Raw genomic sequence first — 57,671 nt, 5'->3', positions numbered from 1 at the left:
TCTAGCGCTTCCACCTGCCGGCCAGCGCCTTCGCGCCGGGATGAAAAGCGGTCGGAAAGGTGCTTAGCTAGCTGACATGCCTACAGGATCCGCCGGTGAATCGGTTCTATACGAAGAGAAATTGTGGCCGGCACCGTGGATCTGGATGGTGGTGGCAGGCGCGGCTGTCGCCTCAGTGTTCACGTTCATACCGATCAGCATCGAGGCGGGCATCATCGCCGCCGTCGTTGTTGCTGCCGTCCTGACCACCCTGCTGGTACTCTCCACGCCGCGTATTCGGGTAACCCCTGCGGAACTCCAGGTCGGCAAGGCACAGATCGAGCGCAGGTATCTCGGAGACGTCACGGCCTTCACCGGCGCCGACGCCACCGCCCAGCGCGGAACCGAGCTTCACGGGAGGGCATACCTGTGCATCCGCGGGTGGATCTCGCCCGTTGTCAGGATCACAATCGACGACGCCGAAGACCCCACACCATACTGGTTAACGTCGACGAGGCGGCCGGAGCAGCTGAAAGCCGCCCTGACCGCCCCGACGGAGTATGAAGCGGGCGCTTGACGCGTCCGCTTCGATTCCGCGAACTGGTGGAGTCAGCCTTCACAGTCCCTGCAGTAGGCCAGCCCACCCTTTTCCTTCGCAATCTGGGAGCGGTGACGCACCAGGAAGCAGGAGGCACACGTGAATTCATCGGCCTGGGCGGGAAGCACGCGCACGAGCAGTTCTTCGCCGGAGAGATCAGCGCCCGGAAGTTCGAAACCTTCCGCAGCATCGGTCTCATCCTCGTCGACCACCGCAGACTGCTTGTCCGTGCGGCGGGACTTCAGCTCTTCAATCGAGTCTTCGCTGAGTTCGTCGTCGGTCTTCCGCGGCGCATCGTAGTCAGTCGCCATAGTTGGTAGTTCACGCTCCGGAGGATGTAGTGGTCAACAAGTGCCACGGTCGAATCTGCAGTACTGGAACGGTGCCGTGAAGGGCAAGGCTCCTGTCCGTTTCACAACGCTGAGAGGGGCAATTTTGTGCCCGTACCGCAGAGATTGTTGCTGATAGGCCCTTCAAAAGCCAATTGGGGCATAAGTTCCGCGCCACACCAAGGATGAAGTAGGAGCGAACCCCTTTGAATGGCAAAGTTTCAGTGAAAGTAATGTACGTCGGCTGGAGGGTTTTTCATGCAGGAGCTACGGCTGGTAGGCGTGGATGAGGGCGGAGGTCATCTGCTGCTGAGCGGTGAGGGCGGGGCTTCGTTCCGCCTGCCCGTGAACGAGGCGCTGCGGATGGCGAGTTCAAGGCCGTCCACACGTCCGGCGGCACGGCAGGAACCGTCCGCTGGTTCAGAGAATCCGGGCGGCGCAGTCAAGCGCCCGTCCCTTGCTCCCCGTGATATCCAGGCGAGGATCCGTGCCGGCGCGACCGCACAGGACATCGTTGACGAGACCGGTGTAGAGCTGCAGCATGTGTTGCGCTACGAAGGCCCGGTCCGCGCCGAACGTGACTACATGGCCCACCTGGCGCAACGAGTGGAAGTGGCCTCACCACTGCCGTCCAATGACGGTTACCGTTCCGCTTTCGGCGAGAATCCGGCCCAGCTCGAAGATATGGTGCGCTTCCGTCTCCGGGCCTTCGGAGTCGACCCTGACACGGCTCAATGGGACGCCTGGCGGAAGCCGGATGGTTTGTGGGCGGTCGTGGTCACGTTCGAGTTGCCCACGGGATCCTCCGCCTCCGTCGGTGAGGAGCCGCCGGCACAGTGGACATTCAACCCGTCCCGGCGGACGGTCCTCAACGCGAACCGCTGGGCCCAGGTCCTGAGCGAGCTTGAGCCGCTCGATGGCCCGCTGCCCTCCCGGAAGCTGAGCGCGGTCGCGGACAGGGTCTTCGATTTCGAAACCGATGCCGCGGTTGACACGCCCGACGACGACCAGTCGGACGATTCGGATGAGTTGCTCGAGGTGCTGCGGACACGCCGCGGCCAGCGGTTGGGTGTGGATGAGGACGGAGATGACGCGCTGGCACTCATGCTTGCCAAGGGACACATTCCCGCCGCTCACCCCCGTCAGGGACAGGAGGACGCCGAGGATTCCCTGACCACCGACCCGCGGCCCTTCCCGGGCCTGAGTCTGGCCCCCTCCATTTTTGAGGGCGAGGATTCTGAAGAAACGTACGACGACGGTACTCCCCGTCTGTTCGAAGGCGTCAGTACGGAAACCCGTGAGATCAGCGTGATCGCGAGGCCGCAGCGCAACACCCGTGACACCCGCGACACTGAGGAAGCTTCCGTTCCACGATCAGAGAGCAGGCGTTCGGACAGCCCGCGCGCGGCAGGGTCACCGGACCGGGCGCCGGAAGCAGGACCGGATGATGCAGCGGCCAGAGCCGCGGATCATTCCGCTGACCGGAAGATGAAGCCGCGGCGCTCCAGCGTGCCGAGCTGGGACGAGATCGTGTTCGGCACCAAGGGCGACTGACGGTCCCCGTTTCAGAGCCGCGCGGCCGCCGGATCGAACGGCAGCGGCACGTCGCTGCCGGCATGCGTACGCGCCGTATGCGCGGTCACCCGGCGCATATGGTGCCGCCGGCAGAGTGTCTCGTACCCGATCACCGGACCGGCCGGCAGGTCGAGTTCATCGAGACCTCCGCCTGTCAGCCGGGGCTGTCCGGGATCGCTCTCGGCGGTAGACGGCTCAACATCTCCGACCACCATCTGTTCACCCTCAACGACCATGACGCCGTCCACCGTGCGCGCGTTGTGCGTGGCCCGGCGCCCGCACCAGCACAACGCCTCCACCTGAAGCACCTGGGTTCTGTCGGCCAGTTCAATCAGCCGCCGGGATCCTGGAAACAGCTGGGTGCGGAAGTCGGAAGTGATTCCAAAGGCGAAAACGTCGATGGCCATGTCGTCGACAATGCGCGCAAGCTGCTCGATCTGCGCGGGCGTATAGAACTGTGCTTCGTCGCAGATGAGGTAATTGACGCGCGTTCCGTGGGTGCGCCGCCGGACCAGCTCCTCCCAGAAATCGGTGTCCGGACGAACTTCGATCGCCTGGGTCATGAGTCCCAACCGACTCGAGATGACGGACTCCCCCGCACGGTCGTGAGAACTGAAGAGCAGTCCGGCGCGTCCGCGGGCGCTGTGGTTGTGATCCATCTGCAGGGCAAGGGTGGACTTGCCGCAATCCATGGTCCCGGAGAAGAAAATGAGTTCAGCCATGGGTCAGCGACCGACTATCCGCGCCGGTCCCGGCCCCGGTTTCACCAGGGTAAGCAACGGCACCTCACGCTCGGCACGCGTAAGCGAGCCGTGCTGGCCAATGACCTCAAGAGCTGAGGCCGGCACCCTTCGGGTGTCATAGAACGCTACCGGTTCCCGGGCTGCGACCAGGACGTCCCCGATCCGCGGCTCGACCTCCGGCGAGACTGTCCCGAACAATCCTGCGGTGATCGCCTCTTCCCTCGGAAGGATCCACGCGTGCGCACCGTGTACCTTCCGCCAGGAGTCCACCAGGCGCTGCCTGCCGGCGTCGGGCAGGTCCGGCTCGGTATAGAGGTGAACCATGCGGGGCTCCCCTCCCGTGTGTGCGACGCCGTCGACGAGAGAGGGATCAGCCGCGAAGTCGACGTGCTGGGCGGGGGCGACATCCACCATGCCGTGGTCGGCAGTCAGCAGAAGCAGGGTGTGGGGCGGGACCTTGGCGGCGAGGGACCGCATGGTCCGGTCCAGGTCTTCCAGCCGGTCGCCCCAGTCCGGCGAGGCACACCCTGAGCGGTGTCCGGTCTTATCGAGCTCGTTCAGATAGAGATAGACGAGCGCTTGATCATTCGCACCCAGCGCCTTACACACCGCCTGTACGCGTGCCTCCGGGGTGCCTCCAGCCACGTAGGTGCCGCCGCGCAGTGCTGCCCGGGTCAGTCCCGATCCGTCGAAACGTGCGAGCCCTACGCTCGTCACGGGTACATCGCCAGCTACACGCTCGAACACCGTGGGATGGGGCTGCCAGCGTCCGGGTTGCACTGCGGCATCCCAGCCGCCGAGCATATTCACCACCTTGCCCTGTCCAGGGTCCAGCACGTCGTAGCCCACCAGGCCGTGCTGCCCCGGAGCCAATCCGGTGCCGAGTGAGGCCAGCGCGGCCGCCGTCGTACTTGGGAAGACGGACCCGAGCTTGCGCGACGAGTCGAGGAACTGCCGCAGGAAAGGTGCATGGCCGGAGCGCTTACGCAGTAGCGCCGCGCCAAGTCCGTCCACCAGCACCACGCATACCCTGCGCGCAGCCGGCAGATCCAGGGGGTTGGAAAATCCGGGTAGTCCGAGAGCTGCAGCCGAACTGGTGAAAACCTCGGCAACGGTTGAACGGCCGTAGGCGGGCGCGGCTGGAAGAGGCTCCGTGTGGAGCGGTGGGGTCGTCACCAGCGGGATTACCGCCCGTGGTGGGCGCGGCTGAAACGGGTGGCCAGCCCGGGTTGCCTCCGGTTGGCGCCCGGCTGGTTCACGACGACGCCGGAGACGGTTGGATTTGCAGTGCTCACCGTGCGCAGTTCGCGGGCGAAGGACTTGGCACTCTGCACAGCCTGCAGGCCGTCCGCTTCCGCGCTGACCCGCAACACAATGTCCTCCTGGGCGATGGTCCCGGTGTACCCGTGGTCAGCATCGCATTGCGGATCACCACAGCTGGCCGGTCCCATGTCGAGCCGCTGGCCGCCGGACCAGGCGATTCCGAGGGTGAGCTCCCGGGCCGGGTCGGAGGGCTTGTAGTTCTGGGGCTGGGAATACAGGTAGCTGAGAACCACTGACCGGATCTGGCTGACCGGCACCGACTCGGTGGACACCTGCGCCGTCACCTGTTCACCGGCGTCGTCCAGCTGCTGGTCATCAACGTGGGTAATCACCAGCATGTCCTCGGTCAGGACCAGAACGGTGATGTGCCGGCGGATCTCGGTCCGCTCGAAGTGGGTCTCCAGATGAACCACATGCGAGAGCGGTTCCCTGCCGTCCAGGGCATCATGAACGACGTCGGCCACCAGCCGCGGGTAGAAGCCCGCTCGTTCGAGGGAGGCATCCAGGTCGCGGCGTTCAGCCGACAGCGATGGAGTCATGGTTCCAGTGTGACTTATGCCGACGGCGCACGCCTAACCGGCGCAGGGCCCGGCGGGGCCGCCCGGCGGAAGTCAGTCGCGCATCGCCCGACGCGCGCTGTCCGTGCGTTGCTGGGGGTTTCCCACGCTGATTTCCGCGCTGAGGACGGCGAGCCCGGTAGCCGAGACCAGGACGGGGTTGAACCGCAGGAGCGCGATCTCGGGGTGCCGGTCCTTGAGCAGTGCGACCCGCAGGAGCAAGTCCTCGATGGCGGGGACGTCTACCGGCGGCAGCCCCTGGTACCCGAACAGCCGGCGGCTGGCCCGCGGCGTCCGGAGCAGATCCGCCGCGTCCAGGGTGGTCAGCGGCGGTGTGCCGTGCGCCCAGTCATCGAGCAGGTTGACCGCATCTCCGGCCATCCCGAATGAGACCACGGGTCCAAGAAGGGGGTCCTCGATCGCCCTGATGACACAGGCCTGCCCGGCCGGGGCCATCGTCTGGATTTCCAGGCCGGGATTACCGAACGGACGAAGTTCGGCGCGCATGGCCTCAATCCCTGCGCGTAGACCCGGAGCGTCGGAGATGTTGAGCCGCACTCCGCCGAAGTCCAGTCGGTGCCGCAGATTCTCCTCGACCGTCTTCAGCGCAACCGGCCACCCCAGCGATTCTGCAGCCTCAACCGCCTCATCGGCTGAATCGAAGGGTATCGAGGGCAGCACCTTGATGCCGTAGCAGCCAAGGAGCCGTTGCAGCTGGCCGCTATCGAGGCGGCGCAGCCCCACATCCCGTACGCCGGACAGCACACTGCCGAGCAACGCAGCGGCGCCTTCCTCATCAACGTTGTCCAGCTCCGCGAACACACCATGCTCGCGTTCCCTCCACCGGCTATACCGGACGACGGCACCCAGCGCCGACACGGCGGCCCCCGGGCTGGCGAAGCAGGGCACTGACGCGCCGTCGTCCGCTGCCCCGTCCCCGCGGCCTGGATGAATACCGCCGGCGGCGCGCAACCCCTCAAGCTGCGCGGCCGGATCCAGCACCCCGGCGAAGCACGCGACGACCGGTTTTCCCGCCGCCCTGCCGCACTCCTGCAGGACCGGCAGGACCGCCTCGAAGGAAAGACCGACCACGGGAATGAGCGTGAGGATGAGGGAATGCACGCCCGGGTCCGCGAGCGCATCGGTGAACGCGGTTTTGAGCGCGGACAGCGCCACTGACTGCCCCGCGTCGAGATCGAGGTGTGCATTCAGCCGGACCACGTCGAGTTCCTGAGCGAGGGCTGCGTCCGCGAGCACCTTCCCCAGGGCGAGTGAGTTGCTGAAGACAGCAATTCCGGATCCACTGGGAACAGGCTGGCCGACCACGATCTGCGCCACGTCCATCAGCTGTTCGGTGGTCTCGACACGGATCACCCCGGACTGCCGCAGCATCGCGTCCAGCGCACCGCTCGGAGCCTGCGTTGTGCGCACCGCGTGGCCGGGCGGCAGCTGCAGGCCCATGACATCCGACTTCGCCACGAGGACCGGCTTCATCCGGGACAGACGGCGCGCTATCCGCGAGAACTTGCGCGGGTTGCCGATCGATTCCAGGTACAGTGCAACGGCCCGGGTGTCCGGGTCGTCCTCCCAGTACTGCATGGCGTCGTTACCGGAGACGTCCGCCCGGTTGCCGGCGGACAGCGCGGAAGACAGGCCCAGTGAACGCCGGCCGGCGGCGGCATGGAGCATGACGCCGATCGCTGCTGACTGGCTGAAGAGGCCAAGCCCGCCGCGCTGCGGCATTTCCGGCGCCATCGACGCATTCAGCCGGACCGTGGGATCGGTGTTGATGATGCCCAACGATGCCGGGCCCACCACCCGCATGCCGTAGGAGCGGGCGCTGTGCACCAGCGCGCGCTGGCGCGCAAGCCCTTCGCCGTCGTCGTCCGCGAATCCTGCCGTCGCAACAAGCAAGCCTTTGACACCCGCCCGTCCGCACTCCTCGACCACCGCGAGCACCTGATCGTAGGGCACTGCGATCACGGCGAGATCCACGGGCTCGGGTATCTCGGCGACGGAACCGTAGGCAATCATGCCGTTCAGTTCGAACGCCTCGGGATTGACTCCGGCAACCGGCCCGGTGAATCCCCCATTGACGATGTGTTCAAGTAGCGAGTAGCCCACGCTCCCCCAGCTGCGGCTGGCACCGATCACGGCAACCGACGACGGCGTCAGCAGGGTCTGCATACTGCGCGCCTCCGCGCGGTGCTCGCGTGCTTCCATCACCGCGCGCGACTTGTCCGTCGGGTCGATGTTGAACGTCAGTTCCACGACACCGTCATCGAACCGGCGGTCCACTTCGTAGCCGGCTTCGGCGAACACCGTGATCATTTTTCGGTTCTCGGGAAGTACTTCGGCGGTGAATCGCCGGATGCCGTTCTCCAGTGCTGCGACGGCGAGGTGCTCGAGCAGGATGGACCCCAGTCCCCGGCCCTGGTAGGCGTCCGATACATTGAAGGCGACCTCGGCCTCGTCGGGATCGTCGAGGCGGTCATAACGGCCGATGCCAATGATGTCCTGGCCGCGGGTCACCACGAACGCCACCCTGCCCACGTGGTCCACCTCGGTGAACCGCTTGAGTTCCTTGGCGCTCAGCGAGGACTTGTAGGTGAAGAACCTCAGGTAGATGGAGTTCTGGGACTGACTCATGTGGAATGCCTGGACCGCATCCGCATCCAACGGCGAGATGGGCCGGAGATGGCCGGTGGAGCCGTCCCGCAACACGACGTCCGCCTCCCAATATTCGGGGTATAGTCCGTCAGCCACCATAGACTCACAGTAGTGGGCGGCTGCGGCTCCCGTCAGCCGGGGCACAGTTACCGTCCGTCCACGCACCACACATCGACCACCGCATTCCACCTACGCGATCAGCTGCCGAAGGACCCGACACACCATGGCAAGGCGCCAAGCCACACCCCCGGACAGGGACTACACCGAGAAGATCATCGACATCGACGTCACCTCCGAAATGGAGGGCTCCTTCCTGGAGTACGCGTATTCGGTCATCTATTCGCGAGCCCTCCCTGATGCCCGCGACGGCCTGAAGCCCGTGCAGCGCCGGATCCTGTACATGATGACCGACATGGGCTTGCGGCCCGACCGCGGCCACGTGAAGTCGGCGCGGGTAGTCGGCGAAGTCATGGGCAAGCTTCATCCCCACGGCGATGCCGCGATCTACGACGCCATGGTGCGCATGGCCCAGGACTTCGCGCTCCGCCTTCCCCTGATTGACGGGCACGGAAACTTCGGGTCGCTCGACGACGGCCCGGCCGCCGCCCGTTACACCGAGGCGCGGCTCGCGGCCGCGGCGCTCACCATGACGGATCACCTCGGCGAGGACGTCGTCGACTTCATCCCGAACTACGACAACCAGCTCACCCAGCCCGAGGTCCTCCCTGCGGCCTTCCCCAACCTCCTGGTCAACGGGGCAACCGGCATCGCGGTCGGCATGGCCACGAATATGGCGCCGCACAACCTCGGCGAGGTCATTGCAGCGGCCCGGCACCTGATCGAGAACCCGGACGCAACGCTGGAAGACCTCATGCGCTTTGTGCCCGGCCCGGATCTCCCGAGCGGCGGCAAGATCGTCGGGCTGGACGGCATCCGTGACGCCTATGCGACGGGCCGCGGATCCTTCAAGACCCGGGCAACCGTCGAGGTCGAACAGCTTTCGGCCCGCCGCACCGGTCTGGTGGTCACGGAGCTGCCCTACATGGTGGGGCCTGAGAAGGTGATCGAGAAGATCAAGGATGCCGTGACGGCGAAGAAGCTGCAGGGCATCTCCGACATCGTTGACCTGACGGACCGTACCCACGGATTGCGGCTGGTCATCGAGCTCAAGAACGGCTTCAATCCCAACGCCGTGCTGGCCCAGCTCTACCGGTATTCGCCGATGGAGGACTCCTTCGGCATCAACAATGTCACCCTGGTGGACGGCCAGCCCCGCACTCTCGGGCTCGTGGAACTGCTGCAGGTGTACGTCAGCCACAGGATCTCGGTTGTCAGGCGCCGAACCTCGTACCGGCTCGGGAAGAAGAAGGACCGCCTCCACCTTGTCGAGGGTCTGCTGATTGCCATCGTGGACATCGACGAAGTCATCCAGATCATCCGGTCCTCGGATGAGGCCGCAGCTGCCCGCGAGCGGCTGATGGCAATCTATGATCTGACCGAGATCCAGGCCAACTACATTCTCGAGCTCCGGTTGCGCCAGCTGACCAAGTACTCCCGCATCGAACTGGAGAAAGAGCAGGATGAGCTGCGCAAAGAGATCGCTGAACTCGAAGAGATCCTCGGATCCGAGCAGCGGCTGCGCGGACTGGTTTCGGATGAGCTCGCCGCCGTCGCTGACCAGTTCGCCACGCCGCGGCGCACCGTGCTGCTGGAGTCGGAGGCCAGCGCGCCGCTGAAGGGAACGGTGATGCCCACACCTGCCGGCAACGGAGCCAAGGCCCCTCTCGCCCTGGAGATTGCCGATGATCCGTGCTGGGTTCTTCTCTCAACCTCAGGGCAGCTTGCGCGCACCACCGGCCGGGAGCCCATGTCCGACGGCGGCCAACGGGTCAAGCACGACGCCTTTACCTCCGTGGTCGCAGCCACCGCACGCGCAGAGATCGGTGCCCTCACCTCGGCCGGCCGCATGCTGCGGCTGCAGGTCATGGACATGCCCGCCCTACCGCCGACAAACACCACGCCGAACCTGGCCGGCGGTGTCTCCATCAAGGAGTTCATCACGCTGGAGCGCGGCGAGTCGCTGGTGGGGCTCGTGCCGCTGGACAAGGCCTTCGCGCTCGGAACCGCCCAGGGCATCGTCAAGCGTGTTGTTCCGGATTACCCGCTGAACCGGGATGACTGGGAGGCCATCACCCTCAAACCCCGGGACAGCGTGATCGGCCTTGCTGCCGCTGACGACTCCGACGACCTCGTTTTCATCACCCGGGAAGCGCAGCTGCTGCGCTTCCCCGCGGGCGCGGTGCGGCCGCAGGGGCGCACCGCAGGCGGCGTGGCCGGGATCAAACTGGGAGCTGACGACGTCGTCCTCTCCTTCGGTGCGGTGCGCGCCGGGGATCCTGCGGCCGTCGTCGTCACCATTGCAGCCGGAAGCGGCGCACTGCCGGGCACCACACCGGGATCGGTGAAGGTGACGGAGTTCGCGGAGTACCCGGCCAAGGGACGGGCTACGGGCGGGGTGCGCTGTCATCGCTTCCTGAAGGGCGAGGACCACCTGGTGCTTGCGTGGGCGGGACACGGGCCGGCGCGGGCAGTATCAGCCACCGGTGTGGCACGGGCGCTTCCTACGGAGCACGGCCGCCGCGACGGGTCAGGCGTGGCACTGCCGCAGCCCGTCGAGGCGATCGGGCCGAGTCCCGAGTAGACGCGGGTACTACTCCGGCTGCCCGAGCTGCTTCTCGAAGGCCATCGATCGGCGCGTGGGTGTGTATCCCATGCGCTCATACAGGCCGAGCGCGCCCGACGGATTCTCGGTATCCACGCCCAGCCCGGCGTTTTCCATGCCGTCTGCCTTGAAGCGGCGCATGGCTTCGGCCAGGAGGGCAGGTGCAAGCCGGCGTCCACGCCAGGCGCGCCGCACGCCCAGCAGTTCGGTATAGCCCTCGTCGTGGCCGACCAGCTCCTTCGACTCGGGATCGTAGCTCGCGATCTCGTAGGCGGCCACCTCACCCGACGAGTTGTCGATGACCGCGAGGCTCCACCCGGCCCGGAACTCGGGGTGGGTGACGGTGAACCGCCAGCTCTCCTCATCCCGCGGTTCGCTCCCCCAGTGATCCTGGAAGGCCTCGTTGTGGGCCAGGCGGATGGCTTCGGAGAGATCATCGCTGAACGCCACGATCTCAAACTCCGGGTCGAGGTCGACTTCCGGAATGTCCGCCGAAAGATCCCGGGTCATCTCCGTGAACCAGCGGGTGATGGTGCTGCCGGTCGACTCCATGAGCGCGCGGTGCCCGGAATTGACCTCCTCCACGTACGAGCGGATGAAGCCTCCCTCCACCCCTGCGTCCGACAGGCGCTTCCGCGCACGGTCGACGTACCAGCCGTGGATCGACCGGCCGATCCCCCGCCGCCGCCATTCCGGGTCGACTCCACCGAAAACGTGCACCAGCTGTGAACCCGCATTCGCACTGATCCGTCCGAAGGCGCGCGGCGTGCCGGCGTCATCGAAACCCATGACGGTATCCAGCGAGGGATCGTTCTTCGAGGCTTCGAGGACCTCCTTGAGGTCAGCGCGCTGTTCAATCCAGTCCGGCTTGTCAGCGACCGCCATCCGGCGAAGCAGCGCCTCCCAGCCATCAAGGTCTGCAGCCGTGATTGCCCGCCAGCTCAGCTGCTGGTCGGTTGGTGTGAGCTCAGGCGTAGGCATGCTCCCAGCTTAAGTGATTGCCCTTCCTGCCGGCAGCAAGTTCGACGCCGGTGTCACAGCTCAGCGCTTCCGCGCGGTCGTGGGTGACGAGCAGCACCGGCCTGTCCCCCAGTCCCCTGCGCAGGTCACGCAGGAGACGGGACGCGCCGTCGGCATCGAGGTGGGCGGTGGGCTCGTCGAGGATCAGCACCGGCGCGCGGGTCAGCAGGGCGCGGGCGACGGCGAGGCGTTGCCTCTCGCCGCCGGAGAGCGTGTTCCCGCCCGGGCCGATTCTGGTGTCGAGCCCGCCGGTGCGCGCCCGTACCGTGTCCGCCAGCCCTACGGCGTGGAGAATCCTCCATAGCTCGTCATCATCGGCCGGCTCCTGCGGAGCACAGGCAAGCAGGAGGTTCGCCCGGATAGAGGAATCAAACAGGTGGCCTTCCTGCGGGCACCAGGCAGCGGGAAGCACCCCGCCGTCCGCCGCAGCAGCTGCGAGGTACCTGCCGCTGTTGAGTGGGAGGAATCCGAGCAGTGCGCCGATGAGGGTCGACTTGCCGCTGCCCGATGCGCCGGTGAGTGCGGTCCAGGATCCGCTCCGCACGGCGAGGGTGACACCCTCCACCACGGCGACACCGGGCTCGTACCCCACGGCGGCGTCGACCAGGGCGAGCGCCGGTGGGTCCTCGCCGAGCGCAGGCTCCGGAAGATTTCTCCGGAGCATCGGGCCGGCGGTGGCGCCCTTGGGCTCCAGGTGATCGTCGAGCCTGCGCGTCACGGTTCCCAGCGGCGCCCACTGCTGCACGGCCGTAACGCCGGCCGCGAGCGGCTCAATGAGCGCAAGCTGCATGAGTACGACGACGGCCACCACCTCTGCGCTCTGCCCTGCCGAGCCGGCGAGGATGGCGACGGCGGCCAGTACGCAGGCAGAAATGACGAGCGCCTGCCCGATGCCGGCAGCCCAGGAGCTGCGGCGCAGTCCTCGGGCGGCACGGGATTCCAGCTGTGCGAGGCGGGCAAGGGCGCGGGCAGTGAGCCCGTTGACTGCGACGTCCTGCGACGCCCGCAGAAGGCTTGTGGTCTGGGCGAGGGAGGCCGCCCGCAGCGTCATGCCCGCTGCTCCCGCCGACCGTTCGGCCAGCAGCGCGGCGGCCGGGGCGGCCAGAAGGCCGATACCGACGGCGAAGATCTGCCAGGGAATCGCGTCCGGCAACAGCAGCGCGGTCGTCCCGATGGCGGCCAGTCCGGTCAGTAAGGCCGTAAGCGGCGGAAAGACCGCCCGCGCGGCAGTGTCCCGCAGCTCGTCGATGTCGCCCACGAGCCGTTCGATGCCGCCCGATCCGCGGGACAGCGAGCGCCAGGCTTCCGCCCTGCCAAGCAGAGCCTGCCAGAGACGCAGCCGGACGGCGTCAGCAGTCTGCAGGATGCTCCCGTGCAGCCACAACCGTTCGCAATAGCGCAGCAGGGAGCGTCCAATGCCGAAGAACCGAACCCCTACGATGGCCGCAAGGAGGTAGAGGATGGGCGGCTGTTCGGACGCGCGGACGATCAGCCAGCCCGACAGCGCTGTGAGCGCTACGGCGAAAGCAGACGAGCCCGTGCCGAAAGCGAGCGCCGCGAGGAACCGGGGTGACCAGGGGCGCACCAGTGCAAGCGCGTTCAGCGCAGTCCGGACCGTCCCGTAGTTCGTCATCGGCGCGGCCAACCCGGATGGAGCGGGCGCAGGTAGCGGGGTTTCGCGCAGGCCGGGGTCATTTCCGCCTTGATCAGGAGTGCGCGCAGGGGACCGTGGGTCAGGCAGGCTTCCCGTGGATCCGAGGTCGACAGTGTGGTGGGCGAGGCGGGCCGTCCGGTCATCGTGTGCAATCAGCACAACAGTCACCGTCGGCGGCAGGTTCCGCACTGTGCGGCGGATCACCGCCGAGGTGCTTTCATCCACATGGGCAGTGGGTTCGTCGAGCAGCAGCGTTCCCCCGTCGGGTCCGATGCGCAGCAGGGCCCTGGCGAATGCAACCCTGCGCAGCTCGCCGGGGCTCAATTCACCGGTCGACTTGTCCAGCAACCGGGTGCCGTCCACCGCAGCAAGCAGCCCGAGAAGTGCCTGGTCGGTCAGTGGCGATTCTGCATAGAAGGCGAGTTCCTCCCGAACGGTGTCCAGCAGGGTCTCGGGATGTTGCGGAACCCATCCGAGCTGACCGCTGAGCGGCCTGACCGCGCCATCAACCAGCAGGCCGGGCTGGGGAACTCCTGCCAGCAGGCCCATCAGCGTTGACTTCCCGGAACCGCTGGGTCCCCGCAGCGCGGTGATGGATCCCGGCAACAGGGTGAAGGTGAGGTCATCGACGATCGGTGCCACTGAGCGATCGAAGCGCAGGGTGAGCTGTTCGGCGCCGGCAGCGGCGTCGTCCGCGTCGTCGTCAGTGTCGTCGTCGTCGTCGTCTTTCGGGCGGCTGGCCGGCACAGCAGCGGGAGTACGTGGCGCATCGATGATGGCACGGACAGCCCGTCCGGCCTCCAGTCCGTCATCGCTTGCATGGTGCGCGGCGCCCAGGTCCCGCAACGGCAGATAGCACTCCGGCGCGAGGATCAGGGCGAGCAAACCCACTTCGAGTCCCACATCGCCATGGATCAGCCGCACGCCCACGAAGACGGCCACGACCGCCACCGAAATCGTGCTGATCAGTTCGAGCGCCAGGGAAGACAGGAAAGCGATGCGCAGGGTCTCCATGGTGCGGCGGGAGTAGCCGGCGCCGATGTCCTGGAGTGCACGCGTCTGGGCACTGGCCCTGCCAAGGCCAACGAGTGCCGGCAGCCCTTTCGCCAGTTCCAGCAGGTGGTCCGAGAGCCGGTCGAGCGACGCCCTCGCCTCAGCTGTCCTGTCCTGCGTGTGCCAGCCGATCAGCACCATGAAGACCGGGATCAGCGGGATGGTCACGACAATCACGACGGCGCTCACCCAGTCCGCAGCCAGGATGCGCGCGCCGACCATGAGGGGAACCACCGCGCAGGTGATCAGGGCCGGAAGGTACTGCGTGTGGTACTTGTCGAGGCCGTCCAACCCGCGGGTGAGCAGCACGCTGAGCGCGCCCGTGCCCTGCTTTCCGCTCGTGGTCCCGCCGTCGGCAAGCACCCGCTCGAGCGCCTCCCGCCGCAACTGCTCCTTCACACCGTGTGCCAGGCGCTGCGCGGTTCCCTGCTGGGCCCAGGCGGCGCCTGCGCGAAGCACTGCGCCCGCCACTCCGAGCTCCAACAGGTCCGCCGAGGGTAGAGCACCGCCGGCGAGTGCCGCGATGCCGCGGGCGATCGCTTCCGCAATCAGGACCAGGCCGGCTGCCTTGACCGCAGCAAGGACACCGAGGATGTACACGGGACGGACCGGGACGGACATGCCGCCGGGGCCGCGTGCCAGCAGCCGGTCGATCACAGAGGGCTCACCGAGTGCGCTTCGGGAATGCTCTGTTCGGTGACGCGCTTCCGGAAAACCCAGTAGGTCCAGCCCTGGTAGGCGAGCACAAGCGGCACCCCGATAGCGGCAACGATGCTCATCAATCCGAGGGTGTATGGCGAGCTCGAAGCGTTCTCCACCGTGAGGTTGAACGCCTCGCTCAGCGTCGACGGCAGCACGACCGGATAGGCGGAGCCGAAGATGCAGGCCAGCGAGGCCGCCAGCGCGGCACCCAGCCAGAAGAACCCCCAGCCATCCCGCGAGCACCGCTCGGCGAGCCACGATGCAGCCGCCGCAAGCGCAGCCACGAGAAGGACGAGGCCCGTCCACACTGTTCCCCCGGCCAGGTGGACCTTCGCTGCCCACAGCAGCAGCGGCACGACGGCGAGCGGCAGCAGCCGCATCAGGAGCTTCCGCGCCCGCTCCCGAATGGGCCCGTCAGTTTTCAGCACCAGGAACGCCAGCGCGTGGGCGAGGCAGAAGAGGACGACGGCGGCCGCACCCAGGAGGGCGTCGAACGTCATCCAGACGAACGGTCCACCCACCCGGTCACCGTTCTCGTTGAGCGGAAGGCCGGAGGTCGTCAGTGCGAGAGCTGCGCCGATCCCGGCCGCTGCGGTGAAGGAGCCGAGGAAGATCGCCAGATCCCAGCGTCGGCGCCATGAGTCGCCGTTCATCTTTCCGCGGTACTCGAAGGCGACCGCCCGGAAAATGAGTGCCAGGAGCACGAGGATAAAGGGCACGTAGAGCGTGGAAAGCAGCGAGGCGTACCAGAGCGGGAAGGCTGCGAGAGTGGCTCCGATTGCGGTGACGAGCCAGACCTCGTTGCCGTCCCAGACCGGACCGACCGTGTTGAGGAGGACCCTGCGTTCCCGGTCGGTTCGCGCGAACAGCTTCATCAGCATGCCGACGCCGAGGTCGAATCCCTCAAGGAAGAGGAAGCCGGTCCACAGCACGCCGATCAGGATGAACCAGATCGTGGGCAGGAGCTCGGTCATGCGCGGGGTTCCTTTCCGCAGGAAGCAGGGGGCTTCGGCTCAGTAGGCAAAGGCGAGCACATCGTCGTCGTCCTTTCCGCGTGAGGAGCTGTCGTCGTCGTGCTTCGCAGCCAGCTCAGGCATGGCGGAGGCAACGCCGCCGCGCACATACGTAAAGAGCAGCTTCACTTCGACGACCAGCAGGACGGCGTAGACCAGGGTGAGCGCGACGAGTGAGAAGACGAGCTCGGCGAGCGATACCCCCGGTGACACTGCGGCGGCCGTGAACATGAAGACGCCGTCGATACCGCTGGGGTCAGGGTTGGGAGCCACGACAAACGGCTGGCGGCCCATCTCCGTGAAGATCCAGCCCGCGGAGTTCGCCCCGAAAGGCGCGAGGATTCCGAACACCGCGAGCCGCATCAGCCAGCGCGATTCCGGGACCGTCCCCTTCCGCAGGATCCACAGGGCCACCAGGGCAGCGAAGGCAGCGAGTCCGCCGAAACCGATCATGATGCGGAAGCCCCAATAAGTGACTTCCATGACCGGGAGGTAGTCGATGGTCATTCCGGCGCGCTCGCCGTACATCGGATCATCCGGCAGGGTCTGTCCGTACTGCTCCTTGTACTCGGGCAGGAGCGTGTTCACACCCTTGACCTCGGTGGTGAAGTCGCCGTTGGCGAGGAAGGACAGCAGGCCCGGAACCTCAAAGACCGCAACGATGTCATCGCAGTCCTGCGATCCCAGGTTGCCGACCGAGAGGACCGAGAAGCCGGTCCCGTCGTGGCAGGCCGCTTCCGCTGCCGCCATCTTCATGGGTTGCTGCTCGAACATCAGCTTCGCCTGCAGGTCCCCCGACACGGCGGTTCCGGCGAAGGAAATGAGAGCGACGACGGCGCCGATCCGCGCTGAGCGCAGCCACACCTGGTGGTCGATCAGTCCGCGGGAGCGGGAGTCTTCGGTGCCGACGAGGACTTTCCCCTCGCCGTCGACCGTATCCAGTCCGTCATGGCGGCGCTTCCAGAGGTGGTACCAGGCGATACCGAGCAGGAAGCCGCCGGCGACGGCGAGGGCACCGAAGACGGTGTGGGTGAAGGCGACCAGCGCCGTGTTGTTCGTGAACACCGCCCAGGCGTCCACCATGCGGGCGCGGCCGTCCACGAGCTCTACGCCCACGGGATGCTGCATCCAGGAGTTCGCGACGATGATGAAGTAGGCGGAGAATACTGATGCCAGGACTGCGGCCCACAGGGCTCCAAGATGCAGCACCTTCGGCAGCCGCTGCCAACCGAAAATCCAGAGGCCCAGGAAGGTCGATTCGACGAAGAACGCGAGCAGCGCTTCCATGGCAAGCGGTGCACCGAAGACGTCGCCGACGAACCGGCTGTACTCGCTCCATGCCAGCCCGAACTGGAACTCCTGCACCAGGCCGGTGGCAACCCCCATGATGAAATTGATGAGGAAAAGCTTTCCCCAGAACTTCGTCATGCGCAGGTAGTGTTCCTTGCCGGTCCGGTACCAGAGGGTCTGCATGACCGCGACAACGAGGCCAAGCCCAATCGTCAGGGGCACCATCAGGAAGTGATAGACCGTGGTGATACCGAACTGCCAGCGTGCAATTTCAAGTGCTTCCACAGGTCCTCAATTCCTCAAGCACTGGCGATGGGAGAGCCGTTTCTACGTTTTGTAGAAAACTTCTTCTACACATCGTAGAACAACTTCTCCGCACAGTTCTACATGGCGTAGAACCTTGCGCGAAAAAGCTGTAGATTAAAGGGACCTGGAACTGGCATTGCACGCGCGATTTCCCCATCCAGCCGCAGATCAGAATCAACAAAGGAATAAGAATGGCCACGCTCGGTGAACTCGAACGCACAGTGATGGACCTGCTGTGGGGCACCCAGGAGGCCATGACCGCGAACACCCTTCGTGATGCATTGGCACTCGCCCCGGAAGGTACGGCGCAAGGCAAGGAACTCGCGGTCACCACAGTGTTGACCGTCCTGTCCCGGCTTGAGAAGAAGGGCCTGGTCGAGCGTGAACGGGACACCCGTCCGCACCGCTACCGCGCAGTAACCAGCCGTGAAGACCACACCGCTGAACTCATGCACGAAGTACTGGTAACCGCTCCCGATCGCGAGGCCGTCCTCGCACGCTTCATCGGCAGTGTCTCTGAGAGCGAGGCCCGCACGCTCCGGCGGCTTCTGGACAGCAACTAACCGGCCATGTTCTGGGCCTCACACTTCCTGGCTGCGCTTGCCGTGGTTCTGGCCTGGCCTGCGCCCATCGCACTTTCCCGCGCACAGTGGCCCTCGCGTTCGCCGTTTACGGCGATGATCCTGTGGCAGGCAATAGCCCTCGCCGGGGGTCTCTCGATGATCGGCGCCATGCTGGTGTGGGGGCTGGAACCGCTGGGAGGCAATCTGCCCGAAGCGCTGCGCGGCCTCTGGGATATTCTGGTCAACAACCGCCCGGCGGACACTCTCGGCCTGGTCCACGTCTTTGCGCTCAGCGCCGCGAGCCTCCTGACCGCCCACCTCGTGTTCACCCTGCTGATCACCTATGCGCGGATCAAGGGGCAACGACGACGGCACCGGAACCTGCTCAACCTGTTGAGTTCGCCCTCGCACACTAACCCATCCACGCTCGTGATCAAGCACCCGGCACCCGTGGCCTATTGTCTGCCCGGCGGTGCCCGCTCCGTGACGGTCCTCTCGGACGGCCTGATGGGGCTGCTCTCGGAGGAGGAACTGCGGGCGGTTTTGGTGCATGAGCGTGCTCACCTGAGCCAGCGGCATCACCTTCTGCTCTGGGCCTTCGCGGCTTGGCGTTCGGCGCTGCCCTGGCTTCCGACGTCGCGCCTGGCCCAGCGGGCGGTCAACGAGCTGATCGAGATGCTCGCGGACGATGAGGCTGTCAAGGAAGTGGACCAGGAGACCCTTGTCGGAGCAATCGCCATTGTGGCGACCGGCTCGCACGGTCCGTCGGCTTCACAGGGACGCTCGGGTGTCACCCCGGATCAGGCATGGTCTGATGCCGCAGCAGGGCAGGATACCGAGCAGGATGATGCCTCCCTCTCAACGGTTCACCGGCTGCGCCGCCTGCTTGAGCCGCAGGTGCCGCTCACCCCCGCCCAGACTTTCGCGGCCCTCGCCACATCGGCACTGCTGCTGACCGTCCCGACAGCCCTGCTGATCGCGCCCGGCTTCCTGGGCTGACCCGTCTGGCTTCCGGGCTGCCTGTTTCAGCTCCTGCGCGAGCTTGCCGTCCGGGCGATGGAACCGCCCTAAGCGTCGATGCGGTCACGATCGAGGGACGCTGCGCCCGCCACAATAAAGTCCTTGCGCGGCGCAACGTCACTACCCATCAGGAGGTCGAAGACCCGCTCAGCCGATTCGGCCTCCTGAATCCGGACTCTGCGCAGGGTGCGGTGGCGCGGGTCCATGGTGGTCTCGGCCAACTGCCCGGCATCCATCTCCCCCAGCCCCTTGTACCGCTGGATGGGTTCCTTGTAGCGCCTGCCCTCACCCTCAAGGGTGGTGAGCAGTCGGTGGAGCTCCTGGTCCGAGTAGGTATAGACGGTTTCGTTCGTCTTGCTGCCGGGGTTGATTATCTCCACCCGGTGCAGCGGTGGAACGGCCGCGAAGACCCGGCCGGCATCAACCAGCGGACGCATGTACCTGAAGAACAGGGTAAGCAGCAGGGTACGGATGTGGGCGCCGTCGACATCGGCGTCCGTCATCAGGATGATCTTGCCGTAGCGGGCCGCATCGAGTGAGAAGCTGCGGCCCGACCCCGCACCGACAACCTGGATCAGCGCTGCGCACTCGGCGTTGGAGAGCATGTCACCCACCGAGGCCTTCTGCACGTTGAGGATCTTTCCCCGGATGGGCAGCAGCGCCTGATAGTCGGAGGACCTCGCCAGCTTGGCGGTCCCCAGCGCGCTGTCTCCCTCAACAATGAACAGTTCAGAACGCTCGGAGTCGTCAATGCGGCAGTCTGCAAGCTTGGTCGGCATGGAGGACGTCTCCAGAGCATTCTTCCGGCGCTGGGTTTCCTTGTGCACGCGAGCCGATACGCGGGACTTCATCTCGGCGACAACCTTCTCCAGCAGCAGTGCGGACTGTGCCTTGTCTCCGCGGGCCGATGAACTCAGCTTTGCCAGGATCTGGGTTTCCACCACCTTGGCAACGATGGCCCGGACGGCAGACGTTCCGAGGATTTCCTTGGTTTGCCCTTCGAACTGCGGCTCGGCAAGCCGCACGGTCAGGACCGCTGTGAGGCCCGCAAAGACGTCGTCTTTCTCCAGCTTGTCACTGCCCGCCTTGAGCTTGCGGGCGTTGACCTCGACCACTTTCCGGAAGGTTTTCAACAGCGCCTGTTCGAAGCCGGACTGGTGGGTTCCGCCCTTGGGTGTGGCAATGATGTTGACGAAACTCTTCACCGTGGTGTCGTAGCCGATCCCCCAGCGCAGCGCGATATCCACCTCACAGTCACGCTCGACCTCCGCGATCCGGCTGTGGCCCTGGTCATCGAGGACGGGCACGGACTCCTTGAAACGGCCGGAACCGTGCAGGCGCCATACGTCGGTGACCGCGTGGTCAATGGCGAGGAACTCAGCGAACTCGGAGATTCCACCGTCGTGATGGAAGACTTCCTCGACCACCCCGTCCGTGCCTGGAAGGGCTCGCTCATCCCGAAGAGTGATGCTCAGCCCTGGCACCAGGAATGAAGTCTGCCGCGCACGAGCCTGCAGTTCTTCGTAGGAGAACTTTGCATCAGGGGTGAAAATCTGCCGGTCCGCCCAGTACCGAATCCTCGTTCCCGTCACTCCGCGCTTCGTGTTGCCGACGACCTCGAGACGGGAGCTGTCGACGAAGGGGGCGAACTTCGCCGTAGGCAGCGGCTTGCGCTCGTCGGCGAATCGCCCCGGCTCACCTCTCCGGAAGGACATCTGGTAGGTCTTGCCGCCGCGGTCCACCTGAACGTCGAGGCGGGCCGACAGCGCATTGACCACGCTGGCGCCGACGCCGTGGAGGCCGCCGGAGGCGGTGTAGGAGCCGCCGCCGAACTTGCCGCCGGCGTGCAGTTTCGTGAAGACCACCTCAACGCCGCTTAGACCGGTTTTGGGTTCCGCATCTACCGGAACGCCCCGGCCGTCGTCATGTACCTCCACTGACCCGTCAGCATGGAGGATGACCTTGATGCTCTGCCCATGGCCCGCGAGCGCCTCATCAACCGAGTTGTCGATGATTTCCCAAAGGCAGTGCATGAGGCCCCGGGAATCAGTGGAACCGATGTACATGCCGGGACGCTTACGGACCGCCTCAAGCCCTTCGAGGACGGAAAGATGGCGGGCTGTGTATTCAGAGCTGGGTGCCACTTCCTTGGAAACTCCTTGGGATCACGGTCTATCTCGGCGTGCGTCTGCGAACCGGTAGCGGCACGCCCTCCCAAGCATATTCCCTTGTCCCCGCTATGGACGGCAGGCGTGCCGGGCTGTTAGGTGTGCGGTTCATGCCTGTCGGATGCCCCCGTGCGAGCCTACGCGCTCAGCGAAAGCACACCCAGCTTGCGAAGAAACGGCAACGAATAGTGGTTATATGAACTACAGGAACCACTAAGGAGGCATCCATGACAACAGCTACAGCAACCCGTGAGCTGACCGCTTTGCACCGTTGTGACCGGTGCGGGGCTCAGGCCTATGTGCGCGCAGTCCTTCAGTCCTCCGGTGGTGAGCTTCTCTTCTGCGGGCATCACGCCCGCGCCGTGGAGAGCACTCTCCGTCCGCAGACGTCAGAGTGGCAGGATGAAACCGCCCGGCTGACCGAGAAGGCGCAGAGCACTGTAGAGGCGTAGCCGCGCACCGGCCGTCCGCCGAAGCGCAGCATAGTTGGAGCCTCCCGAACGGGATGGCAGATTAACAGGAAGAACCCCCTCCGTGGAGGGGGTTCTTCCTGTTAATCTGCCTGCTGCCGTTCCTAGTCCAGATAGTCCCGGAGCACCTGTGACCGTGACGGGTGCCGAAGCTTCGACATGGTCTTGGACTCTATCTGGCGGATGCGCTCACGGGTGACGCCGTACACCTTGCCGATCTCATCGAGGGTCTTCGGCTGACCATCAGTGAGACCGAACCGCATGGCAACCACACCTGCTTCACGCTCCGACAAAGTGTCCAGAACGGAGTGAAGCTGCTCCTGAAGAAGGGTGAAGCTCACCGCGTCCGCGGGGACAACCGCTTCCGAGTCCTCGATCAAATCGCCGAACTCGGAATCTCCGTCCTCGCCGAGCGGAGTGTGCAGGGAAATGGGCTCGCGGCCGTACTTCTGAACTTCGACAACCTTTTCAGGGGTCATGTCGAGTTCAAGCGCAAGCTCCTCCGGTGTGGGTTCGCGGCCGAGGTCCTGCAGCATCTGGCGCTGGACGCGGGCCAGCTTGTTGATGACTTCCACCATATGTACCGGAATACGGATGGTGCGGGCCTGGTCTGCCATGGCCCGGGTAATCGCCTGGCGAATCCACCATGTTGCATAGGTCGAGAACTTGAAACCCTTGGTGTAGTCGAACTTCTCCACAGCACGGATGAGGCCCAGGTTGCCTTCCTGAATCAGATCCAGGAAGAGCATGCCGCGGCCGGTGTAGCGCTTGGCCAGCGAAACTACGAGACGGAGGTTTGCCTCGAGAAGGTGGTTCTTGGCGCGCTTTCCGTCATGGATAACCCATTCGAGTTCCCGACGCAGCTTCGGGTCGATATTTTCATTCGCCGCAAGTTTCTCCTCGGCGAACAGGCCCGCCTCGATGCGGAGAGCGAGATCAACTTCCTGTTCGGCGTTGAGAAGAGCGACCTTGCCGATCTGCTTCAGGTAGTCCTTGACCGGGTCCGCAGTTGCTCCTGCGGAAACGACCTGCTGTGCCGGCGCATCGTCGTCGTCAGCGTCCGAGTAGACAAACCCGCTGCCGGTAGTAGCTTCCGCGGCCTCCGGCTCTGCAGTTTCAGTGTCTGCGGCGTCGACGTCCGCGGCGCCCGACCCGGCCTCCTGCTCGGGAACTTCTCCAGAGGTAGCCTCAGGAGCCTTCGTGTCTACGCTGCCTTCGTTTGCCACGCGCTTGGCGCCACGCGCGGTGGCGGCCTTCGACGCCGGTTTAGCAGCGGAGGTCTTGCGCTTGGTTGCAGTTGTACCGGGTTCTGTTAACACCGGTGCTGTTGTCTTCTTGGCCGACACTCAAGAACCTTTCATACGGCGGTTTGCGGCGCCGCCAAGGGGGCAACACCACTATGACCCTGTCAAGTCCGTGTTTGAAATCAGACCTGTCAGCGGGAACTGTTCGTACCTACAACAGCTCCGCCGAATGCGCTATTCCCTTGCGGACATTCAGTGGTGTGAACACCCACATCTGCAGTGTCTGAAACGCGTCGATCTGTTACACGAACCCAACCGGGTCTCGGTTCCATTGTCGCACGCTTTGCGAACCCCACGTAATTCCTGAACCGACGATCAACGCCTCCGGCACTTCCCTCTTCTTCCCGACGAGCCGGCTCCCCGGTTTTAGGCTGCCCTGCGGGAATCGGAGGTCCATGCGGTCTCGCGCCGACGCGCCCACGGTGCAAGGGAACCCGTCCCGACCAGCGTCATCAGGAGTTCAGCGAGGGTGTAACCCGGCGCCTCGTCCAGAGCCTGCTGCAGGTAGTGGTGGGCACGGGAGCCCCTGCCTCGCGCCCACTCGAGCCAGCCGAGAATACTGAAGAGTGCCGCTCGCGGCTGCCCACTCGCCACGGCCGTCAGCCGCAGGAAGAGAGCGTGCGCTGCATCCAGGCGATCCCAGTCCGGCATGCTGAGCGTGGCCAGGAAAACCTCTCGATAGAGAGCCGCGGGATTGTCACTGTTCTCAGGATCCACAGGTTCAGCAGAGACTTCCCCGGGTTGTGCAGACTGAATGCTCTTCAGCGCGTCGCAGGCGTTCGGAAGGTCCACCTCGTCCGGATCCGCCGGCAGTACTCCGGCCGAGACGGCGGATTTCTGGGCAGCGTCCGCACCCGCAGCCGCCAGCACAATAAGGCTGTCCCGCACGGGCGCGCTGGTCAGACCAGCGAGGAGGAAAGAAACAACCTCCGGCGATGCTGCTGGTTCCTGCGTATCTGCCGGGCGGGAAAGTAGCGCGTCCCAGAGGATAAGGGAATCACGGCCAAGGCTGGTCTTGTCCCACCTTCCGTGCCACTGCTCGATGTAGGAGGCGGCCAGTTCATTGATTTCGTTGCCGTGTCCGGCGTCGGGTGCCCCCACCGCCGCTGCCAGAGACTCGGCGTACGTGCTCCCCTGGTAAACCAATTCCGCATTCAGGATGCTTTCGGTGATGCGGGTAAGAGGGTGGCCCGGCCAGGGACAGCAGGACTCGTCTTCGCAGAAGTAGTCACGCCAATGGCTGGAGCTGACGAGCCATCCGTCCAACAGGGGCAGTCCTGCGGCGTCGAGCACCAGGTCAAGGCAGTGGATCAACCGTGCGTACGGCGGTGAGTCGGGCTCCGCCCACTCGGCGTCGGTGTACACCGCCATCAGCACACCGTCAGCGGACGAGTCAGACTCAAGGTAATCCCGCACCGTGGATGCATAGTCCAGCGGATCAGAGTCCGCGGGCGGAAGGTCGAGACGAAGGGTGGCGCCCACGCGCTTGCCCGACATCGTGAGGAAGACGAGGCTCTCACACGGTTGGAAGCCGAGGATGTGGGGAACGTAGCTGAGGATGTCGGCCGGCGTGCTGACCTTGATGGGGGCTTCGGGATGGGGTGCGTTTGCTGTCATGAATACGACTGTGACGCCGAAGCACTCGCTTGTGGCCTGTCGAAGACACTATGTGGGTAAGTCCCATGATTCGACCGCGTGTGGAGGAGCAGTCGCTATCTGCGGGCTTCGCGCCGCCGTCGTACTTCCCTTGCAATTGCCTGCCGAAGCGGCGGCACGATGATTGATTGACGCGCCAACTGGGCACGAACCCGACGGCGGAGAACCAGGATTGCCACGGTTCCGATTCCCAGCACAACGAACTGAACGGCGAAAGCAATCCTGAATGAATTCAGCGCATACAGCTCTCCGTTGGAGAACCCGCTTGCCAGAAGCAGGTCGAGAGTCAGGCCTACGGCGAACATGGTGAGGAGTGCCGCTGTGAATCCGCCGATGTTGACGATGCCGGTCGCGGTCCCGAGCCGCGACGCCGGATTGAAGGTGCGGGCAAAGTCGAAACCGATCATGGACCCCGGGCCGCCGACGGCCAGCGTAACGACCAGCAGCACGAGCAGCCAGACGGGAGCTCTTCCGGGGTAGGTCAGTACCACCAGCCACGCCAGCGCGGTGGCCACGGTAATTGCCAGGACCATGGTCGAGCGGCGCAGCGGGTGCCGGGCGACGTACACGCCCAGGAGCGGCCCGCAGATCATTCCAACCACAACGAAGAGGGTCATCAGCACCGAAGCTGTCCCTGCGGCGAGCTTTTCAGCGCTCACCAGGTAGGGGTAGCCCCACATCAGAACGAAGACGGTACCCGAGAACTGCGTAGTGAAGTGGCACCAGAGGCCGAGGCGGGTTCCGGGCTGCTTCCACGCTTCGGTGAGGGAGACTCCGGTCTGCCGCAGTGAGGCGCGGCTTCGCTGATCGTGTCCCTCCGGATGATCGCGGATCAAGGCAAGAGCGAGGACGGCCGACAGGACTCCCAGACCGGCCGCGGACAGGAAAGCGGTGCTCCAGCCGGCGAATTGCAGGACGGCCAGGAATGGGATGACGCTGAGGATCTGGCCGAGCTGTCCAAGAATGCCCGTGAGCTGGGTCAGCACGGGGATTCTCCGGGTTTCGAACCATGCAGGAAGCAGCCTGAGGACTGCAACGAAAGTCATCGCGTCTCCACCGCCGACCAGCAGCCGGCCAACAATCCCGGACGGAATAGAATCGGCGAACGCAAGCTGGGTCTGTCCCAGCGCCATCAGAACCGCACCGCTGACAATCATGATGCGCGGGCCGAATCTGTCGACCAGGACGCCCACTGGAATCTGCAGTCCGGCGTACACCACGAGCTGCGCCACAGTGAAGACAGCCAGAGCAGACGCTGACGCGTCGAACCGCTCGGTTGCTTCGATTCCTGCTACACCGAAGGAAGTGCGCTGGGTAACTGCTATGAGGTACGCCAGGACACCGGCGCCCCATACCAGCCAGGCGCGCCGGTTCATTCCGGCAACCGGATCAGTGCCCAGTCCGGTCCCCTCCGTCTTCGGTATCATCCGTCGCGCCTGACGCGTCGCTTTCGCCGTCTCCTGAATCATTCAGTGTTGCGGCGAGTTCATCGGCCGCACGCGGCCCCGCCAGAAAGGCCTCGACGGCGGAACCAAGCTCCTCGGCATCGGCGAGCTCCATGTTCTGCTTGACCAGCAGTGACCGGCGGGAGCCGTCCGAGTGCTCGTCGTAACGCTTCTCCAGCGACGACACCACTCCCTGCACCTCGGCAGAGTTGTCCACCTGACGCGCGATCTGCCGCTCCACGTCCCGGCCTGCTTGCCGTAGCCGGTCAGTGGGCAAAACACGGCCGATGGATGCGCCGAGATATTCCAGTGCGGTCACCGCAGCGGGCGGATATTCCGCTTCCGCCAGGTAATGCGGCACGTGTACGACATAACCAACGACGTCGTGACCGGACTGCGCGAGTCGCAGCTCCAGCAGGTGTCCGATGGAGGACTGCAGTTCGGCCGTGGGCCGCCAGGTGGAACCCATCCCTTCGATCAGGTCCCCCCGGTTCCCGTGCACGGTGACGCCGAGCGGGCGGGTGTGAGGGACGGGCATGGGAAGGGAATGGACCCAGGAGACCAACGGAACCTTGAACAGGGAAATGAGCTGCGCGACGGCGGCGCAGAACCTTTCCCACTGCAGGTCCGGCTCCATGCCGCTCAGGAAAAGGAATTTTTCGCCCAGCCCGTCCTGAAGGACCCGGAGCTCAAGGGCGGGCGGCTGGTAATCCCGCAAATGATCCTGCTCGAACGTGATGCGGGGCCGGCGGCTTCGGTAGTCAATGAGCTGGTCGGTATCGAACACCGCCAGCACCTCGTGGTCAAGCGACCCGAGCAGCTCATCGCGCACCTGCGCTACCACTTGGCCGGCGTCGACGAAGCCGGTGAAGCCGGCAATCAGCGGAAGTCCCTGGAGGGACGGATCATCACGAATTGAGTTACTGACGTTGTACAGGCTTTGCGGCTCCAACATTGCGTCCTCCTCAACTCGTTTTTAGGCAGGTACGGCCAACGCCGCTCGCCCTAATGCCAGTGCTGCCAACCTTGCGTCAACCCTAGTTGATACACCTTGGCTTCACCCGGTCTGTGTAACGCCCGGGCTGCCCCCTCTCATTCCCTCCGCATGCTTGTAGGACGCATGTCACAGCGTGCGGCTACGATCGATAGAACGAATGGGCGTGACCAGACCCGCACGCCTGTTGCAGCACTTTCCAGCCATCGGAAGCGAGGAAGAACCTTCGTGAGCAACACCAGCGATATCCACCTGACCGCAGTCTCCCGGGACATCAAGAAATCCGCGTGCGAGGTCCTGGTGATCGGCACCGCCCAGAGCCCCGACGGACCCGTGCTCCTGGAGAACCCGCTCACGGCAAAATCCGCCCGCGCGCTTACTGACAGCCTCCCTTCGCTGGGAGTGACTGGAGCCGCTGATGAAGTGCGCCGTTTTCCCGGATTGCCTGAAACCGGGGCCGATGTACTGGTTCTTTCCGGTACGGGACGCACCGTCGCCGGAACCCCTTTGTCGGATGAGACGCTACGCCGCGCAGCAGGAGCTGCGGCGCGGCAGCTGGGCGGCGTGGAGAGCCTCGCTGTTGCCCTTCCCGCTGCAACAGTCGCGCAGGCTGCGGCCATAGCCGAGGGGATCCTCCTGGGGAGCTACACGTACACCGAGCACTACTCAGCAGTCGGCGGCAAGGCGCCGCGCCCCTCCGCGGCCACTCTTTCGCGCGTCGTGATCCTCACCCCCGCTGCACAGGACCGCACGCTGAAGGCGGCGCTTGAGCGGGCGCAGGCACTCGGTCGCGGAGTCAACGTGACGCGCACGCTTGTCAACCAGCCACCGAGCCATCTCTACCCGGAATCGTTCGCGCAATTCGCCCGGGAGCATGTCAAGGGTCTGCCGGTGAAGGTAACCGTGCTGGATGAAAAGAGACTGGAGAAGGACGGCTACGGTGGGATTCTTGGCGTGGGCAAGGGTTCTTCCCGTCCGCCGAGACTGGTGAAGCTCGAATACTCTCCCGCCAAGTCGAAAATCAACCTCGCGCTGGTGGGCAAGGGAATCACTTTCGACTCCGGCGGTTTGTCCCTGAAGCCCGGCGCCGGGATGCAGACGATGAAGCTGGACATGGCGGGCGCCGCCGTCGTACTTGCTTCCGTTGCCGCGATTGCCCGGCTTGGTCTGCCGGTCAGCGTGAGTGGTTGGCTCTGCCTGGCGGAGAATATGCCCTCGGGTACGGCACAGCGCCCCTCCGATGTGCTCACAACCTTCGGTGGCCGCACCGTTGAAGTGCTCAACACGGATGCCGAGGGGCGCCTGGTGATGGCCGACGCCCTCGCGGCCGCCAGCTGCGAATACCCGGACGCGATTATCGACATAGCCACCCTGACCGGTGCGCAGATGGTTGCGCTCGGAAAGCGCGTCTCCGGTGTCATGGGGGATGACGGCGTACGGGATGCGGTGAAAGCTGCTGCTGATCGTATCGGTGAGCAGTTCTGGCCCATGCCCCTGCCGGAGGAACTGCGTCCGAGCCTCGACTCGACGGTCGCCGACATAGCGAATATCGGGGAGAAATTCGGCGGCATGATGACCGCCGCCGTGTTCCTCCGTGAATTCGTCGGGGAAGTCGACGGGAAGAAGATCCCGTGGGCGCACCTCGATATCGCCGGTCCCGCCTTCAACGAGGGCGGCGCGTACGGCTACACACCCAAGGGTGCAACAGGCGTCGGCGTGCGCACTCTGCTGGCCTATGTGGAAGACGTCGTCGAACGTGCCGAGAAGCACTCCGCCTGAACCTGTTCATCCTGGGGTGACACTCGACACACAGGGGTGTGCTTCGCCCTTCATCAAGTGGCTGATGGTGTGATCTGGCGATAGGGTGAACCCAGATCACACCAATGCAATCCGCCAGACATCAACCGACGCGCGAACCTAAGTGCGTCACCGATCACGCGAGGGAGCGTCCAAGTGGCCGATACGGCAACTGCGCAAGAATTCGACATCCTGGTTTTGGGCGGAGGCAGCGGGGGCTACGCCGCCGCCCTTCGCGCCGTTCAGCTCGGCTTCACGGTCGGGCTCATCGAAAAGGCCAAGCTCGGGGGAACCTGCCTCCACAACGGGTGTATCCCGACCAAGGCGCTTCTGCACTCGGCCGAGGTTGCAGACAGCGCGCGTTCCGCTGAGAAGTACGGCATCAAGGCCACGTTCGAGTCGATCGACATGACCGCCGTGAACGCCTATAAGGACGGCATCATCGCCGGTAAGTACAAGGGTCTGCAGGGGCTCATCAAGGCCAAGGGCATCACCGTCATCGAGGGTGCGGGCCGGCTCACCGGCGAGAACACAGTTGAGGTCGACGGCACCACGTACACCGGCAAGAACATCGTCCTTGCCACCGGCTCGTACTCACGCTCGCTTCCCGGACTGGAAATCGGCGGCAAGGTCATCACCTCCGACCAGGCACTCACCATGGAGACGATTCCCTCGACCGCCATCGTGCTGGGCGGCGGTGTCATCGGTTGCGAATTCGCTTCCGTCTGGAAGTCGTTCGGCGTGGACGTCACCATCATCGAAGGATTGCCCTCACTGGTGCCCAATGAGGACGCCTCCATCGTCAAGAACTTCGAACGTGCTTTCAAGAAGCGCGGAATCAAGTTCAACACCGGCACCTTCTTTGACAAGGTCGAGCAGAACGACGACGGCGTCAAGGTGACACTCGTCGACGGCAAGACCTTCGAGGCGGACCTGATGCTGGTCGCAGTCGGCCGTGGGCCAGTTACCGACGGCCTCGGCTATGACGAAGCCGGGATCACGCTCGATCGCGGATTCGTCATCACCAACGAACGCCTGCACACAGGCGTTGGGAACATCTATGCTGTCGGCGATATCGTTCCCGGACTCCAGCTTGCACACCGCGGGTACCAGCAGGGCATCTTCGTCGCAGAGGAAATCGCCGGACTCAAGCCGGTCGTCGTCGAGGACGTCAACATTCCCAAGGTGACTTACTCCGAACCCGAGATCGCCTCTGTCGGGCTCACCGAGAAGGCCGCCCGCGAGAAGCTCGGGGATGACAAGGTCGAAATCCAGGAGTACAACCTCGCGGGTAACGGAAAGAGCTCCATTCTCGGCACCGGCGGACTCGTCAAGTTGGTGCGCGAGAAGGACGGTCCGGTGGTCGGCGTCCATATGATCGGCACCCGCATGGGTGAGCAGATCGGTGAGGCGCAGTTGATCGTGAACTGGGAGGCCTATCCGGAAGATGTGGCCCAACTTGTGCACGCGCACCCCACCCAGAACGAGTCGCTTGGCGAAGCACACCTTGCCCTCGCCGGCAAACCGCTCCACGGCTGACCGCTCTATCCCCCGCTGCTTCAAGCATCATCAAACTCCACATAGCATCACTGGCAACCTCAAACCGACCGGCTGTTCCCGGTACCGGCGGTCGAAGGTAGAACGAACAAGGAGAACCGGACACCATGTCTGAATCCGTGAACTTACCGGCCCTCGGCGAGAGCGTTACCGAGGGTACCGTCACCCGTTGGCTCAAGCAGGTCGGCGACCGCGTTGAAGTTGACGAGCCTTTGCTCGAGGTATCGACTGACAAGGTCGACACCGAGATCCCCTCCCCCATCGCCGGGGTCATCGAGGAGATCCTCGTCGCCGAAGACGAGACCGCCGAGGTGGGCGCTCCGCTGGTAAGGATCGGAGACGGCTCAGGCGAATCGGAAGATTCCGACAGCGATGATTCGGGCGCGGAGTCGTCTGCGGGTGATGCCGGGGAGGATGCTGGTCAGGATCAGCCTTCCGAGCCGGCCGAACAGGGCGAAGAAGAAGCAGAGGCCCCTGCCGCACCGGAGTCTGCGGACTCCGGTGGAGGCGAAAGCGGCGCACAGGGAACCGAAGTCACGCTGCCCGCTCTCGGGGAGAGCGTAACCGAGGGGACAGTAACGCGTTGGCTCAAAGCAGTAGGGGATGAAGTGGAGGTGGACGAGCCGCTTCTCGAGGTGTCCACCGACAAGGTAGACACCGAGATCCCTTCGCCCGTCGCCGGCACCTTGCAGGAGATCCGGGTCAACGAAGACGAGACCGCAGAAGTCGGCTCCGTACTCGCCGTCATCGGATCGGCCGGCGCGGCTCCTGCGCAGGCGGAGCCGAAGAGCGCCGAACCGGTCGCCGCAGCGCCATCGGCCGAGCGCGAAGAGCCTACAGCAGAACCGGAGGCAGCCCGGTCGGAGCCGCAGCCGGAGCCGTCGGGGAGCAAGGAGCCCACTGAGGCTGAGGAAGCACCGGCGCCCGCCAAGTCACCGACGGACGAAGGATCCGGATCAGATTCCGTCTACGTCACTCCCCTGGTCCGCAAGCTTGCCAATCAGCATGGCGTGGACCTGGGCTCCATCAAGGGCACCGGTGTGGGTGGACGCATCCGGAAGCAGGACGTGCTTGAGGCGGCCGAATCCTCGAAGGCTCCGCAGCAGGACACTCCGAGCCCTGCTCCTTCCGCTCCTTCCGCCGCACCCGCAGCCGCGCCTGCAGCGTCGAAGCTGCGAGGTACCGTGGAGAAGGCCCCGCGTATCCGCCAGACCATTGCGCGGCGTATGCGCGAGTCGCTGGAGGTTTCAGCGCAGCTTACGCAGGTCATCGAAGTCGACATGACCCGCGTCGCCCGTCTCCGTACGAAGGCGAAGGAAACTTTCCAGGCGCAAAACGGCGCGAAGCTGACATTCCTGCCGTTCATTGCCAAGGCAGTGACAGAGGCATTGAAGCAGCACGCCAAGCTGAACGCGTCCTTCGATGAGGAAGCCAAGGAGGTTACCTACCACGACGCCGAGCACCTCGCCATCGCGGTGGACACCGAAAAGGGCCTGCTGGTTCCGGTAATCAATGATGCCGGCAACCTCAATCTTGCAGGTCTCGCCAAAAAGATCGCCGATGTCGGTGCGCGTACGCGCAGCGGCAAGATCGGACCGGACGAACTTTCCGGCGGCACCTTCACGATCACCAACATCGGCTCGATCGGCGCCCTGTTCGACACTCCGATCATCAATCAGCCCCAGGTCGGCATTCTGGGAACCGGGGCGATCGTCAAGCGTCCAGTGGTGGTCACCGATGCAGACGGCGAAGACACCATTGCAATCCGGTCGATGATGTACCTGTCCCTCACGTACGATCACCGGCTGGTGGACGGTGCGGACGCAGGCAGATTCCTTCAGACGTTGAAGTCCCGCCTTGAAGAAGGCTCTTTCGAGGCCGACCTCGGCTTGTAACCCACGTAGATGCAGAAGGCAGCGCTCCGACTACCCGGCGCGCTGCCTTCTGTCTTCCGGGGGTGCAGCCCACGCTTCCGCATCAGCCGATGCGCGAGAAACCGGACGCCCGTCCGGTTCACATGATTCAACCATTGAAGAGGAGAACTGATGGCTACCGTACGCTCAGCACACACCGTCTGGAGTGGAGATCTGCCCAGCGGATCAGGTCAGGTTTCACTGGACACTTCCGGACTTGGGACCTACGACGTCACGTGGAAGGCGCGGGCAGAGCAGGCTGAAGGCAAGACCAGCCCCGAGGAGCTGATCGCTGCAGCGCATTCGGCGTGTTTCTCGATGGCCTTCAGCCACGCTCTTGGCGAGGAAGGAAAGACGCCGGACCGAGTCGAGACCAAGGCCGAGGTTGACTTCGAGCCAGGCGTTGGCATCACCGCCATCCGGCTCACCCTGAAGGCATCGGTGCCGGACCTGAGCGAGGAAGACTTCCAGCGCCTCGCCGACGAAGCGAAGACGGGATGCCCTGTCTCCCAGGCCCTCGCCGGCGTCAAAGACATCTCGCTGGAGGCAACCCTGGAGTCCTGACTCCCGCTTACAACTGGCAGTACTGTGCCCCGGTCACCAACTACGGTGACCGGGGCACAGTATGAGAGCAGTAGCGGATCAGCTGCGCGGCGGCAGTGGCGGCGGAGCAAGCTGCGGATGGTTGCTGCGCACCGGCGGCACGTCCGTCGGCAGTTCAACAAGCATCTCGCGCAGGATTCCGACGGCGTGCTCCAGTTGCGGATCCTCCTGCGCGGCGTATGCGTGGGGAGGGAACGGTACCTCGATGTCGGGGTCAACACCGTAGTTCTCCACACCCCACTCAACGCCTCCGGTCATCCAGAACGCGTAGCGCGGCTGCGTGACTCCGGTACCGTCAGCGAGGCTGAACCGACCGTCGATTCCGACGACGCCGCCCCACGTCCGCGTGCCGATGACCGGCCCAATCCCCCGTAGCTTTGCCACCTGGGTGATGATGTCGCCGTCGGAGCCCGCGAACTCATCGGTCAGGACAACGACCGGGCCCCTCGGTGCATGTGCCGGATAAGTGCCGGGCTGCTCACCCCGCGGCAATGACCAGGCCGTGACTTTGCGGCCAATGAGTTCGGCAACCAACTGCGAAGTGTGCCCGCCACGGTTGCGGCGCACGTCGATGATCAAGCCGTCGCGGGCAGTCTCGCGGTCGAGATCCCTGTGCAGCTGCGCCCATCCCCTAGCCACCATGTCCGGAATGTGCAGGTAGCCAAATCGGTTATCCGAGGCCTCGTGGACGATCGTACGGTTCGCGCTGACCCAGTTCTGGTAGCGGAGCCGTTCCTCACTTCGCAGCGGTACAACCGCGACCCGGCGAACGGCGGGTTGGCCACCGCCGTCGTCGTCGAACCTTGCCACAGTCAATTCGACAGGCCGCCCGCCAGCGCCGGTCAGCAGCACCGCCGGACCAAGATCCGCAGGTACAGGCACGCCGTCCACCGCCTGAATAATGTCCCCGGGCTCCACAGCGACTCCCGGCGCGGCGAGCGGCGCGGCCGCCTGCGGATCCGAAGATTCGCCGGCGAAGATCCGATCCACCCGCCAGCCATGCTCGGCTCGGCTGAGCTCGGCTCCGAGGAATCCCTGTGCGCCCGCGCCCATCTCGCTGGCAAGGGCGGGAGTGACGTAGGCGTGGGACGTTCCAAGCTCACCGTGCAGCTCCCACAGAATGTCGACCAGATCATCGTGTGAGCCGATACTGTCCAACAGCGGCCGGTAGCGCTCACGCAGACCCTCCCAGTCCAGGCCGCCCATGTCCTCGGCCCAGAAGAAGTCGCGTTGAAGACGCCACGCATCCTCAAACGCCTGCCGCCAAACGCTGGGAGGATCGAGCAGTACCCGGATCCGGTTGAGGTCCACCGTGACCCGTTCAGCGGAGTCCGGGTCTGCAGGACCAGAGGTGGGTACCGCTGTAATGGTTCCGGCATGGATGATGACGGCACGTTTGCCGTCGCCGCTGACCTCGAATGAGTCCACCTCCTGAACCAGTGTGGAGGTCTCACGTTTGACCATATCGAAGCGTTCGAGCCGCCTTGCCGGCTCCTTGGCATCCGTGGTCGCGCGGCCATCGCCGGTGATCCCCATCGTGTCAGTTGCCATCCAGAGCAACGCGTTCTCCACGGCGCGCAGACCTTCATAGGATCCCTGCGTCACCGGTACTGGGATGATCCGTTCGGCAAGGCGTTCCGCAGCAACGTCTATGACCGGCGTGGGAGCTTCCTTGTCCTCAATTGGCGCCGGCCGGTCATGCACGGCCGGCCCGAATGGTGACGCCGTACCGGCCGCAAGGGCTACCAGGAACGGTTTGGTCGAGGCCGGGAAACTGAGGTCGAAACGGTGGGTGTCATACACCGGGTCGAAACTCCGGTCGGACAGGAAGGCGATGAATTTGCAATCGGGGGTGAACGACGGAGCATGGTCCCGGAAACGGCCGTCCGTGACATCGTGGATCTCGGCATCCCGGGCTACCCGGCCCAGCCGGATGCGGGTGCGCGCCCCCTCTCCCGTGACGGGCTCCGCCCACGCGAGCCATGCTGAGTCGGGGGAAAACGCCACATCGTCGATCGCGCCGTGAGGCGTCGTGGACAGGGTGAAAAAGCCCGTCGTACCAACTTCATGGATCAGGATCTCGCCCATCTCACCTGCAACAGCGATGACGTTCGCGTCCGGGCTCACCGCGAGGTTGCTTGCCCTGAAGCGACCTTCAAAGCGGATGCAGGAAAGTGCTGTGCTGCCGGCCTGATCCTGCGCAACGACGACGGCGGAGTCCGGCATCCCATGGACGGCGGACTCTGCTCCGGCCGACTGCTGATCTTCGTTCGCACCGGCTGGCTTCGCTGCCGGCACCGGCGCAGGCAAACCATCATCCGCTGCGACGGTTTCCGGACGCGTTGGACCGGCGGCAACAGCAACATCGACGTCAAACGCGCTGCGGATGTACAGGGCCTCCTCGCCGTCGTGGTCGGCGATGTACGCAACACGGTCATCGCCAACGGGCCGACCGAGCCGTGCCCGAACCCCTGCTGTTGCATCCACAACGCGGGATGGTCCGTCGCGGTGGGTCAGAAGGTGCAGGGTCCCGTGTGATTCAACCACGCTGGCGCGGCCGTCCCTGACGGGGACAGCGGCCGCGAGATGCCGCGCGACGTTGAGCGGCTGTGGACGCCTGCCCGTGGACGCGGAGCCGAGCTGGATAGCCAGTGGCCGCGCTTCCGTGTCCAGTGCGTCAAGCAGCCACAGCGTCCCTGCTGATTCGTAGACGATGCGGCTGCCGTCCGTGCTTGCGTGCCGGACATAGAACGCTTCATTGTCCGTGTGGCGCCTGAGATCCTGACCATTTGCCGATACCGAATACAGATTCCCGAAACCTTCGTGGTCTGAAAGGAAGGCAAGGCGGCCACTGACCCACATCGGGTCAGTCAGGTTGCCGTTGAGCTCGGGTAGGAAGCGGTTGAAGTCGCCGGAACCATCCGGATCGATCCAGAGCTTGCCCGCGGTTCCCCCTCGGTAACGTTTCCACCAGGCCTGCTCCCGTGTCATGACACTGCCGATGACAACTGGACGCTCGTCGCCGACTGCTTCCCCGTGAACAACCGCGTCGAGTGGTCCGTAAGGCACGACGTCGCCGGGGGAACCATCCGCCGGCAGGGTGTACGCCCAGGTATGCCGGGGATCCTCGTGCCGGAAGGCGCTCGTTGCGATGATTCGGCCGTCGGCAGTGAAACCCTTCACCCTGGTGCTCTGATGCCCCCAGTAGGTGAGCCGACGGAAATTTCCTCCGTCTGTGTCAGCTGCAACTACCTCCGGCGCAGCACCCTGCACCACTGTCCAGGCGATGGTGGAGCCATCAGGAGAGAATCTCGGGTTCCGTACCGGCTGCTGGAGCGAGGATATTCTCCAGGCACGCCCGCCCGAGACCGGCGCCACCCAGACATCGTTCTCTGCTGCGAATGTGAGGAGATCTCCGGACAGGTGCGGATAGCGCAGGTAGTGGGAAGGAGCCATTATCCGATCATAACCACTCCCGCGACGCCCTCTCAGACGGCGTCGCTATTGTGCACGCTCGCGATTCTCCATGTTCCTTCCTCCCTCATCAGAACGAAAACAAGGTCCTGCAGCGTCGATTCGGCGACCTTTCGCACTGCAGCACCCGAGCCGTCCATCTCGGTGTAGCCGGACATGACCGCCGTGGCGGTCACCGCTGCAGCACCTTCCGGAACGGAGATCGATTTCACCGGCGCCGCCTTCTCCAGACGAATGCTCAGCCCGTTGAAGACGTGGCCGTGTTCCTGCAGCTCAGCCACAATCTGCCGGTCAGCTGCCATCGCCTCCGACTCTGCAACATTCACGACGGACAGGAGGCCCGCCTCCCCGGTTGCAAGAACCATGGCCCTCACGGCAACGAGTGCGGACAAAGCCGTGACCGGGTCCCTATCAGCCAGCCGCTGCTTCATCTCGGCGGTGAGGGCCACGTCATCCGGTTGAGCAGTCCCGCTTCGCGGGTCCACCGTAGCGCGGTCCGCTGCAGGGCCTGCCGGAACTCCCTCGGGCGCTTCCAGTGTCTCCTGGAACGCAGCAGACCCCCGTTCTGCACGGTCAGCGCTGCCGCCGATCGTGTCCAGAAGCTGGGGGCCGATCAGCACCACTCCACACAGCACCAGCAGCGCGGCGGCGCCCGGGATAGCTGACGCCCAGCGCCTGCTCTGACCTTCGGAGCCTCGTTCACCCCGCCGCCGCGCCTTCCCTGGATGTGGGACAAGCTCAGCTCGGCTGAGCTCCGGGCGACGCGACCGGCGCGACCGATGCGCCCGGCTCGACGCTTTTGGCAGGGTCAGGGGAAGCTTCTTCGCGTGAAACCGCGCAAGGGCTGCGGGAAGCCGGCGCCGGGTCGCCTTCGCATCGCCCATAGTTGCGCGCCGCGTGAGCAGCTGGGGCAGAACCGAAGGGTGTACAGCTGCCACGAGGTCCAGCGGCTGTGGTGGTGCGGCACGGAGGACTGCATCCGCCAATTCGCCCGCCGTCGGGCGCTCGTCATGATCGTCCTGCAGGGCGGCTTCAAGGATGTGGAGCAGTTCCCCGGGCACGTCAGGCACAATCAGACTCAGCGGCGCCCGGTCCCTCGCCCGATCCGGTGGGCTACCTGTCAGGGAATACCATCCGACCGCGGCCAGCGAGAACACATCCGAAGCGAAACCGGCGGAAAGACCGGGCAGCGGGCTCGCATCAGCGAAGCCCGCCGTCCCGTGAGCATGACCAGCCGCCTCCCCCAGCAGGCGTCCGACACCCAGGTCGGCAAGCAGCGGCTTTCCTTCCGCCGTGAACAGCACATTGCCCGGAGACACATCGCCATGCTGGGTGGAGGAAGAGTGCAGGTACGCAAGTGCCTGTGCAATCGGGGCCAGGACGGTGATGCATTCACCAACGCCCAAACGACCTCGTGCGGTCACCAGGTTGAGGAGGGATCCCCCGCCGGCATGGTCCATCAGGAGTGCCGGACCAAGGTTGGTGCTGACGACATCGCGGACCCCCAGGAGATGAGGATGCTTCAGCGCGCCCAGTACAGCAAGCTCCCGATTGAAGGCAGCTGCCGACTCCTTCCCGCTTTCAGGGCCTGCTCCAGAAAGGCTCGCGGTCGTCGAGAACACTTTGAGAGCGCTGACGGTACCCGTGCGTTGATCTTCAACCAGCCAGACATGAGCGCTGCTGCCAACACCCAGCAGCCTCCCTGTGCGGTACCTGCTGAGTCTGGGAGGCGGCTGGCTTTCTGAACCATCAGAAGATGCCGCTCGCCTTGCTGCTGCTGTCTGGCGAAGAAAGTTGTCCATGATGACAAGTGTTGGCTAATCCCGTTGGCGGCGCAGAAGTTATCCACACCCCGGCTAAGAACCACGAATGTGGGATCGTCCCCGCCCGGGTCTACCCTTGAGGAATGACGCTGGAGTTCTCCCGAATCGGATTCGATCCCCACTTCGTCGACTACCTCGAAGGATGGGACCGCCAGAAGGCCCTGCATGAGTCGGTGATCGCCGGAACGTCGCCGAGCACCGTTCTCCTCCTCGAACACTCACCGGTCTACACTGCAGGCAAACGGACCGAGGAACATGAGAAACCCTTCGACGGCACCCCCGTGGTTCCGGTAGACCGGGGAGGCAAACTGACCTGGCATGGCCCGGGCCAATTGGTCGGGTACCCCATCCTTGCGCTTCCGGAACCGACGCGTGTTGCCGACTATGTCGAAATTCTCGAGGACGTCATCATCGCGGTCCTCGACGATTACGGAATCACAGGACGTCGCATCGAGGGCAGGTCAGGGGTCTGGGTATCAGCTGATTCGCGGCGCCCGGCACGCAAGATTGCTGCCATCGGGATCCGCATCAACAGGCGGGTAACCATGCACGGTTTCGCAGTCAATTGCAGCAACGATCTCGCGCCGTTCGCGCAGATCGTGCCCTGCGGTATTACGGATGCCGGTGTCACGAGCATTTCCGAGGAGATCGGCCGCTCGGTATCACCGGCCGACATCGTTTCGCGCGTTGAAGAGGAACTGCGCAAGAATGAGACGTCGCTGGTGCTCGGTACCGAGGGCAATCTCCAGCCAACCGAGACAGCACAGGCCGTCGGCAACGACCGGCCGGAAGGAGTCTTACTGTGAGCCTGGCCCCCGAGGGAAGGCGCCTCCTGCGCGTCGAAGCACGGAACGCCGCTGTTCCGGTAGAGCGCAAGCCCGATTGGATCAAAGCCAAAGTCAACATCGGTCCCGAGTTCGTAGGGATGAAGAACCTTGTGAAGAAGGAAGGCCTGCACACCGTCTGCGAGGAAGCAGGGTGTCCCAACATATTCGAGTGCTGGGAGGATCGGGAGGCAACGTTCCTGATCGGCGGTTCAGAATGCACCCGGCGGTGCGACTTCTGCCAGATCGACACCGGCCGGCCGGCGCCTCTTGACCGCAGCGAACCTTTCAAGGTCGCTCAGTCAGTGCAGACGATGAACCTGCGCTACGCGACGGTGACCGGGGTGGCACGCGATGACCTTGAAGACGAGGGGGTGTGGCTTTACGCGGAAACGATCCGTCAGATCCATTCGCTCAACCCGGGAACCGGCGTCGAGATTCTGATCCCCGATTTTTCCGGTAAACCCGAACACATCGCCGGTATTTGCGACGCCCGGCCGGAGGTTTTCGCCCACAATGTGGAGACGGTCCCGCGTATTTTCAAGCGCATCCGTCCCGCCTTCCGCTATGAGCGGTCGATGGACGTCATCACGCAGGGCCGGGACCACGGCATGGTCACGAAGTCGAATCTGATCCTCGGGATGGGTGAAACCCGGGCGGAAATCTCCGAAGCACTGCGCGACCTCCATTCCGCGGGTTGCGACCTGATTACGATCACCCAGTACCTGCGCCCCAGCGAACGCCACCTTCCGGTGGATCGCTGGGTCAAGCCGCAGGAGTTTGTGGAGCTTCAACAGGAGGCTGACGAGATCGGTTTCCTCGGTGTCATGAGCGGTCCACTGGTGCGATCTTCCTACCGCGCGGGCCGTCTTTGGGCGCGGGCGATGCGGAAGAAGGGGCTCGAATTGCCCCCTGAACTTGCCCATATTGAAGATTCAGGAAGCACGCTGCAGGAAGCTTCGAGCCTCATTCCCGGCTGACCAGGTGCCACCGGGCGCAAGCCTTTCGTCGGACGTTCGCGCTGCGCGCGGACGTCCGACGCGCTAGGTATCCCGTAGACTTAATGCACTATGGCCAACAGTACTGACAACAGCTCAACCGCCACCTCCGACGCAGACGGACCGGGCTCGCGGCGCCGCCTCTTCTCACGGAAGCCGAAGGCAGACAAGCCTCCCAAGAAGCCGGGAACGCTGAAGCGCATCGGCGAGGTGTTCGCGATGACGCGGCGCAATGATCCAAACGTCATCTGGATCATGCTGCTGGCGTTCCTGGCCGTAGTTGCCGTCGGACTGCTCATCGGGTTCCTGATCCGCAACGTCGTGACCATGCTCATCATTGCCATTCCCCTGGCATTTCTCGCTGCACTCTTTATCCTGTCGAGGCGAGCCGAACGAGCTGCGTTCTCGCAGATCGAGGGAAAACCCGGCGCATCCGGAGCGGCCCTCAGTGTCCTGCGCCGCGGCTGGATCCTGAAGGATGAACCGGTTGCAGTCAACGCCCGCACCCAGGACGCCGTCTTCCGTGCAATTGGGCGTCCCGGCATAATCCTCGTGGCAGAAGGACCGGTGAACCGGGTCAAGCCGCTGGTCAATGCTGAACGGGTCAAGATGAACAGAATCGTGCCCGGCGTGCCAGTTCAGGTTGTTCACGCCGGCAACGGCGAAGGCCAGGTTCCCCTTCAACGCCTCTCGAAGAAACTTCAGAAGATGAAGAAGAATCTTACCCGCCAGGAAGTCTCGGCCGTTGACAAGCGGCTGAGCGCTTTGGGTACCCGGATGCCGATTCCCAAGGGCGTGGACCCGTTCAAGGCCCGCCCGGACCGAAAGGCGATGCGCGGCCGCTAGGCTGGCGGATTCCCTAAATCCGTACCAGGGCGGTTCCGACGGCTCGGTCATGTAAACCGCGCTGATCCTCATCGAAGACAACCGCCGGAATCACCAGGCAGATGAGCAGGGTACGAACAATCGCTGCTCCCAGCCCTGCGGGTTTACCCTCCAGCCGCTGGACCTGCATGCCGAAAGTGCGGTGTCCGACGCTGTATCCGAGTGTCCCGACGAGGAGCATCTGTTCGACTGCGAAGATGCCGAGCGTCGCCGTGCCGTCGTATCCGAAGAACGCCGCGGAAATCAGGCTGCAGAGCGCCCAGTCAATAGCGAGGGCGCCAAGCCGGCGTCCGGGGCGGGCAATTGAACCTGCGCCATTCCTCGGCCTGCCCAGGCGCTGTCCCGGCCAATGGCCGTCACCCCGCGACGGCGGTCCTTCCAGCCATGAACCAATGTCTCTGCGGTCAACCACCGCTCCACTCTATCCTGCGAAGTCTCCGGGTACCCGGCTCTGCTGCCCCGCTTGCCCAGCGGAATCCTGACCAGCTGAACACAGTGCTTATTCGAAGGGCAGCGGTGCTACCGATAGGGTGGAACAAGAGCACGTATGCGTAGCTGCCGGCATAAGTTACATGCCGGAAACATTTGCGACACCAGTGGGTAACTGCGCATTCATAGTGTGGAGGCTGTTGCGACCGCAGCAGGTCAACCCTTGTGGCGTCTCCCCCGCGCTACCGGCCCCGGTCGCTCTTCCCGAATATGCGTAAGGAGCATAATCCGATGTTCAAGAATGCGGACGAAGTCCTCAAGTACATCGCCGACGAAGATGTGAAGTTCGTCGACGTCCGTTTCACCGACCTCCCGGGCGTGCAGCAGCACTTCAACGTCCCGGCGAAATCGGTTGACGCCGACTTCTTCGTCCACGGCCAGCTGTTCGACGGATCCTCGATCCGTGGATTTCAGGGCATCGCCGAATCCGACATGCAGCTGATTCCCGACGTCACCACCGCATTCATCGATCCGTTCCGGATTGAGAAGACGCTTGCGCTGAATTTCTCCATCGTCAACCCCCGCACGGGCGATCCGTACCATCGCGATCCGCGCGGGGTTGCAGAGCGCGCCGAAGCCTACCTGTCCTCCACAGGCATCGCGGACACCGCGTTCTTCGCTTCCGAGGCGGAGTTCTACATTTTCGAGAACATCCAGTATGAGTCCAGCCCTCAGGGCAGCTTCTACAAAGTTGACTCAATCGAAGCTCCGTGGAACAGCGGCCGTGAGGAAGTTGGCGGAAACCTCGGCAACAAGACCCCCTTCAAGGGCGGCTATTTCCCTGTTGCTCCGGTCGACAAGCAGGCCGACCTCCGCGACGCGATGTGCGTCGAACTGGACGCCGTGGGTCTCGAGGTTGAGCGTTCGCACCACGAGGTGGGCGGCGCGGGACAGGCGGAAATCAATTACAAGTTCACCACGATGGTCCATGCCGCCGATGACCTGCAGAAGTTCAAGTACATCGTCAAGAACGTCGCGAATGCTTGGGGGAAGTCCGCGACCTTCATGCCCAAGCCCATTTTCGGTGACAACGGTTCCGGCATGCACTGCCATCAGTCGCTGTGGAGCAACGGCGAGCCGCTGTTTTACGATGAGCGCGGATATGCGGGCCTGTCGGACCTCGCACGCTGGTACATCGGCGGTGTCCTGAAGCATGCATCGGCTGTGCTCGCGTTCACCAACCCGACCGTGAACTCCTACCGCCGCCTGGTGAAGGGATTCGAAGCTCCCGTCAACATGGTGTACTCGCAGGGCAACCGCTCCGCAGGTATCCGCATCCCCATCACCGGTTCCAACCCGAAGGCCAAGCGCATCGAGTTCCGCGCTCCGGACCCGTCGTCCAACCCGTATCTCGCCTTCGCCGCCCAGCTGATGGCCGGCCTGGACGGAATCAAGAACCGGATCGAACCCGCCGATCCCATCGACAAGGATCTCTACGAACTCCCCGCAGAGGAGGCCAAGGATATCCAGAAGGCCCCCGGTTCCCTTGAGGAAGCGCTGCTGGCTCTGGAAGCCGACAACGAGTTCCTGCAGGCCGGAGGTGTCTTCACCCAGGACCTGATCGACACCTGGATCGCCTACAAGCGTGAAGTGGAGATCGCCCCGCTTGCTGCACGCCCGAACCCCTATGAGTTCGAGCTGTACTACGGCGTCTAGTCACCACGCACCGTGAACAGCAGCAGGGCCGCACTCCGGTGCGGCCCTGCTGCTGTCTAACTGCTGCTGCTCACGGGAGTCCGACGACGTCAATCGCCGTAGCCATAGAAAGAGCGCTCGAAGATCGCACGGCTCCGCCGGGTCAACCGCAAATAGTCCTCCTCGAGCAAGGTCCCCTGCCCCGGGCCGTAACCGCACCAGCGGGCCACCGCTTCGAGGTCCCGACGGGAAGAGGGCAGCAGGTCCGACTGCCTTCCTCCCCACACGGTGTTTGCCGCCCTTACCCGCGAGGCGAGCCGCCAGGCCGAACGGAGGGTGGCGACGTCGTCGGCCGGCAGGAGCGCCTGCTCCTCGACCGCGTCCATCGCCTGAAGGGTCGACGTCGTTCTCAATGACGGCAAGCCGTCCGCATGCTGCAGTTGCAGCAGCTGGATAAGCCACTCAACGTCGCTGAGGCCGCCCCTGCCCAGCTTCACATGACGTGAGGGATCGGCACCCCGCGGCAGCCGCTCAGACTCCATCCGCGCTTTGAGCCGGCGTATTTCCCGCAGGTCCCCCTCCGTCACCTCCCGTTCGTAGCGCAGAGGGTCAATAAGCTGCAGGAAATCGGAGGCCAGCCTGTCGTTTCCCGCCATGGGCGAGGCCCGCAGCAGTGCCTGGGATTCCCAGACCAGCGACCAGCGCCGGTAGTACTCGCGGAATGACTCGAGCGAACGCACCATCGGGCCCTGCCTACCCTCCGGGCGCAGGTCTGCGTCGATCTCCAGAACCCGCTCGGCCATGATCGGAGGCGTGCAGGGCTGCTGCAGGAGCTGCCGCAGTTGACCGACGATCCGCTCGGCCTGCGTCTGCGCAGCAGCTGGATCAGCTCCGTCGCGCGGCCGGTGGACATACATGACATCGGCGTCGGAACCGTAGGTAATCTCCCGCCCGCCCTGGCGCCCCATGGCAACGACGACGACGTCGGTCAGCGCCTGCTCCCCGGCGTACACGTCCGCTTCAGCAACGTTGAGAGCACCAAGAACAGCGGCGCGGTCCGCATCGGCCAGCGCAGGACCGACGTCCTCCTGCTTGAGCAGCCCCGAGCTGTCCGCAATGGCGATCCGCAGGATTTCACGGCGGCGAATCAACCGGATGAGGCGCATCGCCTCCTTCGGTGCGGGGTGGCGGGACATCTTTGACTGAATTTCCTGCCATTGTGTTTCGAACGCAAGGGGCATCAGCTCCTTGTCCGAGCCCAGCCATTTTGTTGACTCTGGAGAGACCTCCAGCAGGTCCGTGATGAATCGGCTGGAGGACAGGATGTGGCACAGCCGCTCCGCCGCGGCCTTGGAGTCCCGAAGCATTCCGAGGTACCAGTGCGTCTCCCCCAGCGCTTCGCTCAGGCGTCGGAAGCCCAACAGCCCCGCGTCCGGGTCCACACCGTCCGCCAGCCAGTCAAGCAGGACGGGCAGCAGCTGCCGTTGCAATGCCGATCTCCGGCTGATCCCCGTAGTGAGTGCCTCAATATGGCGCAGGGCCCCGCGCGGGTCCAGGTAACCGAGAGCGGCGAGACGGGCGCGGGCTGCCTCCGGCGTCAACCGGACCTCATCGGCGCTGAGATTCGCCGCAGCGTTGAGCAGCGGTCGATAGAAGATGGCTTCATGCAGGCGGCGCACCAGGCGTTTGGTCTGCTGCCACTCTTCGGTAAGCGCAGCTGCGGTGGGCCGGGTCTCCAGCAGCGAACTCGCTGATGACTTGGCAAGCGCCTTCAGGCTCGCTTCGTCGTCGGGCATCAGGTGGGTGCGGCGCATCTGAACCAGCTGGATGCGGTGTTCGAGGACGCGCAGGAAGCGGTAGGCCTGGTCAAACTGCTGGGCATCCCGGCGGCCGATATAACCAGCTGCGCTCAGCGCCTCAATGGCCGACGTGGTGGCGCGGGTCCTGAGCGTCTCGTCGACTTTCCCATGGACCAGCTGGAGCAACTGCACCGTGAACTCAACGTCCCTCAGCCCACCTGCCCCAAGCTTGAGCTGCCGGTTGACTTCGTGGGAGGGAATGTTGTCGGTGACCCGCCGGCGCATCGCCTGGACGGACTCGACGAAACCATCGCGTTCCGATGAAGCCCAGACGAGGTCGGACACCGCCTCGGCATAGCGCGCGCCCAGAGCCGGGTCACCCGCAATAGGGCGGGCCTTGAGCAGCGCCTGGAACTCCCAGGTCCGCGCCCAGCGCGCGTAGTACGTCAGGTGGGAGTCCAGGGTGCGGACCAGCGGGCCGTCCTTACCCTCAGGTCGGAGGTTGGCGTCTACCTCCCAGAGCCCGGGTTCCCGTCCGGCCGATGTCACCGCCCGCGAAATGCCGGCGGCCAAAGCGGTCCCGATGCGCACAGCCGTCTCTTCCTCGAGCCCCTCGGCCTCGATGACATAGATGACGTCGACATCGGAGATGTAATTCAGCTCTCCGGCTCCGCATTTGCCCATTCCGATCACCGACAGCCGGACGGCCGCAACGTCTGCGGCCGGGAAACTGGCTGCCAGCTCCGCCCGTGAGACGGCGAGGGCTGCCTCGAGTGCCGCTGCGGCAAGGTCGGACAGCTCCTGGCCGACCGCGGGTAGAAAATCAGTCGGTGACGCTGCGCCGAGGTCGCGTATGGCCAGCTCTGTAAGGTGTCGGCGGTAGCCTGTGCGCAGGGCGCGGTACGCTTCTTCTCCTGTTACCGCTGCGACGGGGTTGTCATCTCCTGCGTCAGCGCCCACCGATTTCAGCAACGAGTCCCGCAAGACCGCGGCGTCTACCCTTCCGGGCTCCGCACTTGTCCCGACGCTGACCAGGTCGGAGTGTTCCGGATGGCGCATGAGGAATTCAGCGAGCGCTTCCGAGGCTCCGAGCAAACGGAAGAGGGCTTCCGCGCTGCCGTCCCCAAGCCGTACGAGGTCGCCCAGTTCGGGTTGTACCGCGAGGAGGCGAACGAGGGATTGGAGTGCCAGGTCCGGGTTAGCCGCGAGCGTAAGCCCGGCGAAGAGCCGGTCCTCCGGTATGTCGGCAAGTTCTTCCGCGGCGAGGAAGCGGGTGCTCTTGTCGAGGTCGGTGAAGCCTCTGCTGATCAGTTCCCTGTTCAGGCTCATGTACAGCGTCCTTCGTGCTAGAGAATGCCGAGGTTGCGCCTGAGCTCGTAGGGGGTTACCTGGATCCGGTAGTCATGCCACTCGGCGCGCTTGTTGCGGAGGAAGTTCTCATAGACCTGCTCGCCGAGGATCTCAGCCACCAGCTCCGAGTCCTCCATGGCCCGCACAGCGTCATGAAGGCTTGCCGGCAACGGATCGTGGCCCATGGCGCGCCGCTCCGCGGCTGTCAGGCTCCAGACATCGTCCTCCGCTCCCGGCGGCAGGTCATAGCCTTCCTCGATTCCCTTCAGCCCGGCACCAAGCAGCACCGAGTAGGCGAGGTAGGGGTTTGTGGCGGAATCTATGCCGCGGTATTCGATGCGGGCGGACTGGCCCTTGTTCGGCTTGTACAGCGGAACGCGTACCAGCGCAGAACGGTTGTTGTGACCCCAGGAAAGGTAGCTTGGTGCTTCCCCGCCACCCCAGAGGCGCTTGTAGGAGTTGACGAACTGGTTGGTGACAGCCGTGAACTCCGGTGCATGGCGAAGGATGCCCGCGATGAACTGACGTGCCGTCCTGGACAACTGGAATTCGGCACCGGCTTCGAAGAATGCGTTGGTGTCCCCCTCGAACAGCGAGAAGTGCGTATGCATCCCGGAGCCCGGGTGATCGGAGAAGGGCTTGGGCATGAAGGTCGCATAACTGTCCTGCGTCAGCGCCACCTCCTTGATGACGGTGCGGAACGTCATGATGTTGTCGGCAGTCTGCAGCGCATCGGCGTAGCGCAGGTCGATTTCATTCTGTCCCGGTCCGGCCTCGTGATGGCTGAACTCGACCGAGATACCGACAGATTCGAGCATCGCGACCGCGGTCCGCCGGAAATCCTGCGCCACACCGCCCGGTACATGGTCGAAGTACCCCGCCTGGTCCACCGGAACAGGCTGGCCGTCAGGTCCGAGCTCATCGGACTTGAGAAGGTAGAACTCGATCTCTGGATGGGTGTAGCAGGTGAATCCCATATCTGCGGCTTTGGCGAGGGTCCGTTTCAGCACACCGCGCGGGTCAGCCGATGACGGCTGGCCGTCCGGAGTCAGGATGTCGCAGAACATCCTGGATGTCTGCTCTTTTTCACCGCGCCAGGGCAGGATCTGGAACGTCGAGGGATCCGGCTGGGCAAGCATGTCGGACTCGAAGACCCGGGCGAGGCCCTCGATCGAGGATCCGTCGAAGCCGAGGCCTTCCTCGAAAGCACCTTCAACTTCCGCGGGAGCAAGGGCAACTGACTTCAGCGAACCGACGACGTCGGTGAACCACAGCCGGACAAAGCGGACGTCGCGTTCCTCGATGGTGCGTAGGACGAACTCCTGCTGCCGATCCATTCCAACCTCTTTCCCACTTGCCCGTTTGTCTGCACGACCTCCCGCACAACCGGGTGCCTGCTCCCGGTCCGCTGCTCACTTTACTGACAATGCGCGCTCAACGCGGGCACCGGCATGCGCGGGACCGTACCCGTCCAGTATGTCCCGCTTGTGTTACGCCGGCGTTACCCGTGAAGTAGGCTCGTGGTCATGAATTCCGCGGAAACTTCAGCCCCCTACGGAACCGGATCCCAGCATGAAGGTACCCCGTCATCCCAGCCCGTGCCGCGGATCCGGACACACCATCTTCAAGCGGCGAAAGACAGCGGCCGGCGGTTTGCCATGCTTACCGCCTATGACCAGTACGCAGCAGAAATTTTTGACGCCGCCGGCATCGAGGTGCTGTTGATCGGGGATTCCGCCGCAAATAATGTTCTCGGCCACGCCACCACTCTGCCGATCACTCTCGATGAGATGATCCTGTTCTCCCGGGCCGTCACACGGGGAGCCAAGCGCGCTCTTGTGGTGGCTGATCTGCCCTTTGGGAGCTATGAAGTCTCGCCGGCGCAGGGCGTGGAATCCTCGGTCCGTCTCATGAAGGAAGGGCTGGTTCATGCGGTGAAGATGGAGGGCGGAGCTCACTATGCGGAAACGGTCCGCGCCATTGTCCGCGCAGGCATTCCCGTCATGGCCCATGTCGGCTTCACGCCGCAGAGCGAGCATTCCCTGGGCGGCTACCGTGTGCAGGGAAGGGGCGAGACTGGCCGGCAGGTGATTGATGATGCCGTCGCCGTCGCAGAGGCGGGTGCCTTCTGCGTCCTGATGGAGATGGTGCCGGCGGATGTCGCCGCTGAGGTGGACCGAATGGTCAGCGTGCCCACCATTGGCATCGGGGCGGGTTCGGCGACCACCGGCCAGGTACTGGTGTGGCAGGACATGGCCGGCCTGCGCTCAGGCAAGCAGGCCAAATTCGTCAAGCAGTTCGCGGATGTCCGCTCCGTGCTTTCGGATGCCGCGCGCGCCTACGGCGATCAGGTACGGAACGGAAGCTTCCCCGGTCCCGAACACAGCTTCTAGCAGGTTCCGGGAAGCTACTCCTCGTCCTGTGCGTCCCACGCGCGGTTGCGCTCCTGGACCTTCTCCGGTGCCCGCTCGGCTTCTGCCCGCGTGGGATACGGACCAATGAGTTGGCTCCAGTCAGACTGGGCATCTTCTTCAACCTCGTGGGTCCGAACGTTGTACCAGTACTGCACCATCGCTGCCTCCTCAGTCTTGCTTTCACTTTCGGCTCCGGTGGTTCCACACCGATAGGATCAAGAGTATGTCCCAGCATTCCTCCACCGCACCCGTCGGCACGCTCATCGGGGGGACTCTCAGCCCTCCCCGCAAGGTGCCGCGCTCGATCGAGCGCCCGGAGTATGTGGGCCGTCCCGGACCTGCCCGGTTCGAAGGATCCGAGGTCAAGTCGGCTGAAACAATCGAAAGAATCCGCCGGGCCGGGAAGATCGCCGCCCAGGCCATCCGGGAAGTCGGCCGGCACATCGAGCCAGGCGTCACCACTGACGAGCTTGATGCAGTCGGGCACCGGTTCCTGATCGATCACAACGCATACCCGTCCACTCTGGGCTACCGTGGATTCCCTAAGTCGTTGTGCTCTTCGCTTAACGAGGTCATTTGCCACGGCATACCGGACTCGACCGAGCTCCGCGACGGCGACATCATCAACATCGACATCACCGCCTACATCGACGGTGTGCACGGGGACACCAACTACACCTTCCTCGTCGGAGAGGTCGACGAGGAGTCACGCCTGCTGGTGGAGCGCACCGAGGAGACACTCAATCGGGCCATCAAGGTTGTCGCCCCCGGACGTGAAATAAACGTCATCGGCCGTGCCATTGAGTCCTACGCGAAGAGATTCGGCTACGGTGTTGTGCGGGACTTCACAGGTCACGGAGTCGGGGAGGCTTTCCATACCGGGCTGATCATCCCGCATTATGATGCTGCACCGGCTTACAACCGGGTCATCGAGCCTGGGATGGTGTTTACGATTGAACCGATGCTCACCCTCGGAACCATTGAGTGGGACATGTGGCCTGATGATTGGACGGTTGTCACCAGGGATCGTAAGCGCACCGCCCAGTTCGAGCACACGCTCGTCGTAACTGAGACCGGCGCCGAAGTCCTGACGCTCCCCTAGCAAGACCAGCACCACCCTGCGCATCAACGGTAAGGCGCGGACCAACCAACACACCCGACACAATTCCTGGAGAAACATGGGCAAGAACAGCGGCAAGGCGAAGGGCGGCAGGAATCTGCCCGCCACAGTCATCGGAATCGACATCGGTGGTACCGGTATCAAGGGCGGCATTGTTGACCTGGCCGCAGGCGCCATCGTGGGTGAGCGGTTCCGTGTGGAAACGCCGCAGCCGGCCACACCGGAGGCTGTCGCCTTCGTCGTCGCCGACATTGTTGCCGAACTGTCCGTACGGGAGGGAGCGCCCCCTGCAGCGCTGCCGATTGGGGTGACGTTCCCGGCCATCATCCAGCACGGTGTGGCGCGCTCGGCGGCCAATGTGGATGAGAGCTGGATTGACACTGACGTGGACGCACTGTTCACCAAAGTGCTTGGGCGCGACGTGCACGTCATCAATGATGCTGACGCCGCCGGCCTTGCCGAGGTTCAGTACGGGGCCGGCAAGGGCGTCAACGGTACGGTGCTCGTGATTACACTCGGCACCGGAATTGGTTCCGCCTTCATCTTCGATGGAAAGCTGGTTCCAAACGCGGAGCTGGGCCACCTTGAAATAGACGGGCACGACGCAGAAACCCAGGCTTCAGCCGTAGCACGCGAACGGCTGGGGCTGGGTTGGGACGAGTACTCCGTCAAGCTGCAGCGTTACTTCTCCCACGTCGAATTCCTGTTTTCGCCTGAACTCTTCATTGTGGGCGGCGGCATCTCGAAGCGAAGCAAGGACTTCCTTCCCAAACTGTCGCTGCGCACCCCCATCATTCCTGCCGAGCTTCGGAACCACGCCGGCATCGTGGGAGCAGCGCTCCAAGCGGCGCTCCACTTCAAGAGCGAGCCGGTCGAGGCGAAGTAGCTGTGGTGCCGGTGGTGGCGTCGGCTTCCCCTCCGCAGCCACCACCGGAGATTATGTGGCCGTGAGCGGCCGTTGCGTACCCGACGGAACCTTGCCGGCCGCGTTCTCCGCTTCGCGTCGGAGCTTCTCGATAGCCTTTTCGAAGTCCTCGAGGGAATCAAAGCCTTGGTACACGCTCGCGAAGCGAAGGTAGGCTACCTGGTCCAGCTTCTGGAGCGGCCCAAGGATAGCCAGCCCGACTTCGTGGGCATCGATTTCTGCGACGCCGCTTGCACGAACGGCCTCCTCGACGTCCTGCGCCAACAACGCGAGGTCATCCTCAGTGACTGGACGGCCCTGGCAGGCCTTGCGTACGCCGCTGATGACTTTGCTGCGGCTGAAGGGCTCGGCGACCCCGGACCGTTTGATGACCGACAGGCTGGTGGTTTCCACGGTGGTGAATCGCTTGCCGCATTCGGGGCACTGGCGCCGACGGCGGATCGCCGATCCATCATCGGTGAGACGGCTGTCCACGACACGGGAGTCGGAACTGCGGCAGAACGGACAGTGCACTCCACCCTCGTTTCAACTCTGGCGATCAGCGTTTTCATTGGATCTGCCGCAACTTTCAGCGGCGCCGTGCACACCATTGTAGAACTAGATGTAGTGAAACTACAACCATGTGATTACTAGATGTGGTGGTTTACGTCAGGAAAAGCGGATCCTCACTGCGTCGCCGTGTCCCGGCAGATCCTCAGCCTGGGCGAGCTGGACGACGTGCTCACTGACCTCCCGCAGGGCGTCGACGCTGTAGTCGATGACCTGCATCGCCCGCAGGAAGGTAAACACGCTCAGCCCCGACGCGAAGGCCGCAGTGCCGGCTGTGGGCAGGACGTGATTCGAGCCCGCACAGTAATCCCCCAAGCTTACGGGACTGTAATCGCCCACGAAGATAGCCCCCGCGTTCTGGATACGGGCCGCCACCGCCGACGCCTGATCGGTGTGAATCTCCAGATGCTCGGCCGCATACGCGTCACACACTGCGATGCCGTGGTCGATGTCGTCCACGAGGATGGTGCCCGATTGGGCTCCGGCCAGCGCAGTTTCCACCCGGTCGCGGTGCCGGGTGGATTCGGCCTGAATCGACAACTCCGCGCGGACGGCGGCTGCCAGTTCAGCCGAAGGCGTGATCAGCACCGACGCGGCGTTCGGGTCGTGTTCGGCCTGGCTGATGAGGTCTGCTGCAACCAGCCTCGGCTGTGCCGACCGGTCGGCCAGCACCGCGATCTCTGTCGTGCCGGCCTCAGCATCAATGCCGACAATGCCTTTGACCAGCCGCTTCGCTGTGGCGACGTAGATGTTCCCCGGGCCGGTGACAACGTCAACCGGCTCAATCGCGGCACGATTCTCCTGACCCGACACACCGTGTGCGAAGGCGGCAATCGCCTGGGCACCGCCGATGCCATAGACCTCCTTGACGCCCAGCAGTTCAGCCGCTGCAAGAATCACCGGGTGCGGCAGTCCCCCGAATTCCTTCTGCGGCGGCGATGCCAGTGCAATGGATTCAACACCGGCTGCCTGTGCCGGCACCACATTCATGATGACCGACGAGGCGAGGACCGCAAGCCCCCCGGGGACATAGAGCCCTACCCTGCCAACCGGCACCCACCGCTGGGTAAGGGCTGCTCCGGGGCGGATGTCGACGACGACGTCCTGCGGCTTCTGCGCGAGGGCAAAGACGCGGGCGCGGTCAATGGACTCCTCCAGCGCCGCACGCACGTCGGGCGAAAGCGTCCGAAGCGCCTCACTCAATGCCTCGGCCGGCACCCGCGGGTGGAACTGCTCAACGCCGTCGAACCGCTGTGCCAATTCGCTGAGCGCGTCGAATCCGCGCGTCCGGACAGCAGTAATGATCTCTTCGACGCGCGGGGCGACCGAATCGAACGACGACGTGGTGCTCCGCGGCATAGCGGCCCGGAGTGCCGCTGGAGATAGATGCGTCCCGCGCAGGTCGATCGTGTGGAAGGCGTCGAATGATCCGGAGGCGGTCTGAGCAGTCACACCCGCAATTCTACCGGCGGCTGCTCCGGCTCCTGCCCACGACGGGAAGGTGGCGCTATCGGTTCCGCCGGATAAGCAGCAGCCCGAGCAGCGAGGCCAGGAAAACCACCAATGCTGCCGCTGCGGGCCAGACCAGAGCCACACCGAGGGAACGCAGCACAAATGGGAACTCGCCGTCACCGCCGGAGAACAGGGATCCGAGCCCCTGCCCAACCACCACGGCGAGGACCGAGCCCAGCAGGCTCCCGCCCACGGCCGCGCACACACGCTGCCAGGCGCCGGGCAGGTCGATGCGGTTTGTCAGCAGCCACCCGACAACGACGCCGGCCAGCAACTGCAGGCCGCCGAGCACCAGGTCCCGGATCAGCCAGGACTCGGCGTTCGCCCGGTCGCCATACAGTCCTCCGCCGGGAGATGCGAACCACCAGAGCACACCGAGCACCGGTCCGAGCAGTGTCATTGCCGCGGCCCACCAGAGCAGCGACGACGGCGGCACCGTCGTCTCGGCGGCGGGGCCGGCATAGACCGGTGGCGGATACGTACCGGACTCCGCCGCTGATTCCTGCATCCGTCTCATCTAACCGTTCCTCATCTGTCCGAACTCATGCATCGAGGCACGTGGGTCCAAGAAGCACCTTGAGGTCCCCAAACAGTGCGGGCGTGGGGTTCACCCGAAGGTCAACCGGCAGCGAAAGCACTGACATCTGGCGTTCCTTGCGGACATGCAGCCGCACCTCCGAGTTGCCACGGTGCTGCCTCAGCACTGAGCCGAGTTCATGGATCACCGGTTCGGTGGCCCTGTGGTGAAGCATGGAGATGACCACCGGGCCGGAGTGTCCCTCCGTCAGGTCCGGAACAGAGAGTTCCTGCGCGTTGAGGGTGACCGCGCCGTCGTCGCGCCGTTGCAGGCGTCCGCGGACCACCACGATCAGATCCTCCTCAAGCACCGACGCGATCGGTCCGTATACCTGGCCGAAGAACATCACTTCCATCGACCCGCCAAGATCTTCTATCTCCGCCCTGGCGTAGGCGTTTCCGCTGTTCTTCGCGATCCTGCGCTGCAGTGAGGTGATCATGCCCGCGATGGTGACGATCGCGCCGTCCGCCGGGCCGTCTTCGCTGATAACCGAGGTGATAGCGGAATCAGCATGCTGGCTGAGCAAGCCTTCCAGACCCTGGAGGGGATGGTCGGATACATAGAGGCCCAGCATGTCCCGCTCGAACGCGAGCTTGTCCTTTTTGGCCCACTCCGGCAGATCCGGAACCTCGACCGAGAGCCCGGTCCCGGCGCCCGGATCGTCGAAGGCGCTGAAGAGATCGAACTGGTTGGCGGCTTCGTTGCGCTTGAGCACGACGACGGAATCCACGGCTTCCTCGTGGATCATCGCCAGGGCCCGGCGCGGGTGACCCAGTGAGTCGAAGGCACCAGCCTTGATGAGCGACTCAATAGTCCGTTTGTTACAGACGACGGCGGGCACCTTCTGCAGGAAATCCGAGAAGGATCCAAACGCGCCCTTCTCCTCCCGCGCAGCCACCATCCCACCGACCACGTTTGCGCCGACGTTTCGAATGGCGCCCATCCCGAAGCGGATATCGGTTCCGACCGGGGTGAAGTTGACGCTCGACTCGTTGACATCCGGCGGCAGTACCGTGATGCCCATCCGTCGGCACTCGTTGAGGTAGATGGCTAGCTTGTCCTTGTCGTCTCCGACGCTGGTCAGCAGGGCCGCCATGTACTCGGCGGGATAATGCGCCTTGAGGAACGCCGTCCAGTACGATACAAGGCCGTACGCGGCGGTATGGGCCTTGTTGAAGGCGTAGTCGGAAAACGACTCAAGCACGATCCAGAGCTTGTCCATGGCCGACTGGGAGTAACCGTTCGCTTTCATGCCGGCGAAGAAGTCAGCTTGTTGCTTGTCCAGCTCGGACTTCTTCTTCTTGCCCATGGCACGGCGAAGCATATCCGCCTGGCCCAGAGTGAAGTTCGCCAGCTTCTGGGCAGCCGACATGACTTGCTCCTGGTACACAATCAGGCCGTAGGTGCCGCCGAGGATCTCCTCGAGTGGTCCCTCGAGTTCGGGGTGAATCGGCTCGATCTCCTGCATGCCATTCTTGCGCAGGGCATAGTTCGTGTGGGAGTTCACGCCCATGGGACCGGGTCGGTAAAGCGCGAGGACCGCGGAGATGTCCTCGAAGTTGTCGGGGCGCATGAGCTTCAGGAGGGACCGCATGGGCCCGCCGTCGAGCTGGAAGACGCCAAGGGTGTCGCCGCGCGCCAGCAGCTCATAGGACTCCCTGTCGTCGAGCTCAAGGTCTTCCAGAACGAGGTCCTCGCCCTGGTTGGCCTTGATGTTCTCGACGGCGTCGGTGATGATCGTCAGGTTCCTCAGGCCGAGGAAATCCATCTTGATCAGGCCGAGGCCCTCACACGTGGGGTAGTCGAACTGCGTGATGATCTGGCCGTCCTGGTCACGGCGCATGATCGGAATGATGTCGATCAGCGGGTCGGAGGACATGATGACCCCGGCCGCGTGCACGCCCCATTGGCGCTTCAGCCCCTCCAGTCCCAGGGCTGTCTCGAATACCTTCGCAGACTCGGCATCGGTCTTCAGGAGCTCGCGCAGTTCCTCCGCCTCCGAGAAGCGCTTGGCGTCCTTGTTGTGCACGTCCGCCAGTGCGAGGCCCTTGCCCATGACGTCCGGTGGCATGGCCTTGGTGAGGCGCTCCCCCGTGGAGAACGGGTAGCCCATGACACGCGATGAATCCTTGAGTGCCTGCTTGGCTTTGATCGTCCCGTAGGTGACGATCATGGCGACGCGCTCGTCGCCATACTTCTCGGTCACGTACCGGATGACCTCGGAGCGGCGGCGATCGTCAAAGTCAACGTCGAAGTCCGGCATGGAAACGCGCTCCGGATTGAGGAACCGCTCGAAGATGAGGCCGTGCTTCAGGGGGTCCAGGTCGGTGATGCGCATGGCATACGCCACCATGGAACCGGCACCTGATCCGCGCCCGGGACCCACCCGGATGCCGTTGTTCTTGGCCCAGTTGATGAAGTCGGCCACAACCAGGAAATAGCCCGGGAAGCCCATCTGCGTGATGACGCCGACCTCGAACTCCGCCTGCTTGCGGACGTCGTCCGGTACGCCTCCCGGGTAGCGGTACTGCAGGCCCGTCTCGACTTCCTTGACGAACCAGGACTGCTCGTTCTCACCCTCCGGGACCGGAAAGCGCGGCATGTAGTTGGCCTTGGTGTTGAACTCGACATCACACCGCTCGGCAATGAGCAGGGTGTTGTCGCAAGCGTCAGGAAAGTCGCGGAAGATTGCCCGCATCTCGGCCGGGGACTTGAGGTAGAACTCGTCGGCGTCGAACTTGAAGCGCTTGGGGTCCGCCATGGTGGACCCTGACTGCACGCACAGCAGTGCCGCGTGCGCCTTTGCGTCCTCTGCATGGGTGTAGTGGAGGTCATTGGTGGCTACAAGGGGAAGGCCCAGTTCACGGGCGAGTTTGATGAGGTCTGCCTGGACGTTCCGCTCAATATCCAGCCCATGGTCCATGAGTTCACAGAAGTAGTTTTCCCGACCGAAGATGTCGCGGAAGTCGGACGCCGCCTGAACTGCCTCCCGGTACAGGCCGAGGCGCAGCTTTGTCTGGACCTCTCCCGAAGGGCAACCGGTGGTGGCAATCAGCCCTTTGCCGTAGGTCTGGAGCAGATCGCGGTCCATGCGCGGTTTGTACAGGTAGCCCTCGAGCGAAGCAAGGGAGGACATCCGGAACAGATTGTGCATGCCCTCGGTCGTTTCCGACCACAGGGTCATGTGGGTGTATGCGCCCGCACCCGACACGTCGTCGCGTCCGCCGCCTCCCCATTTGACACGGGTCTTGTCCGCGCGGGCAGTGCCGGGCGTCAGGTAGGCCTCGACGCCGATAATCGGCTTCACTCCAGCATCACGGGCCTTGTTCCAGAAGTCGAACGCACCGAATACGAACCCGTGGTCGGTGGTGGCCAACGCATTCATGCCGAGTTCCGCCGTATGGCTGAAAAGATCGCTCAGGCGGGCGGCGCCATCGAGCATCGAGTACTCGGTGTGATTGTGAAGGTGGACGAAGGAATCCCGGGACGAAGCCGGGGCCACTGGGGATGAGGACGGAGCTGAGGAAACCACCGACTCATTCTAGCGAGCGCCGGCGACGCTTCCCGCGCTCCCGCGCACGGGTGTCGGTCTCAGACCGTTCCGCTGGTCAGCGCGTCGAGGGCGTACTGCAGATCCATGGGGAACCCGCTTTCAACAGCTACCCGTTCGCCGCTGCGCGGATGGTCGAATGAGAGCTTGCTGGCGTGAAGCCATTGCCGGGTAAGTCCGAGCTCCGCTGCCAGGCGGGGGTCCGCCCCATATGTCAAATCACCGGCGCAAGGATGGCGCAGCGCGGAGAAGTGCACGCGGATCTGGTGCGTGCGTCCGGTCTCCAGCCGTACCTTGACGAGACTCGCCTTGCCGAACGCTTCTTCCACCGCATAGTGCGTGACGGACGGACGTCCGTCCTCCATGACCGCAAACTTCCAGTCGTGAGCGGGATGACGGCCGATGGGAGCCTCTATGGTTCCCTGGAGCGGATCCGGCAGACCCTGGACAAGCGCGTGATACTGCTTGTCCACCGTACGCTCCCGGAAAGCCTGTTTAAGGACGGTATAGGCATGCTCGCTTTTGGCGACCACCATCGCTCCGGAGGTCCCGACGTCGAGCCTGTGAACGATGCCTACCCGCTCCGGGGCACCCGTCGTGGAGATCCGGTACCCGGCGGCCGCCAGCGCTCCGACAACAGTGGGACCCACCCAACCCGGAGAGGGATGCGCGGCAACTCCCACCGGCTTGTCGATGACCACCAGGTCATCATCATCGAAAAGG

At 64.3% G+C, this 57,671-nt stretch carries 42 protein-coding genes (1 of these 42 running past the window's edge); 17 read left to right on the top strand and 25 right to left on the bottom strand.

Going from position 1 to position 57,671, the window contains the following annotated elements; translation table 11 throughout:
* The first annotated feature begins 76 nt into the window (after positions 1–76).
* The gene (locus JOD47_RS15345; protein WP_204535580.1) at positions 77–556 is read left to right on the top strand and encodes a DUF3093 domain-containing protein; all 480 of its coding nucleotides are present in this window, start codon (positions 77–79) and stop codon (positions 554–556) included.
* A 32-nt stretch (positions 557–588) separates the two neighbouring features.
* Here the strand turns inward: JOD47_RS15345 and JOD47_RS15340 are convergent, their stop codons facing one another.
* Positions 589–888, bottom strand: a complete 300-nt coding sequence (locus JOD47_RS15340) for a DUF4193 domain-containing protein (protein WP_204535577.1) — start codon at positions 886–888, stop codon at positions 589–591.
* Positions 889–1,164: 276 nt separating this feature from the next.
* Here JOD47_RS15340 and sepH point away from each other — a divergent pair, with 276 nt between their 5' ends.
* Positions 1,165–2,460, top strand: coding sequence for a septation protein SepH (gene sepH, locus JOD47_RS15335; protein WP_204535575.1), 1,296 nt, complete (start codon positions 1,165–1,167; stop codon positions 2,458–2,460).
* Positions 2,461–2,471: 11 nt separating this feature from the next.
* Here the strand turns inward: sepH and JOD47_RS15330 are convergent, their stop codons facing one another.
* The 4 genes from JOD47_RS15330 to JOD47_RS15315 form a co-directional block, all read right to left on the bottom strand.
* Positions 2,472–3,203, bottom strand: a complete 732-nt coding sequence (locus tag JOD47_RS15330) for a thymidine kinase (RefSeq protein WP_204535573.1) — start codon at positions 3,201–3,203, stop codon at positions 2,472–2,474.
* Between the two features lie 3 nt (positions 3,204–3,206).
* Positions 3,207–4,400 (bottom strand): alkaline phosphatase family protein, encoded by a 1,194-nt coding sequence (locus JOD47_RS15325; protein ID WP_204535571.1) that lies wholly within the window; start codon positions 4,398–4,400, stop codon positions 3,207–3,209.
* Positions 4,401–4,408: 8 nt separating this feature from the next.
* Complete coding sequence (locus JOD47_RS15320) at positions 4,409–5,086, bottom strand: DUF5998 family protein (RefSeq protein WP_204535569.1); 678 nt, start codon at positions 5,084–5,086, stop codon at positions 4,409–4,411.
* Between the two features lie 72 nt (positions 5,087–5,158).
* Complete coding sequence (locus tag JOD47_RS15315) at positions 5,159–7,873, bottom strand: bifunctional acetate--CoA ligase family protein/GNAT family N-acetyltransferase (protein WP_204535567.1); 2,715 nt, start codon at positions 7,871–7,873, stop codon at positions 5,159–5,161.
* Positions 7,874–7,997: 124 nt separating this feature from the next.
* On the opposite strand from JOD47_RS15315, the gene JOD47_RS15310 reads away from it, so the two are divergent.
* Entirely contained in the window at positions 7,998–10,475 is a 2,478-nt protein-coding gene (locus JOD47_RS15310; RefSeq protein ID WP_204535565.1) for a DNA gyrase/topoisomerase IV subunit A, read from the top strand.
* A gap of 9 nt (positions 10,476–10,484) precedes the next feature.
* Here the strand turns inward: JOD47_RS15310 and JOD47_RS15305 are convergent, their stop codons facing one another.
* From JOD47_RS15305 to JOD47_RS15290, 4 genes are read right to left on the bottom strand one after another with little or no spacing between them, the layout of a single operon-like run.
* Positions 10,485–11,477 (bottom strand): GNAT family N-acetyltransferase, encoded by a 993-nt coding sequence (locus tag JOD47_RS15305; RefSeq protein ID WP_239548127.1) that lies wholly within the window; start codon positions 11,475–11,477, stop codon positions 10,485–10,487.
* The gene (gene cydD / locus JOD47_RS15300; RefSeq protein WP_307836333.1) at positions 11,464–14,880 is read right to left on the bottom strand and encodes a thiol reductant ABC exporter subunit CydD; all 3,417 of its coding nucleotides are present in this window, start codon (positions 14,878–14,880) and stop codon (positions 11,464–11,466) included. The genes JOD47_RS15305 and cydD overlap by 14 nt, the downstream gene beginning before the upstream one ends.
* Positions 14,877–15,899 carry a cytochrome d ubiquinol oxidase subunit II gene (cydB, locus tag JOD47_RS15295; protein ID WP_204535563.1) on the bottom strand — a complete coding sequence of 341 codons (1,023 nt, stop codon included), beginning with the start codon at positions 15,897–15,899 and terminating at the stop codon, positions 14,877–14,879. The genes cydD and cydB overlap by 4 nt, the downstream gene beginning before the upstream one ends.
* Positions 15,900–15,938: 39 nt before the next feature.
* Positions 15,939–17,513: a cytochrome ubiquinol oxidase subunit I gene (locus tag JOD47_RS15290; protein WP_204535561.1), complete on the bottom strand. Its 1,575-nt coding sequence runs from the start codon at positions 17,511–17,513 to the stop codon at positions 15,939–15,941.
* 212 nt (positions 17,514–17,725) lie between these two features.
* Here JOD47_RS15290 and JOD47_RS15285 point away from each other — a divergent pair, with 212 nt between their 5' ends.
* Positions 17,726–18,097, top strand: a complete 372-nt coding sequence (locus JOD47_RS15285) for a BlaI/MecI/CopY family transcriptional regulator (RefSeq protein ID WP_204535559.1) — start codon at positions 17,726–17,728, stop codon at positions 18,095–18,097.
* Positions 18,098–18,103: 6 nt separating this feature from the next.
* Positions 18,104–19,096, top strand: a complete 993-nt coding sequence (locus JOD47_RS15280; RefSeq protein ID WP_204535557.1) for a M56 family metallopeptidase — start codon at positions 18,104–18,106, stop codon at positions 19,094–19,096.
* Between the two features lie 68 nt (positions 19,097–19,164).
* On the opposite strand, the gene JOD47_RS15275 is transcribed toward JOD47_RS15280, so the two are convergent.
* Entirely contained in the window at positions 19,165–21,261 is a 2,097-nt protein-coding gene (locus JOD47_RS15275) for a DNA gyrase/topoisomerase IV subunit B (RefSeq protein WP_204535555.1), read from the bottom strand.
* A 251-nt stretch (positions 21,262–21,512) separates the two neighbouring features.
* On the opposite strand from JOD47_RS15275, the gene JOD47_RS15270 reads away from it, so the two are divergent.
* Complete coding sequence (locus JOD47_RS15270) at positions 21,513–21,737, top strand: DUF7455 domain-containing protein (protein ID WP_056547219.1); 225 nt, start codon at positions 21,513–21,515, stop codon at positions 21,735–21,737.
* 122 nt (positions 21,738–21,859) lie between these two features.
* Here the strand turns inward: JOD47_RS15270 and JOD47_RS15265 are convergent, their stop codons facing one another.
* From JOD47_RS15265 to JOD47_RS15250, 4 genes are all read right to left on the bottom strand, one after another.
* Entirely contained in the window at positions 21,860–23,101 is a 1,242-nt protein-coding gene (locus JOD47_RS15265; RefSeq protein ID WP_204535553.1) for an RNA polymerase sigma factor, read from the bottom strand.
* Positions 23,102–23,425: 324 nt separating this feature from the next.
* Positions 23,426–24,676: a DUF4192 domain-containing protein gene (locus JOD47_RS15260; protein ID WP_204535551.1), complete on the bottom strand. Its 1,251-nt coding sequence runs from the start codon at positions 24,674–24,676 to the stop codon at positions 23,426–23,428.
* A 95-nt stretch (positions 24,677–24,771) separates the two neighbouring features.
* On the bottom strand, positions 24,772–26,142 hold the full coding sequence (locus tag JOD47_RS15255) for an MFS transporter (protein ID WP_372432828.1): 1,371 nt from the start codon (positions 26,140–26,142) through the stop codon (positions 24,772–24,774).
* On the bottom strand, positions 26,105–27,115 hold the full coding sequence (locus tag JOD47_RS15250) for a proteasome assembly chaperone family protein (protein ID WP_204535549.1): 1,011 nt from the start codon (positions 27,113–27,115) through the stop codon (positions 26,105–26,107). Before JOD47_RS15250 ends, JOD47_RS15255 begins: the two co-directional genes overlap by 38 nt.
* A 267-nt stretch (positions 27,116–27,382) precedes the next feature.
* Here JOD47_RS15250 and JOD47_RS15245 point away from each other — a divergent pair, with 267 nt between their 5' ends.
* The 4 genes from JOD47_RS15245 to JOD47_RS15230 all read left to right on the top strand — a co-directional run bounded on the left by JOD47_RS15245 (position 27,383) and on the right by JOD47_RS15230 (position 32,985).
* Positions 27,383–28,933: a leucyl aminopeptidase gene (locus tag JOD47_RS15245; RefSeq protein ID WP_204535547.1), complete on the top strand. Its 1,551-nt coding sequence runs from the start codon at positions 27,383–27,385 to the stop codon at positions 28,931–28,933.
* A gap of 174 nt (positions 28,934–29,107) precedes the next feature.
* Complete coding sequence (gene lpdA, locus JOD47_RS15240; RefSeq protein WP_204535545.1) at positions 29,108–30,490, top strand: dihydrolipoyl dehydrogenase; 1,383 nt, start codon at positions 29,108–29,110, stop codon at positions 30,488–30,490.
* Positions 30,491–30,615: 125 nt separating this feature from the next.
* Positions 30,616–32,403 (top strand): 2-oxoglutarate dehydrogenase, E2 component, dihydrolipoamide succinyltransferase, encoded by a 1,788-nt coding sequence (gene sucB / locus JOD47_RS15235; RefSeq protein WP_204535543.1) that lies wholly within the window; start codon positions 30,616–30,618, stop codon positions 32,401–32,403.
* 150 nt (positions 32,404–32,553) lie between these two features.
* The gene (locus JOD47_RS15230; RefSeq protein ID WP_204535541.1) at positions 32,554–32,985 is read left to right on the top strand and encodes an OsmC family protein; all 432 of its coding nucleotides are present in this window, start codon (positions 32,554–32,556) and stop codon (positions 32,983–32,985) included.
* A gap of 78 nt (positions 32,986–33,063) precedes the next feature.
* Here the strand turns inward: JOD47_RS15230 and JOD47_RS15225 are convergent, their stop codons facing one another.
* A complete protein-coding gene (locus JOD47_RS15225; RefSeq protein WP_204535539.1) occupies positions 33,064–36,480 on the bottom strand; it encodes a S41 family peptidase in 3,417 nt (1,138 codons plus the stop codon).
* Positions 36,481–36,512: 32 nt separating this feature from the next.
* Complete coding sequence (locus JOD47_RS15220) at positions 36,513–38,300, bottom strand: serine/threonine protein kinase (protein ID WP_204535537.1); 1,788 nt, start codon at positions 38,298–38,300, stop codon at positions 36,513–36,515.
* 104 nt (positions 38,301–38,404) lie between these two features.
* Here JOD47_RS15220 and lipB point away from each other — a divergent pair, with 104 nt between their 5' ends.
* The 3 genes from lipB (at position 38,405) to JOD47_RS15205 (ending at position 40,989) form a co-directional block, all read left to right on the top strand.
* The gene (lipB, locus tag JOD47_RS15215) at positions 38,405–39,127 is read left to right on the top strand and encodes a lipoyl(octanoyl) transferase LipB (RefSeq protein WP_204535535.1); all 723 of its coding nucleotides are present in this window, start codon (positions 38,405–38,407) and stop codon (positions 39,125–39,127) included.
* The gene (gene lipA, locus JOD47_RS15210; RefSeq protein ID WP_056547190.1) at positions 39,124–40,125 is read left to right on the top strand and encodes a lipoyl synthase; all 1,002 of its coding nucleotides are present in this window, start codon (positions 39,124–39,126) and stop codon (positions 40,123–40,125) included. The genes lipB and lipA overlap by 4 nt, the downstream gene beginning before the upstream one ends.
* Positions 40,126–40,215: 90 nt before the next feature.
* A complete protein-coding gene (locus JOD47_RS15205; protein ID WP_204535533.1) occupies positions 40,216–40,989 on the top strand; it encodes a DUF4191 domain-containing protein in 774 nt (257 codons plus the stop codon).
* Between the two features lie 13 nt (positions 40,990–41,002).
* On the opposite strand, the gene JOD47_RS15200 is transcribed toward JOD47_RS15205, so the two are convergent.
* Positions 41,003–41,440: an RDD family protein gene (locus JOD47_RS15200; RefSeq protein WP_204535531.1), complete on the bottom strand. Its 438-nt coding sequence runs from the start codon at positions 41,438–41,440 to the stop codon at positions 41,003–41,005.
* Between the two features lie 308 nt (positions 41,441–41,748).
* On the opposite strand from JOD47_RS15200, the gene glnA reads away from it, so the two are divergent.
* On the top strand, positions 41,749–43,173 hold the full coding sequence (glnA, locus tag JOD47_RS15195) for a type I glutamate--ammonia ligase (RefSeq protein WP_204535529.1): 1,425 nt from the start codon (positions 41,749–41,751) through the stop codon (positions 43,171–43,173).
* Positions 43,174–43,262: 89 nt separating this feature from the next.
* Here the strand turns inward: glnA and JOD47_RS15190 are convergent, their stop codons facing one another.
* Positions 43,263–46,280: a bifunctional [glutamine synthetase] adenylyltransferase/[glutamine synthetase]-adenylyl-L-tyrosine phosphorylase gene (locus JOD47_RS15190; protein ID WP_204535527.1), complete on the bottom strand. Its 3,018-nt coding sequence runs from the start codon at positions 46,278–46,280 to the stop codon at positions 43,263–43,265.
* A gap of 17 nt (positions 46,281–46,297) precedes the next feature.
* Entirely contained in the window at positions 46,298–47,638 is a 1,341-nt protein-coding gene (locus JOD47_RS15185) for a glutamine synthetase family protein (RefSeq protein WP_204535525.1), read from the bottom strand.
* A gap of 189 nt (positions 47,639–47,827) precedes the next feature.
* Between JOD47_RS15185 and panB the strand changes: the two genes are divergently transcribed.
* Positions 47,828–48,694, top strand: coding sequence for a 3-methyl-2-oxobutanoate hydroxymethyltransferase (gene panB, locus JOD47_RS15180; protein WP_204535523.1), 867 nt, complete (start codon positions 47,828–47,830; stop codon positions 48,692–48,694).
* Positions 48,695–48,708: 14 nt separating this feature from the next.
* Here the strand turns inward: panB and JOD47_RS15175 are convergent, their stop codons facing one another.
* A complete protein-coding gene (locus tag JOD47_RS15175) occupies positions 48,709–48,873 on the bottom strand; it encodes an SPOR domain-containing protein (RefSeq protein ID WP_157359053.1) in 165 nt (54 codons plus the stop codon).
* A 65-nt stretch (positions 48,874–48,938) separates the two neighbouring features.
* On the opposite strand from JOD47_RS15175, the gene map reads away from it, so the two are divergent.
* On the top strand, positions 48,939–49,817 hold the full coding sequence (gene map / locus JOD47_RS15170) for a type I methionyl aminopeptidase (protein WP_204535521.1): 879 nt from the start codon (positions 48,939–48,941) through the stop codon (positions 49,815–49,817).
* Between the two features lie 76 nt (positions 49,818–49,893).
* Positions 49,894–50,721 (top strand): polyphosphate--glucose phosphotransferase, encoded by an 828-nt coding sequence (gene ppgK / locus JOD47_RS15165; RefSeq protein ID WP_204535519.1) that lies wholly within the window; start codon positions 49,894–49,896, stop codon positions 50,719–50,721.
* A 51-nt stretch (positions 50,722–50,772) separates the two neighbouring features.
* On the opposite strand, the gene nrdR is transcribed toward ppgK, so the two are convergent.
* The 5 genes from nrdR to JOD47_RS15140 form a co-directional block, all read right to left on the bottom strand.
* Positions 50,773–51,273: a transcriptional regulator NrdR gene (nrdR, locus tag JOD47_RS15160; RefSeq protein WP_204535517.1), complete on the bottom strand. Its 501-nt coding sequence runs from the start codon at positions 51,271–51,273 to the stop codon at positions 50,773–50,775.
* Between the two features lie 135 nt (positions 51,274–51,408).
* On the bottom strand, positions 51,409–52,761 hold the full coding sequence (hisD, locus tag JOD47_RS15155) for a histidinol dehydrogenase (protein WP_307836330.1): 1,353 nt from the start codon (positions 52,759–52,761) through the stop codon (positions 51,409–51,411).
* A gap of 55 nt (positions 52,762–52,816) precedes the next feature.
* Positions 52,817–53,338: a hypothetical protein gene (locus JOD47_RS15150; RefSeq protein WP_204535515.1), complete on the bottom strand. Its 522-nt coding sequence runs from the start codon at positions 53,336–53,338 to the stop codon at positions 52,817–52,819.
* A 25-nt stretch (positions 53,339–53,363) separates the two neighbouring features.
* Positions 53,364–56,930, bottom strand: a complete 3,567-nt coding sequence (gene dnaE / locus JOD47_RS15145; protein ID WP_307836329.1) for a DNA polymerase III subunit alpha — start codon at positions 56,928–56,930, stop codon at positions 53,364–53,366.
* Between the two features lie 59 nt (positions 56,931–56,989).
* Positions 56,990–57,671 carry the 3' portion of an RluA family pseudouridine synthase gene (locus tag JOD47_RS15140; RefSeq protein WP_204535513.1) on the bottom strand. The gene runs 254 nt beyond the window's last position, so the window shows 682 of its 936 coding nt (coding positions 255–936); the start codon falls outside the window, past its right edge; its stop codon occupies positions 56,990–56,992.

It is taken from the genome of Arthrobacter tumbae (assembly GCF_016907495.1).
Taxonomy (GTDB): Bacteria; Actinomycetota; Actinomycetes; order Actinomycetales; family Micrococcaceae; genus Arthrobacter_D; species Arthrobacter_D tumbae.
Note: the sequence above shows the minus strand (reverse complement) of the source record. Positions and strands in the feature narration are given on the sequence as shown.

Excerpts from the sequence above, each read along its gene's own strand:
- JOD47_RS15345 (WP_204535580.1), top strand. The coding sequence starts at position 77 with ATGCCTACAGGATCCGCCGGTGAATCGGTTCTATACGAAGAGAAATTG.
- JOD47_RS15340 (WP_204535577.1), bottom strand. The coding sequence starts at position 888 with ATGGCGACTGACTACGATGCGCCGCGGAAGACCGACGACGAACTCAGC.
- sepH (WP_204535575.1), top strand. The coding sequence starts at position 1,165 with ATGCAGGAGCTACGGCTGGTAGGCGTGGATGAGGGCGGAGGTCATCTG.
- JOD47_RS15330 (WP_204535573.1), bottom strand. The coding sequence starts at position 3,203 with ATGGCTGAACTCATTTTCTTCTCCGGGACCATGGATTGCGGCAAGTCC.
- JOD47_RS15320 (WP_204535569.1), bottom strand. The coding sequence starts at position 5,086 with ATGACTCCATCGCTGTCGGCTGAACGCCGCGACCTGGATGCCTCCCTC.
- JOD47_RS15315 (WP_204535567.1), bottom strand. The coding sequence starts at position 7,873 with ATGGTGGCTGACGGACTATACCCCGAATATTGGGAGGCGGACGTCGTG.
- JOD47_RS15310 (WP_204535565.1), top strand. The coding sequence starts at position 7,998 with ATGGCAAGGCGCCAAGCCACACCCCCGGACAGGGACTACACCGAGAAG.
- JOD47_RS15305 (WP_239548127.1), bottom strand. The coding sequence starts at position 11,477 with ATGCCTACGCCTGAGCTCACACCAACCGACCAGCAGCTGAGCTGGCGG.
- cydB (WP_204535563.1), bottom strand. The coding sequence starts at position 15,899 with ATGACCGAGCTCCTGCCCACGATCTGGTTCATCCTGATCGGCGTGCTG.
- JOD47_RS15285 (WP_204535559.1), top strand. The coding sequence starts at position 17,726 with ATGGCCACGCTCGGTGAACTCGAACGCACAGTGATGGACCTGCTGTGG.
- JOD47_RS15280 (WP_204535557.1), top strand. The coding sequence starts at position 18,104 with ATGTTCTGGGCCTCACACTTCCTGGCTGCGCTTGCCGTGGTTCTGGCC.
- JOD47_RS15270 (WP_056547219.1), top strand. The coding sequence starts at position 21,513 with ATGACAACAGCTACAGCAACCCGTGAGCTGACCGCTTTGCACCGTTGT.
- JOD47_RS15260 (WP_204535551.1), bottom strand. The coding sequence starts at position 24,676 with ATGACAGCAAACGCACCCCATCCCGAAGCCCCCATCAAGGTCAGCACG.
- JOD47_RS15255 (WP_372432828.1), bottom strand. The coding sequence starts at position 26,142 with ATGATACCGAAGACGGAGGGGACCGGACTGGGCACTGATCCGGTTGCC.
- JOD47_RS15250 (WP_204535549.1), bottom strand. The coding sequence starts at position 27,115 with ATGTTGGAGCCGCAAAGCCTGTACAACGTCAGTAACTCAATTCGTGAT.
- sucB (WP_204535543.1), top strand. The coding sequence starts at position 30,616 with ATGTCTGAATCCGTGAACTTACCGGCCCTCGGCGAGAGCGTTACCGAG.
- JOD47_RS15230 (WP_204535541.1), top strand. The coding sequence starts at position 32,554 with ATGGCTACCGTACGCTCAGCACACACCGTCTGGAGTGGAGATCTGCCC.
- JOD47_RS15225 (WP_204535539.1), bottom strand. The coding sequence starts at position 36,480 with ATGGCTCCTTCCCACTACCTGCGCTATCCGCACCTGTCCGGAGATCTC.
- JOD47_RS15220 (WP_204535537.1), bottom strand. The coding sequence starts at position 38,300 with ATGGACAACTTTCTTCGCCAGACAGCAGCAGCAAGGCGAGCGGCATCT.
- lipB (WP_204535535.1), top strand. The coding sequence starts at position 38,405 with ATGACGCTGGAGTTCTCCCGAATCGGATTCGATCCCCACTTCGTCGAC.
- JOD47_RS15205 (WP_204535533.1), top strand. The coding sequence starts at position 40,216 with ATGGCCAACAGTACTGACAACAGCTCAACCGCCACCTCCGACGCAGAC.
- glnA (WP_204535529.1), top strand. The coding sequence starts at position 41,749 with ATGTTCAAGAATGCGGACGAAGTCCTCAAGTACATCGCCGACGAAGAT.
- JOD47_RS15190 (WP_204535527.1), bottom strand. The coding sequence starts at position 46,280 with ATGAGCCTGAACAGGGAACTGATCAGCAGAGGCTTCACCGACCTCGAC.
- JOD47_RS15185 (WP_204535525.1), bottom strand. The coding sequence starts at position 47,638 with ATGGATCGGCAGCAGGAGTTCGTCCTACGCACCATCGAGGAACGCGAC.
- panB (WP_204535523.1), top strand. The coding sequence starts at position 47,828 with ATGAATTCCGCGGAAACTTCAGCCCCCTACGGAACCGGATCCCAGCAT.
- JOD47_RS15175 (WP_157359053.1), bottom strand. The coding sequence starts at position 48,873 with ATGGTGCAGTACTGGTACAACGTTCGGACCCACGAGGTTGAAGAAGAT.
- map (WP_204535521.1), top strand. The coding sequence starts at position 48,939 with ATGTCCCAGCATTCCTCCACCGCACCCGTCGGCACGCTCATCGGGGGG.
- ppgK (WP_204535519.1), top strand. The coding sequence starts at position 49,894 with ATGGGCAAGAACAGCGGCAAGGCGAAGGGCGGCAGGAATCTGCCCGCC.
- JOD47_RS15150 (WP_204535515.1), bottom strand. The coding sequence starts at position 53,338 with ATGAGACGGATGCAGGAATCAGCGGCGGAGTCCGGTACGTATCCGCCA.